This is a genomic window from Streptococcus sp. 449_SSPC (assembly GCF_001073005.1).
Classification (GTDB): domain Bacteria; phylum Bacillota; class Bacilli; order Lactobacillales; family Streptococcaceae; genus Streptococcus; species Streptococcus salivarius_F.
This window is the reverse complement of sequence record NZ_JVGR01000029.1, coordinates 288357-346027: the sequence shown is the minus strand read 5'-3', so window position 1 is coordinate 346027 and position 57671 is coordinate 288357. Positions and strand designations below refer to the sequence as shown.

General features: G+C 40.4%; 51 protein-coding genes, 3 pseudogenes and 1 riboswitch (2 of these 55 cut by a window edge). Of the genes and pseudogenes, 18 read left to right on the top strand and 36 right to left on the bottom strand.

Features of this window, described 5'->3' with window-relative positions; genetic code table 11:
- The 10 genes from ADH51_RS07725 to pcrA all read right to left on the bottom strand — a co-directional run.
- On the bottom strand, positions 1-169 hold the 5' portion of the coding sequence (locus ADH51_RS07725; RefSeq protein WP_002890965.1) for a Spx/MgsR family RNA polymerase-binding regulatory protein. 245 nt of this gene lie to the left of the window's left edge; the window shows 169 of its 414 coding nt (coding positions 1-169); its start codon is at positions 167-169; its stop codon lies beyond the left edge, outside the window.
- Between the two features lie 69 nt (positions 170-238).
- Positions 239-1150, bottom strand: a complete 912-nt coding sequence (locus ADH51_RS07720) for a bifunctional riboflavin kinase/FAD synthetase (protein WP_048675794.1) — start codon at positions 1148-1150, stop codon at positions 239-241.
- A complete protein-coding gene (truB, locus tag ADH51_RS07715; protein WP_048675791.1) occupies positions 1147-2028 on the bottom strand; it encodes a tRNA pseudouridine(55) synthase TruB in 882 nt (293 codons plus the stop codon). Before truB ends, ADH51_RS07720 begins: the two co-directional genes overlap by 4 nt.
- Positions 2029-2147: 119 nt before the next feature.
- Positions 2148-3494, bottom strand: a complete 1347-nt coding sequence (locus tag ADH51_RS07710; RefSeq protein ID WP_048675787.1) for a DUF438 domain-containing protein — start codon at positions 3492-3494, stop codon at positions 2148-2150.
- Position 3495: 1 nt separating this feature from the next.
- Entirely contained in the window at positions 3496-3729 is a 234-nt protein-coding gene (locus ADH51_RS07705; RefSeq protein ID WP_004182516.1) for a DUF1858 domain-containing protein, read from the bottom strand.
- Positions 3730-3817: 88 nt separating this feature from the next.
- Positions 3818-4438: a restriction endonuclease subunit S gene (locus ADH51_RS07700; RefSeq protein ID WP_048675785.1), complete on the bottom strand. Its 621-nt coding sequence runs from the start codon at positions 4436-4438 to the stop codon at positions 3818-3820.
- A 124-nt stretch (positions 4439-4562) separates the two neighbouring features.
- On the bottom strand, positions 4563-5057 hold the full coding sequence (gene tpx, locus ADH51_RS07695) for a thiol peroxidase (protein WP_037611582.1): 495 nt from the start codon (positions 5055-5057) through the stop codon (positions 4563-4565).
- Between the two features lie 63 nt (positions 5058-5120).
- Positions 5121-5876 (bottom strand): HAD-IIB family hydrolase, encoded by a 756-nt coding sequence (locus tag ADH51_RS07690; RefSeq protein ID WP_048675782.1) that lies wholly within the window; start codon positions 5874-5876, stop codon positions 5121-5123.
- A gap of 60 nt (positions 5877-5936) precedes the next feature.
- A complete protein-coding gene (locus tag ADH51_RS07685) occupies positions 5937-7217 on the bottom strand; it encodes an O-acetylhomoserine aminocarboxypropyltransferase/cysteine synthase family protein (protein ID WP_204373248.1) in 1281 nt (426 codons plus the stop codon).
- A 121-nt stretch (positions 7218-7338) separates the two neighbouring features.
- Positions 7339-9648, bottom strand: a complete 2310-nt coding sequence (gene pcrA / locus ADH51_RS07680; protein ID WP_048675776.1) for a DNA helicase PcrA — start codon at positions 9646-9648, stop codon at positions 7339-7341.
- Positions 9649-9952: 304 nt separating this feature from the next.
- Positions 9953-10059, top strand: a riboswitch (glycine riboswitch).
- A gap of 96 nt (positions 10060-10155) precedes the next feature.
- Here pcrA and ADH51_RS07675 point away from each other — a divergent pair.
- The 3 genes from ADH51_RS07675 (at position 10156) to ADH51_RS07665 (ending at position 14082) form a co-directional block, all read left to right on the top strand.
- On the top strand, positions 10156-11499 hold the full coding sequence (locus ADH51_RS07675) for an alanine/glycine:cation symporter family protein (protein ID WP_048675774.1): 1344 nt from the start codon (positions 10156-10158) through the stop codon (positions 11497-11499).
- Positions 11500-11626: 127 nt separating this feature from the next.
- Complete coding sequence (gene mnmE, locus ADH51_RS07670; protein ID WP_048675770.1) at positions 11627-12997, top strand: tRNA uridine-5-carboxymethylaminomethyl(34) synthesis GTPase MnmE; 1371 nt, start codon at positions 11627-11629, stop codon at positions 12995-12997.
- A gap of 143 nt (positions 12998-13140) precedes the next feature.
- Positions 13141-14082, top strand: coding sequence for an AraC family transcriptional regulator (locus tag ADH51_RS07665; RefSeq protein WP_081721229.1), 942 nt, complete (start codon positions 13141-13143; stop codon positions 14080-14082).
- Between the two features lie 35 nt (positions 14083-14117).
- Here ADH51_RS07665 and nt5e read toward each other — a convergent pair whose 3' ends face one another.
- The 11 genes from nt5e to ADH51_RS07610 form a co-directional block, all read right to left on the bottom strand.
- On the bottom strand, positions 14118-16364 hold the full coding sequence (gene nt5e / locus ADH51_RS07660; protein WP_048675768.1) for a cell surface ecto-5'-nucleotidase Nt5e: 2247 nt from the start codon (positions 16362-16364) through the stop codon (positions 14118-14120).
- 113 nt (positions 16365-16477) lie between these two features.
- The gene (locus ADH51_RS07655) at positions 16478-17131 is read right to left on the bottom strand and encodes an amino acid ABC transporter permease (RefSeq protein ID WP_038676047.1); all 654 of its coding nucleotides are present in this window, start codon (positions 17129-17131) and stop codon (positions 16478-16480) included.
- A 58-nt stretch (positions 17132-17189) separates the two neighbouring features.
- Positions 17190-18038 (bottom strand): transporter substrate-binding domain-containing protein, encoded by an 849-nt coding sequence (locus ADH51_RS07650; protein WP_048675765.1) that lies wholly within the window; start codon positions 18036-18038, stop codon positions 17190-17192.
- Positions 18039-18142: 104 nt separating this feature from the next.
- Complete coding sequence (locus ADH51_RS07645) at positions 18143-19594, bottom strand: amidase (protein ID WP_048675763.1); 1452 nt, start codon at positions 19592-19594, stop codon at positions 18143-18145.
- A gap of 83 nt (positions 19595-19677) precedes the next feature.
- Entirely contained in the window at positions 19678-20307 is a 630-nt protein-coding gene (gene pyrE / locus ADH51_RS07640) for an orotate phosphoribosyltransferase (RefSeq protein ID WP_002885126.1), read from the bottom strand.
- 87 nt (positions 20308-20394) lie between these two features.
- Positions 20395-21090 carry an orotidine-5'-phosphate decarboxylase gene (gene pyrF / locus ADH51_RS07635; RefSeq protein WP_048675760.1) on the bottom strand — a complete coding sequence of 232 codons (696 nt, stop codon included), beginning with the start codon at positions 21088-21090 and terminating at the stop codon, positions 20395-20397.
- Between the two features lie 257 nt (positions 21091-21347).
- Positions 21348-21977 (bottom strand): hypothetical protein, encoded by a 630-nt coding sequence (locus tag ADH51_RS07630; protein WP_048675757.1) that lies wholly within the window; start codon positions 21975-21977, stop codon positions 21348-21350.
- Positions 21978-22017: 40 nt separating this feature from the next.
- Positions 22018-22974 (bottom strand): dihydroorotate dehydrogenase, encoded by a 957-nt coding sequence (locus ADH51_RS07625; RefSeq protein WP_048675754.1) that lies wholly within the window; start codon positions 22972-22974, stop codon positions 22018-22020.
- Positions 22975-22983: 9 nt separating this feature from the next.
- The gene (locus ADH51_RS07620; protein WP_048675751.1) at positions 22984-23757 is read right to left on the bottom strand and encodes a dihydroorotate dehydrogenase electron transfer subunit; all 774 of its coding nucleotides are present in this window, start codon (positions 23755-23757) and stop codon (positions 22984-22986) included.
- Between the two features lie 339 nt (positions 23758-24096).
- A complete protein-coding gene (locus ADH51_RS07615; RefSeq protein ID WP_048675748.1) occupies positions 24097-24645 on the bottom strand; it encodes a DJ-1 family glyoxalase III in 549 nt (182 codons plus the stop codon).
- 132 nt (positions 24646-24777) lie between these two features.
- Complete coding sequence (locus ADH51_RS07610) at positions 24778-25578, bottom strand: TraX family protein (RefSeq protein WP_048675745.1); 801 nt, start codon at positions 25576-25578, stop codon at positions 24778-24780.
- A 268-nt stretch (positions 25579-25846) separates the two neighbouring features.
- On the opposite strand from ADH51_RS07610, the gene ADH51_RS07605 reads away from it, so the two are divergent.
- The 3 genes from ADH51_RS07605 (at position 25847) to ADH51_RS07595 (ending at position 30615) form a co-directional block, all read left to right on the top strand.
- Positions 25847-27505: an Rqc2 family fibronectin-binding protein gene (locus ADH51_RS07605; RefSeq protein WP_048675742.1), complete on the top strand. Its 1659-nt coding sequence runs from the start codon at positions 25847-25849 to the stop codon at positions 27503-27505.
- A gap of 186 nt (positions 27506-27691) precedes the next feature.
- Positions 27692-29224, top strand: coding sequence for a glycosyltransferase family 39 protein (locus ADH51_RS07600; protein ID WP_225998759.1), 1533 nt, complete (start codon positions 27692-27694; stop codon positions 29222-29224).
- 50 nt (positions 29225-29274) lie between these two features.
- On the top strand, positions 29275-30615 hold the full coding sequence (locus tag ADH51_RS07595) for an MATE family efflux transporter (RefSeq protein ID WP_048675736.1): 1341 nt from the start codon (positions 29275-29277) through the stop codon (positions 30613-30615).
- Between the two features lie 44 nt (positions 30616-30659).
- On the opposite strand, the gene ADH51_RS07590 is transcribed toward ADH51_RS07595, so the two are convergent.
- Positions 30660-31628, bottom strand: coding sequence for an ABC transporter substrate-binding protein (locus ADH51_RS07590; RefSeq protein WP_048675733.1), 969 nt, complete (start codon positions 31626-31628; stop codon positions 30660-30662).
- Between the two features lie 214 nt (positions 31629-31842).
- Here ADH51_RS07590 and ADH51_RS07585 point away from each other — a divergent pair, with 214 nt between their 5' ends.
- Together ADH51_RS07585 and ADH51_RS07580 are read left to right on the top strand one after the other, a co-directional pair.
- Positions 31843-34557, top strand: a complete 2715-nt coding sequence (locus tag ADH51_RS07585; RefSeq protein WP_048675730.1) for a DEAD/DEAH box helicase family protein — start codon at positions 31843-31845, stop codon at positions 34555-34557.
- Between the two features lie 72 nt (positions 34558-34629).
- Positions 34630-35265, top strand: a complete 636-nt coding sequence (locus ADH51_RS07580; protein WP_048675727.1) for an HAD hydrolase-like protein — start codon at positions 34630-34632, stop codon at positions 35263-35265.
- A 64-nt stretch (positions 35266-35329) separates the two neighbouring features.
- Here the strand turns inward: ADH51_RS07580 and ADH51_RS07575 are convergent, their stop codons facing one another.
- The 5 genes from ADH51_RS07575 to ADH51_RS07555 all read right to left on the bottom strand — a co-directional run bounded on the left by ADH51_RS07575 (position 35330) and on the right by ADH51_RS07555 (position 40812).
- The gene (locus ADH51_RS07575) at positions 35330-36094 is read right to left on the bottom strand and encodes a nucleoside phosphorylase (protein ID WP_048675724.1); all 765 of its coding nucleotides are present in this window, start codon (positions 36092-36094) and stop codon (positions 35330-35332) included.
- A 347-nt stretch (positions 36095-36441) separates the two neighbouring features.
- Positions 36442-37233, bottom strand: a complete 792-nt coding sequence (locus tag ADH51_RS10220) for a hypothetical protein (protein WP_239682174.1) — start codon at positions 37231-37233, stop codon at positions 36442-36444.
- Positions 37234-37568: 335 nt separating this feature from the next.
- On the bottom strand, positions 37569-38606 hold the full coding sequence (locus ADH51_RS07565) for a zinc-binding dehydrogenase (protein WP_048675722.1): 1038 nt from the start codon (positions 38604-38606) through the stop codon (positions 37569-37571).
- 96 nt (positions 38607-38702) lie between these two features.
- Positions 38703-39797: a ferrochelatase gene (gene hemH / locus ADH51_RS07560; RefSeq protein ID WP_048675720.1), complete on the bottom strand. Its 1095-nt coding sequence runs from the start codon at positions 39795-39797 to the stop codon at positions 38703-38705.
- 112 nt (positions 39798-39909) lie between these two features.
- A complete protein-coding gene (locus ADH51_RS07555) occupies positions 39910-40812 on the bottom strand; it encodes a cation diffusion facilitator family transporter (RefSeq protein WP_048675719.1) in 903 nt (300 codons plus the stop codon).
- A 133-nt stretch (positions 40813-40945) separates the two neighbouring features.
- Between ADH51_RS07555 and ADH51_RS07550 the strand changes: the two genes are divergently transcribed.
- Genes ADH51_RS07550 through ADH51_RS07540 form a run of 3 tightly spaced genes read left to right on the top strand, consistent with a single transcriptional unit; the run spans position 40946 to position 42338 of the window.
- Entirely contained in the window at positions 40946-41485 is a 540-nt protein-coding gene (locus ADH51_RS07550) for a TetR/AcrR family transcriptional regulator (RefSeq protein WP_239682173.1), read from the top strand.
- Positions 41486-41500: 15 nt separating this feature from the next.
- Positions 41501-41971, top strand: a complete 471-nt coding sequence (locus tag ADH51_RS07545) for an HXXEE domain-containing protein (protein WP_048675715.1) — start codon at positions 41501-41503, stop codon at positions 41969-41971.
- A 34-nt stretch (positions 41972-42005) separates the two neighbouring features.
- Positions 42006-42338: a hypothetical protein gene (locus tag ADH51_RS07540; protein ID WP_048675714.1), complete on the top strand. Its 333-nt coding sequence runs from the start codon at positions 42006-42008 to the stop codon at positions 42336-42338.
- Positions 42339-42482: 144 nt separating this feature from the next.
- On the opposite strand, the pseudogene ADH51_RS07535 reads toward ADH51_RS07540, so the two are convergent.
- Positions 42483-42626: pseudogene (locus ADH51_RS07535) on the bottom strand (Rrf2 family transcriptional regulator); the annotation flags it as partial.
- Between the two features lie 106 nt (positions 42627-42732).
- Positions 42733-42861, bottom strand: a complete 129-nt coding sequence (locus ADH51_RS10285; protein WP_256262666.1) for a hypothetical protein — start codon at positions 42859-42861, stop codon at positions 42733-42735.
- 226 nt (positions 42862-43087) lie between these two features.
- Here ADH51_RS10285 and ADH51_RS09920 point away from each other — a divergent pair.
- The 5 genes and pseudogenes from ADH51_RS09920 to ADH51_RS07505 form a co-directional block, all read left to right on the top strand.
- Positions 43088-43597: pseudogene (locus ADH51_RS09920) on the top strand (transposase family protein); the annotation flags it as partial.
- Positions 43598-43822: 225 nt separating this feature from the next.
- Entirely contained in the window at positions 43823-45463 is a 1641-nt protein-coding gene (locus ADH51_RS07520; protein WP_048675712.1) for an SSURE domain-containing protein, read from the top strand.
- A gap of 80 nt (positions 45464-45543) precedes the next feature.
- The gene (locus tag ADH51_RS07515) at positions 45544-46242 is read left to right on the top strand and encodes a response regulator transcription factor (RefSeq protein WP_037611630.1); all 699 of its coding nucleotides are present in this window, start codon (positions 45544-45546) and stop codon (positions 46240-46242) included.
- Complete coding sequence (locus ADH51_RS07510; RefSeq protein ID WP_048675708.1) at positions 46239-47273, top strand: sensor histidine kinase; 1035 nt, start codon at positions 46239-46241, stop codon at positions 47271-47273. The genes ADH51_RS07515 and ADH51_RS07510 overlap by 4 nt, the downstream gene beginning before the upstream one ends.
- 75 nt (positions 47274-47348) lie before the next feature.
- Positions 47349-48001 (top strand): annotated as a pseudogene (locus ADH51_RS07505) (transposase); the annotation flags it as partial.
- A 223-nt stretch (positions 48002-48224) separates the two neighbouring features.
- Here ADH51_RS07505 and ADH51_RS07500 read toward each other — a convergent pair.
- The 6 genes from ADH51_RS07500 to ADH51_RS07475 all read right to left on the bottom strand — a co-directional run bounded on the left by ADH51_RS07500 (position 48225) and on the right by ADH51_RS07475 (position 52981).
- A complete protein-coding gene (locus ADH51_RS07500; protein WP_048675706.1) occupies positions 48225-49025 on the bottom strand; it encodes an energy-coupling factor ABC transporter ATP-binding protein in 801 nt (266 codons plus the stop codon).
- Positions 49012-49848, bottom strand: a complete 837-nt coding sequence (locus tag ADH51_RS07495; protein WP_048675703.1) for an ABC transporter ATP-binding protein — start codon at positions 49846-49848, stop codon at positions 49012-49014. The genes ADH51_RS07500 and ADH51_RS07495 overlap by 14 nt, the downstream gene beginning before the upstream one ends.
- Complete coding sequence (locus ADH51_RS07490) at positions 49824-50615, bottom strand: energy-coupling factor transporter transmembrane component T (protein ID WP_171963570.1); 792 nt, start codon at positions 50613-50615, stop codon at positions 49824-49826. Before ADH51_RS07490 ends, ADH51_RS07495 begins: the two co-directional genes overlap by 25 nt.
- Complete coding sequence (locus ADH51_RS07485) at positions 50615-51217, bottom strand: membrane protein (protein WP_002884905.1); 603 nt, start codon at positions 51215-51217, stop codon at positions 50615-50617. The genes ADH51_RS07490 and ADH51_RS07485 overlap by 1 nt, the downstream gene beginning before the upstream one ends.
- 318 nt (positions 51218-51535) lie before the next feature.
- Positions 51536-52330, bottom strand: coding sequence for a PhzF family phenazine biosynthesis protein (locus ADH51_RS07480; protein ID WP_038676090.1), 795 nt, complete (start codon positions 52328-52330; stop codon positions 51536-51538).
- 105 nt (positions 52331-52435) lie between these two features.
- Positions 52436-52981: a TetR/AcrR family transcriptional regulator gene (locus tag ADH51_RS07475; protein WP_013990552.1), complete on the bottom strand. Its 546-nt coding sequence runs from the start codon at positions 52979-52981 to the stop codon at positions 52436-52438.
- Positions 52982-53209: 228 nt separating this feature from the next.
- On the opposite strand from ADH51_RS07475, the gene ADH51_RS07470 reads away from it, so the two are divergent.
- Both ADH51_RS07470 and ADH51_RS07465 read left to right on the top strand, forming a co-directional pair.
- Positions 53210-53911, top strand: a complete 702-nt coding sequence (locus ADH51_RS07470) for an ABC transporter ATP-binding protein (RefSeq protein WP_048675699.1) — start codon at positions 53210-53212, stop codon at positions 53909-53911.
- 12 nt (positions 53912-53923) lie between these two features.
- On the top strand, positions 53924-56587 hold the full coding sequence (locus ADH51_RS07465) for an FtsX-like permease family protein (protein WP_048675696.1): 2664 nt from the start codon (positions 53924-53926) through the stop codon (positions 56585-56587).
- A gap of 90 nt (positions 56588-56677) precedes the next feature.
- Here the strand turns inward: ADH51_RS07465 and ADH51_RS07460 are convergent, their stop codons facing one another.
- Positions 56678-57671, bottom strand: the 3' portion of a protein-coding gene (locus ADH51_RS07460; protein WP_048675691.1) for an ABC transporter permease/substrate-binding protein. It continues 527 nt past the right edge of the window; the window shows 994 of its 1521 coding nt (coding positions 528-1521); its start codon lies off the right edge, out of view; it ends in the stop codon at positions 56678-56680.

The following is a 57671-nucleotide window of genomic DNA, read 5'->3' as shown; positions in this document are numbered from 1 at the left end:
TGATATCTTCAGTACCATTTTCCGTGTAAGACAAAATCTTCATTAACTCATCGTGAGTTAATGGGCTCGTGATAATATTGTGTTCGTCAAAAGCAACTTCATGATTGGTCAACCAGGCTCTTGCTTTCCTACAGCTGGTGCAGCTAGGCGATAAAAATAAAGTTACCACGCAAACACCCCTTTCACTTTAACATTCCTAATCATTATACATTATTTGATTAGTTTTGGCTACGCTTTCTTAAAATTTTTCCGCGATTTTTTTATCAGCCTCCAGTTGAGCACATAGTTCATCGATATTATTGAACTTAATCATATCACGGATATAATCCAGCCAAAAAACTTCGATTGTCTTTCCATAAATATCGCCTTCAAAATCAAAGATATTGGCTTCAAGACGGAGTTCTGTCCCCCCAAAGGTAACGTTTTTTCCTAGGCTAGTCATGGAACGATAACGTTTGCCATCAATTACAACATCGGCGACATAGACACCATCAGCTGGTAGAAAAGTCCTATCAATAGGTGCTAAATTTGCTGTTGGAAAACCAATGGTACGTCCACGGGCATCACCATGCACCACGATGCCACGTGTAGAGAATTCATGGCCAAGGAGTTTATTGGCTTCTTTAACCTTGCCTTCTCGTATTAATTGACGCACACGTGTTGACGAAATCTTTTCACCATCGCTTTGTTGCTCCTCAATGACATGAACATTACCAGAAAAATTACGGGCTAGATAGTCCGCATCTGTTCGATGATGTCCAAATTTGTAATCAAAGCCCACAACAACCTCTTGGGCTTTTAGACGTTTAATATAACGAGCAATGAAATCGTCTGAACTTGTTCGAGCAAAATCACTATTGAAATCTGTTAAATAAAGCTGATCAGTGCCATAGGCTTCAAAAAGATCACAACGTCTCTGAGGTGCTGTGATATGAAGGAGGAGATCATCCGTATACCTTTGAAAAGTCAATTGAGGACTCTCATTAAAGGTAAGGACAGCTACTTCAAGCTGTTTTTCATCAGCAATCTGGCGCGCCTTATCAAAAAGGACCTTATGACCACGGTGAAGAGCATCGAAATACCCTAAGACAAGAACCGTTTCCTTTTCCTGATGGATATCTTTATAATCATTAATAGAAGTTACTTTCATTGACTTAATACTTTTCTAGGTTTATAAACTTGATTTCGCTTTTCCATGATGGCTAGAACCTTGTCTCCTAAAAAGGTCGCAACTAAGGGTTCTTGGCTATTGATAGTAATAAAGCGACCAAATGAAATTTCTTTAGCATCATCCTCAGTGACTTGAACAGCTGGTAGGTCCTGAACACCAAATTCGATGGGAAGGAGGAAGGAAGTATCCCCTGCTTCTACCATTTCTGAAATTTGTGAGAGTGTTAGTGCCTTATCTAAGGTTAGACCAGCTGAGGCTGTTCGACGAAGAGCGGACATATGACTCGCGTATCCGAGTTTAGCACCCAAATCGACAGATAAAGTACGGACATAAGTCCCCTTGCTACAAGCAACACGGAAGGTGAATTTTGCGGTGTTGTTTTCCAATTCAATAGGAGAGGTACGGACAAATTCGGTAATTGTCACTTGACGTTGTGGACGCTCTACTTCTTCTCCAGCGCGGGCGTACTCATAAAGTTTCTTTCCGTTGACCTTAACCGCTGAATACATAGGAGGAATTTGTGTGATTTCTCCTACAAAACTAGCCATTGCCATATCGACGGTTTCTTCATCTAACTCTGTAACTGGAGTTGTTTGAACGACATCTCCACTAGCATCCTCGGTAGTTGTTGAAAATCCAATGGTAATTTCTCCCTCGTAGACCTTTCCTGCTTCAGTCATGTACTCAATAACACGAGTCGCTTTTCCAATCGCTATAGGTAAAACACCAGTAACATCTGGATCAAGGGTACCTCCATGTCCGATTTTTTTCTCTTGTAATATTTTGCGTAGTTTAAATACAGCATCATGACTGGTCATTCCAGCCTCTTTTTTTAGATTAATAATTCCTGAAATCATACTTTTAATTATATCAAAAGCAATCCTAAAGAGCTAGGTAGAAACATAAAGAGGCAGAGAGCAAAGTCTCAAACCTCTTGAGTATTATAGTCATAAGCAGTCGTAAGACTGCTAGCTTTTTAATCAATATCTCTTTTAAGATCGCGTTCTAGTTCAAAGAAAGGTTTAATATCTTGCACATATTCTAGGACACCTTGAAAGTCTCCCTTGTCATCCCTAACAGCTGCATAGGTAACATAGACGAATTTTCCTAAACGTTCAGACTTGAACCACATTGGAACTTGGTCACGCTCACCACTCCTTAGTAATTCAAAAATTTTCTTGACCTTATCAAGTACTTTTGGCGGATGACAAAGTTCAACGTTGCGTCCAATTTGGCTAGGTGTTCGTTTAAAAACCATTTCATTGGCAGGAACATTATCATTATAGTATTGGAAAATATCGTCTTTATTGACGAAAGTGATTTCCAAAGGAAGATGATTGAGGATGAGATTGGCCTGCTCCACAGAAAGATAACCATTGCCAAAAGGTTGCGTTGTTTCTCTATCAACGACAGTTTCAGTTTTTGGTTTTGGGGTGAAGCTGATGGTGAATTGCCCTTCTGGGGTTTCAATAATTCGGGTATTGCCCGTATGTGCGTCAGTGCTCAGACCTGACTGTTCTTGCGATGTTTCCGTATTGTCTTTCTCAAAACGCTCACGCTTAGGTTTCCAGACGGCTGTAGGTTTTATAATTGCATAGCCATAGGCATCACTTTCTTCGGCAATTGAAAGCCAATCATCCTGCGTGAAGGTTTCAAGCAGAATCATAAGTAAGATAGCTTCTTCCTTGAAAATCATAGCTTCAAATTCTTCTGAGAAAGCTTCAAAGGACTTTGAAAATTCTTCGAAATCAGCATCTGGAAGTTCTTTTAGTTTAGCTTCTGCATCTCGAAAGAGTTTTCGGATGTCATCGTCTACACCCCACATAACCTTTGGAGGAGAATCATGACCATAACGCTCCATTATTGGAAAGAAGAGCTTTTCTTTACGTGTGTAATGGTTATGGAATTGTCCCAATAAAGACATCTGATGTTTAAGTCCATTGACTAGGTCAGATTTAAAGTCTTCATTTTCGGGCTTACTGATATTTTCTATGATACGTCGGATACGGAGAATAGCTGAACGTAGTGCTAAATTCTCTTGTTTAAAGACATAGACAGGGTGGCCCTCTTGATCAGCGTCTGCCACTTCCACATCTGCAATAGCTCCTTTAAAGAGGTTCGCGTGAACATTACAAAGGCTCATCACATCTTCAAAGGTAACTCCATCTTCAGAAGACATCAATTCATGCTCCATCATAGAGATTTCAAGGGCAGATACTCCCCTGAAGTGTTGATTGAAGCGCTCTTGAACACTCTCGGGACTGGCTCCCTGGTGTAAATCTAGAAGTATTTCTTTGAGTATTTGAATACGATTGTTTTCCATATTAGTCTCCGATGACATCATAACCATTGAATAGTAAGGTTTGCTTGATTTTATCTAGGGGAATATTAGCTAACTTAGAGCCGGCTTTTAGACTGGTCACCTTACCGACAGTATTTAGCATAGCTGGGTTAGACAAGGGCTTAAAACCAAGGTCAATCAGTAAATCCTTAACCTCTGGATGCTCTTTTATGATTGTTGCGACTGGTTGTGATAAATCTATGGTGTTGGTAGTCATAATGACCTCCTAATAACATATTTGCTACTACCATTATACACGAGAATAATAAAAAAAGACCAACAAATCCTAGTTTGCTGGCTTTTGGTTAATTTCCAAATAGAGCTTCTGTAACATTGTGTTGGATATTTTCCCACTCTTGCTCTGCACGAACCATCTTACGGTGGAAATCGGCACGACCTCGTAGGTAGGCCGCAATTTGGTAATCTTGCTTAACAATCGGTATCTCAGGAATTTTGATGTCCAAGAGGTCAGCTGTCGATAAATTGAGGACAGCCTTTCCCTTATCAGCATAGTCCAAATAGGCACGACCAATATCTGTCTCAAGAAAGAACTTGATGTAAAAACCACGAAGTTTTTCCTTAGGTCGTAATACTGTGATATTTGATGAAGCAACAACTTCACGCTTGCCCTGATCTTCGAAAACAGCAACTTTTTGAACAGTTCCCTTAGATGCAATAAGAACATCTCCATCTTCTAAGAGAAAGCGTAAAAGTTTGCGACGTTCCTCAGAAAATGTTTTTAGGTCATCGTAAGCAATGCCGTTGGGTGTCATATCCGATAGATTAATGACAGCGAATTCGCCAGGTTCTGCCTTAGCAGGGACGGCTTTTCCTTTAAATTGATCGACAACATCGCCTAAACGAACAAGTTTGTCTGTGTTAGCTTCGTAATCAATAATCAGTTGAGGTCTTTCTTTTTCAGACATTGAATCTCCTTTTTATATTTTACTATCCATATTGAGTATTGCTATACAATAATAGCAAGAAGCTAATACTTTTGCAAGTAAAAACTGTAAGAAAGATAAAATAAAAAAGAGACCGGGGCCCCTTTTATAAGCTTTTAACTGCTGCTACTGCCGCTTCATAGTTTGGATCAGTATTGATATTGTCTAAATATTCGACATAGGTAATCTTGTTGTCAGCGTCTGCTACTAAAACGGCACGCGCTAACAAGTGCCATTCTTCAATAAGGACACCATAGTCTTTACCGAAACTATTATCATAGTAGTCAGAGAGCATGATGGCATTTTCAAGGCCTTCAGCACCACACCAACGAGCTTGCGCAAATGGTAGGTCCACTGAAATAGTAATAACTACAGTATCATCTAGTTCTGACAATTCCTTGTTAAAGGTACGCGTTTGAGTTGAACAAATACCAGTATCGATTGATGGAACGATAGAGATAACTTTTTTCTTACCGTCGAATTCTGAAAGTGATTTTTTCGTCAAATCTGTTGCTGTCAAATTAAAGTCACGCAAGGTATCTCCAACTTGAAGTTGTTTGTCTTCTGCTACTGTAACTGGTTTTCCAATAAATGTTGGCATGTTAATCCTCCAATACTTTTTTACTATTGTACTGCAAATAGAGCAAGAAGCCTAAGCATTTGTTTAGAACTTTTCAAACAGTAGTTTAATTTTTTCAGCAATCACTGTATTAATTGCAGGAATGACTTCGTCTGCAAAGTCTTTCAGATAGGGATAATCGCCAACTTGCACACTATATATAGCATATTTGAAAAGAGAAATATCATTTTGGTCATTTCCAAAAGCTACAAAGTCTCTACCAAAGTGGTTTAAAACAGTACTAGCCTTAGTCACTCCTTTTGGATTAATGTAGAGACACCTTTCGATATCATGGTAAGTAAGGTCTAAACATTCCAGTTTGTTTAGATTAAAGATAAGATCTTTTCGTATATCCTCATGCTCTGCAAGTGGAATAACAGCTTTAATAGGCTTATTAAGTTTTTGGACAGGCAAAATCCTTGCTTTGTTTAATGGGTCAACATTTGAAAGGAAAGGAATCTGATCAGGATTTTGTATAGCATAATTAAAGGTATCATCAATAAAATAAGGGAGGTTATAGGTATCACAGTAGCTAACAATCGTTCTGAGAGCATTAGAAGGTATTGTGTATTGAGATACTAATAGTTCATCTTGAAAGACTTCACCACCGTTTAAGCCAACTACTGTCAGTTTTTTCAATTCTCCCTCCAAAATACTAAGACAGTCTCTGTAAGAGCGTGCTGTTGCAAAAATAATCTCATGACCGTATTTTGGTGCTGTTAAAAGAACCTCTTGTAGTTCTTTTGACATGGTTATACCATCAAAACATAGGGTTCCATCCAAATCAAAAACAAATTTCATAGGGATAGTATAACAAAAAACCAGCTAAAGAGCTGGTTTAAATATTTAGTATCAAAATACTTAGATTTTATCAAGGGCTAGTTTTAAATCTTCAATCAAATCATCTGCGTTTTCCAAACCAACTGAGATACGAATTTGATTTGGAGTGACACCACAAGCCAACAAATCTGCTTCTGCCAATTGTTGGTGAGTTGTTGTTGCAGGGTGCACCACCAAAGATTTTGCATCAGCAACGTTAGCTAAATCCGAGAAGATTTCAAGATTATCGATAACGGTACGTGCTTCGTCTTGCCCACCTTTAACATGGAAAGTGAAAATAGAACCTGGTCCTTTAGGGAAGTATTTTTGTGCCAAGTCATAGTAAGGACTTGATGGCAATCCAGGATAGTTCACTTTTTCAACTTTTGGATGATTTTCCAAAAAGTCTACGATTTTTTTAGCATTTTCGACGTGGCGTTCGACACGAAGTGAAAGTGTTTCAAGTCCTTGTAAAAGCAAGAAAGCATTGAAAGGTGCCAAGGCAGCCCCTGTGTCACGCAAAAGTTGTGTACGAAGGGCAGTGATAAATGCTGCTGGACCAACATCACGTGTATAGCTGATATTGTGGTAAGATGGGTCTTCTTCAACCAACTGTGGGAACTTGCCTGAAGCTTCCCAGTCAAATTTACCAGAATCGACAATAAGGCCACCGATAGTTGTTCCATGTCCACCGATAAACTTAGTCGCAGAATGAACCACGATATCTACACCATGGGAGATAACATTGATGAGATATGGAGTACCAAAAGTATTGTCAGCAACCAATGGAATCTTATGACTGTGAGCAATTTCAGCAATTTTTTCAAAATCAGGAATGTTGATAAGCGGATTTCCCAAAGACTCAATCAATACAAGTTTGGTATTATCTTTGATAGCAGCTTCTATTTCTTCAGGATTGTCAACATCTACAAAAGTTGTTGTGACACCATAGCGTGGAAGAGTTTCTTTTAAGAGATTGAATGTTCCACCGTAGAGGGTTGTCGCAGCAACTACATGATCACCAGCATGTGCCAAACCAAGGATAGCATAGGTGATAGCAGCCATACCTGAAGCCGTAGCCAAGGCACCAACACCACCTTCGAGGGCTGCAATACGTTCTTCAAGTACTGCTACTGTTGGATTGGTAATACGTGTGTAAATATTACCCGGTTTTCTAAGGGCAAAGAGATCTTCACCTTCTTGAGCATCGTCAAAAACATATGAAGTCGTTTGGTAAATTGGAACCGCACGTGATTTTGTTTCCTTGTCAGGTGTTTGTCCAGCGTGTAATTGTAAGGTTTCAAATGAAAATTCTCGTGACATATGGGTGTCCTCCAAAACAAAAGTTGCTTTCATTCTACACCCAGAAAAGCTAGCTGTCTAATAGAAATTTTTTATCAATGTGATAGGGAAGGCTTATTAAAAAGGACCTTTCGGTCCCTTTCTATTTCTTCTCAATAGGTGCTACGCTTGCCAAAACTTTTTTAAGTCCAACTTCTGGGAATTTTATCTTAAGTTCTTGTGTCTTGCCACTTCCAGTTACTTCTAGGACGGTCCCATCTCCCCACTTCTTGTGGTGAGCGATATCTCCGATTTCCCAGTCAGTAGCTGAATTGCCAGAGTCTGAAGTCTTACCAAAAGGTAGTCCGCCAGTAGCTTTTGAAAATGGCTGAGCACCAGTATGTCTTTGAGGTTGTACATTTGCTTTTCTGGTCTGAAGCGCTTGTTGTAAACTCATGCCTTGACCAAATTGTGTTGGCTCTTCCTTTGTAAAACGAACACCAAATGATGAATTGGCTGGACGTGCTAGACCTTGATATTGTAATAAATCATCTGAAATTTCACGCAAGAAACGGCTAGGACGATTATAGCTAGTCTTACCGAAAAGCGTACGTGTATTAGCGTTGGTAAGGAAAAGAATCTCTTCAGCACGGGTAATACCTACGTAAGCTAAGCGACGCTCTTCTTCGAGTTCTTCTGGATCCTCTGAGGCACGAGACAAAGGGAAGACTCCCTCTTCCATACCGATAAGGAAGACAACTGGAAATTCAAGTCCTTTAGCAGCATGGAGGGTCATCAAGGTTACTTCTGCTGCTTCCATATCACCATCGTCCGTATCAGCAATCAAAGCTAGATCATTCAAGAAACGGCCTAAACGGTCAATACCAGTCTCATCTTCCGTACCATCGGAGTTGGTTTCATCAAAATTCTTAGTAACAGACATGAACTCTTCGATATTTTCAATGCGTGCTTGACTTTCAAGTGTTTGTTGCATAGAAAGAGCATCCAGATAACCAGACTTATCTAAAACAGCCTCTACCGCTTCAGTAATACTTAGCCCGTCTAGCTGGTCACGTAGATTCAGTATCATGTTAGCAAAATCGTAAACGCCCTGAGCTGCTTTCCCCTTGATCGGTGACAACATAATATTAGCTGATGCATCTAGGAGACTCATGTTTTGCTCATAGGCAAAGGTACGAATTTTTTCGAGTGTACCAGGTCCGACTCCACGTTTAGGTTCATTAACCACACGTTCAAAGCTAATATTATCCGCAGGATTGGCAATCAAGTTTAAGTAAGAAATGACATCACGGATTTCTTTACGGCTATAGAACTTGGTACCACCAACCATGGTATAAGGAATATTTGACTTGAGCAAGGCTTCTTCAATAGTACGAGACTGAGCATTGGTACGGTAGAGTACAGCAAAATCCTTAAAGTTCTTACCTTCTTCACGAATAATATTGTCGATTGTTGAAGCAACAAAAACAGCTTCATCACGCTCATCATTAGCACGGTAATAAACAATTTGTTCACCGTCATCATTTTGTGTCCAAAGTTTCTTTGGACGGCGATTGCGGTTATTCTTGATAACTTCGTTGGCTGCTTGAAGAATTTTCTTGGTTGAACGGTAGTTTTCTTCCAAGAGAACTACCTTAGCTTCAGGATAGTCCTTCTCAAAATCAAGGATATTCTGCATATCAGCCCCACGCCAACCGTAGATTGATTGGTCCGCATCACCTACGACACAGATATTCTTGAAGCGAGAAGCCAAGAGTTTTACCAACTGATATTGAGCATGGTTGGTATCTTGGTACTCATCCACGTGAATGTACTGATAACGTTGCTGATAATAGGCGAGGACATCAGGATTTTTGTCAAAGAGACGTAAAGTCATCATAATCAAATCGTCAAAATCCATAGCTTCACTACGACGTAGCTCTTCTTGATAGGCCTTATAACATTTAGCAACAATTTGGGTGTACATATCACCGGCCTGGTGCTCATAGGCCACTTCATCCAAGAGGTCATTTTTGGCGTTGGAAATCGTCCCTAAGATGGCACGTTCATTCCACTTCTTAGGATCTAGGTTCAGATTCTTGAGAATACGCTTCATCAAAGTACGTTGTTCCCCAGGATCTACGATAGTAAAGTTTCGGTTGTAGCCAATATGGTCCGCTTCACGACGAAGAATTCGCACGCACATACTATGGAAGGTTGCAATCAAGGTTTCTGAAGTTGCTGGATTTAAAGCCATAGCACGTTCACGCATCTCACGAGCTGCCTTATTGGTAAAGGTAATGGCTAGGATATTCCAGGGGTTAATCATTTTCTCGTCAATGAGGTAGGCAATGCGGTGGGTAAGCACACGTGTCTTCCCAGATCCTGCACCAGCCATAATCAATAAAGGCCCTTCAGTCGTTTGGACGGCTTCGGCCTGTTTGTCATTCATACCAGTTAATAATGGGTTCATCATATTCTCCATTCTCAAAAATAGGCTCTACTATTTTATCATTTTTTGGATGAAAATGCAGACTCTATTCATAATGGATCTGAAATAACTTTAGAAGATAATTGTTTGTTTTTATTGGAAGTACTTTGCTTAAGATTACCCATATTCTTAGCTTTTTCTAGCTTTGGGGGAAGACATGCTAAAGAATAATATTCGGATTTTTATACTTTTGATGAAAATTAGTGTTGACACTGTTCGGTTTTTTCGATAAGATATAATCACAATAAAATAAGAACCGAGTGATGTCATCAGGATGACTGGTGATTGACGGACTTCTGGAGAGATCTTGAAGCAGCCTTAGCTGTAAACAAGACACCGAAGGGGCAAGGGGTAACAACCGAAACTCTCAGGTAAAAGGACAGAAAGCATCGCAAGTTTTTTAACTTGTAGTAATAGCTTTGTATTCTCAGAGGTCTGGTTAAGCCAAACCTCTTTTTTGACGTCTCGGTTAAAGGAGATTGTAAATTTATGTTAGACTTTTTTACTACCATTGATGATTTTGTCTGGGGTCCTCCCCTTCTGGTCCTTCTTGTAGGAACTGGGATTTACCTTACAATTCGTCTTGGTCTTTTGCAAGTTCTTCGTCTTCCTAAAGCTTTTAAACTTATCTTTTCTGAAGATAAAGGGGAAGGAGATATTTCTAGTTTCGCAGCCCTTGCAACGGCTCTTGCTGCAACTGTTGGTACAGGTAACATTGTCGGTGTAGCTACTGCCATCAAAACGGGTGGACCTGGTGCCCTTTTCTGGATGTGGATTGCCGCTTTCTTTGGTATGGCAACTAAATATTCCGAAGGTCTTTTGGCTATTAAATTCCGTACACTTGACGACCAAGGTAATGTTTCTGGTGGTCCAATGTATTACATCACACACGGTTTTTCTGGGAAATGGCAAACAATCGCTAAACCCTTGGCCTACTTCTTTGCCTTTGCAGGTGTGCTAGTTGCATGGTTGGGGATTGGTACTTTCTCTCAAGTTAACTCAATCACCGCTTCACTTCAAAATAGCTTTGACTGGTCACCAAAAATCGTAAGTGTCATTCTTGCTTTTATCACTGCTGCTATCATTTTTGGTGGTATCCAATCTATCTCTAAAGTTTCTGAAAAGGTCGTACCATTTATGGCTGGGCTTTATATCTTGGCAGCTCTTGTGGTTATCTTTACTAACTTTAATCAACTTCTTCCAGTCCTTGAAATGGTCTTCCAATCTGCCTTTACTGGTAAAGCAGCTGTAGGTGGTTTTGCTGGTGCAACAGTCTTGGTTGCAATGCGTCTTGGTATTGCGCGTGGTGTCTTCTCAAATGAGTCAGGTCTTGGATCAGCTCCTATCGCTGCAGCTGCTGCTAAGACCGAAGAACCAGTTGAACAAGGTTTGATTTCAATGACAGGTACTTTCATTGATACGATTATCATCTGTACGCTTACTGGTCTTGCCATCCTTGTAACGGGTCAATGGTCAGGTAGCCTAGAAGGTGCCCCAATGACACAAGCTGCCTTCTCTTCTGTTTTTGGTACATTTGGTGAAATTGCCTTAACACTTTCTTTGGTTCTCTTTGCCTTTACAACAATCTTGGGTTGGTCTTACTACGGTGAACGTTGTTTCGAATTCATTTTCAAATCAACTAAATTCCTCCCACTCTATCGCCTTATCTTTGTGGTCATGGTTGCCCTTGGTGGTTACCTTACACTTGATGTTGTTTGGAAAATTGCGGATATCGTAAACGGTTTGATGGCTTTGCCTAACTTGATTGCCCTTCTTGTCCTCTCACCAATCATCTTCAAAGAAACTAAATCTTACTTTGAACGTCACAAATAAACAAAAAGAGCCTAGGCTCTTTTTTCTTGACTTTATCGGCACCAATCCTTGCTACTACTGGTCTTTTGCGTTACAATGAAATTAAATCATTTTACAACTAATAGAGAAAAAATCCAAAGGAATAACTATGTCAATTACCAAAGAATTTGATACGATTACTGCAATTTCAACACCTTTAGGTGAAGGTGCTATCGGTATCGTTCGCCTATCTGGAACCGATGCAGTTGCTATTGCTAATAAGGTTTTCAAAGGAAAAAATTTAGAAACGGTCGCTTCACATACTATCAATTACGGTCATATCGTGGAAAATGATGAAACCATTGATGAAGTCATGGTCAGTGTTATGCGTGCACCAAAGACCTTTACGCGTGAGGATGTCGTAGAAATCAACACCCATGGTGGTGTCGCTGTAACCAATGAAATCCTTCAACTCCTTATCCGTTCTGGCGCTCGTATGGCCGAACCTGGAGAATTTACCAAACGTGCCTTCTTGAATGGTCGTGTGGACTTGACCCAGGCCGAAGCTGTTATGGATTTGATTCGTGCTAAAACTGATAAGGCTATGGCCGTTGCCGTTTCTCAACTTGATGGTTCGCTCAAGGATCTCATTAACAACACTCGCCAAGAAATCCTTAACACTTTGGCTCAAGTCGAAGTGAATATTGATTACCCAGAGTATGATGATGTTGAAGAAGTTACTACAAATCTTGTCCGTGAAAAGACTCAAGAGTTCCAAGCACTTCTAGAAAATCTTCTGGCTACTGCCAAACGAGGAAAAATTCTACGAGAAGGTCTTTCAACGGCAATCATTGGTCGTCCAAATGTCGGAAAATCTAGCCTTCTTAACAATCTCCTACGTGAGGAGAAGGCTATCGTTACAGACATTGAGGGTACAACACGTGATGTCATTGAAGAATACGTTAATATCAAAGGCGTTCCACTTAAGTTAATTGATACCGCTGGTATCCGTGACACAGACGATGTTGTTGAAAAAATTGGTGTGGAGCGTTCTAAGAAAGCTCTTGAAGAGGCTGACCTGGTTCTTCTTGTCCTTAATAGCTCTGAACCGTTAACTGAGCAAGACCGTACATTACTCGAAATCAGCCAAAATAGCAATCGAATCATTCTCCTAAATAAGACAGACCTTCCACAAGCAATCCAAATGGAAGAGCTTCCTGAAGATGTCATTCCGATTTCAGTCCTCAAGAATGAAAACATCGACAAAATTGAAGATCGCATCAATCAACTCTTCTTTGATAATGCTGGTCTAGTGGAGAAAGATGCTACTTATCTCTCAAATGCCCGTCACATTTCACTCATTGAAAAAGCCCTCGAAAGCCTTGAAGCAGTCAATCAAGGTCTTGAATTAGGCATGCCTGTTGACCTCTTACAAGTAGATATGACACGTACTTGGGAAATTCTGGGAGAAATCACTGGTGATGCTGCCCCAGATGAACTCATTACGCAACTCTTTAGCCAGTTCTGTCTAGGAAAATAAACATAACTAAATTTATGTAAAAAAGATGCTCTGTCATCTTTTTATTTTTTGTATCATAAATACAGAAATAAAGTTATGTAAACTAAAACCTATCAATACCATAAGACGATTACCTCATGCTTTTTAAGAAAGAAAATGCTATCATGGTACTATCCTATGATTTTGAAAGGTTTGTCATGAGTCAAGCAACTACTGATACTGATTTTAAACATTTGATAGACTTTGACGATAATCTGCTTCCTTTTCGACTGACGGAAACTAAGGTTGAAAATGGACGCCCTGATATTCTTTTTCATTGGCATCCTGAACTTGAGATTCAGTACGTTTATGAGGGGACAGCTCGTTATCACATTGATTATGACTATTTTGACAGTCAGGCTGGAGATATCTTTTTAATACGTCCGAATGGCCTTCATTCGATTCACCCCGTAGATAATCAGCCTCATCATACGGACACCTTACATTTTCATTTGGATATGCTGGGACAGTCGCTGGTGGACCCGCTTAGTCTACGCTACCTACAGCCTTTACAGAATTCTAATTTCAAGTTTAAACAATGCCTGAGACCGTCAGACGAGGGGTATAGGGAAATCAAAGCTCTCCTCTTTGAGATTTTTAAAATGATTCGTCAGAAAGATCGTCACTATGAACTCCTTCTCAAGTCAAAACTAGAAGAATTAATTTACCTCCTCTACTTCTATCGTTTGGTAGAGCGCAAAACTTCTGATGATCATTATCGTAAGAATGAAAAGATTCGGGAAATCATTGATTATATTAATCAACATTATGCCGAAAATCTGACTATTGAAAAGTTATCAGAGCTTATGGGGTATAGTAAGACTCACTTTATGACGATTTTTAAGCAACATACAGGTACCTCTTGTACAGAATTTATCATTCAAGCAAGACTCAATGCTGCTTGCGAGGAGCTTCGTAATAGCGTTAAACCAGTTTTGGAAATTGCTACTAATGTTGGTTTTAATAACCTATCCAATTTTAACCGCCAATTTAAACACTATTACGACCAAACACCAAGCCAGTATCGTAAGACACATAGTAACAAGAAGAAAACAAAAAAGAGTTAGCCAAATGGTTAACTCTTTTTTTATCTGTAAACTTCTTAGTTTTTCTCTTTGCCTTTGTGTTTACCACTAAGTCCAAAGAGAGTTAGCAACATACCAAGTCCAAGAAGACCAGCGTGTGAGCCCTTGTCACCTGTTGTAGGAAGAACTTCAGTTTGAGCAGAAGCTTCTGTCGCTTTTTCAGTTTCTTTAAGTGCTTCACTTCTTGTTGAAATGAAGAATACTTTTCCATTAGGAGTCGTCACTACTTTAGATACGACTGGTTTGCTAGTTTCTAAATCTTTAGCAATAGTTGATGGAGTAACAGGTTCCAAAGGATTAAGTGTAGGGTCTGCTGCATTTTCTTTTTTGTTCAAGGCAGCAAAATCAGCACTTGAAATTGAAATGGTACGTGAATTTGGATTGATAACGGCATACTTAGAAAGGTCTGCACGTGTCAAGTAATCCGCAAAGACTGTGTCCATTGAAGGACCTTCTTCACGAGGACCACCTAGCATAGTGAAGCCATCACCACCAGCAGCCAAGAAGTCGTTGGTTACAAGATAGTAAGTTTCGTTAGTGTTAAGTGGTTTATAGACACCAGTTTCTGGGTCCAAAATGTCAATTGACAAGATACGTTTTTCAGCTGGAAGAGTTGTGTCATAGTAAACACGAGCTCCTGAGACTTGAAGGAAACCACCAGATGGTTCAAGAAGAGGTTGGCCATTTTCGTCCAGAACAGTTTTACCACTTTCGTCAACTTGGAGAATAGAACCAAGAGATTTGACAAACATATCATGGATATTTTGACCTGTTACTTGAATTTGAGCAACTGAGTTACCAAATGGAAGAACGGCAATGATATCACCTTTAGTGATTGTTTTGTCTTTGGCGATTGTTTCACGAAGACCACCACCATTTGTCACGGCAAGGTTAGACTTGTGTGTGAAGGCTGATTGTCCGTAATCTAAGAGAGCATCGGCGACCACATTACCAAGGTTAGTTTCGCGAACACGAACGTCCATACGGTCACCGCTAAGTTTAACTGGGCTATTTTCAATAACGACTTTTGAGGAATCCGCCTTGTACTTAGCTTGGATATCATCAATCATAGCTTTAACTGTTGGGTTAACTTGATAATTTTTCTTAGCTTCGTCGTGTGAGATCACACCATGTGACAAGACACGGTCAGAATTATAAACGACGCGGCCAACATTGTTAAGGTAGCTACCAGTTTGGTTGTAAGTAACGTTATCGCCGTATGTCGCTGTGTGAAGAGTGTGTGAGTGACCATCGAGGACAAGAACACGTTTTCCTTTCAAAGGGGCATAATTTGAAAGAGCTTCTGCCAAAGTTGATCCACGCCATTCAACTGGAGTTGTTGTATCAATCCCCAAGTGACTAAGGACAACATAAGTCTTGTATTCCTTACCTTCGGCACGGGCATTTGATTCCACTTGGTCAACAACAGCCTTAACTTCAGTAATAGGATCAGTGAAAGAGACACCTGGGATATTACGTGGGTGTGTCTTAGTAGCTGTCTCCGGTGTAGTGACACCAATAACAACGACTTCATCTCCATCAACACCAGGTGTTTTGTCAACGATTGTAGATGGTTGGAAAAGACGTACGCCATTTACATATACGTTAGATGTGATGATTGGGAAATTGATTTGTTTGCTCAAACGACGCAATTGGTCAAGACCAAAGTCAAACTCATGGTTCCCCACTGTCATGGCATCAAAACCAACAGCATTCATGACATTTGCCATGTCTTCACCCTTAGAACTGTTTGAAATTGGAAGACCTTGGAATGAGTCACCAGCATCAAGGACGATGGTTGTTCCTTTCGAACGATAATCATTGACGATACCAGACAAAAGGGCATCACCAATAACCCCATTACGATCATCTTCAACCATACGACCATGAACATCGTTGGTGTGAAGGACTGTTACAGTATCGTTGCTGGCACTTGTGCTAGAATTTGTTACGACTTCTGTTGTAGGAGTTGCGGCTACAGTTGCAGTTTCGCTTGCTGTGGCAACGGGTGTTTCGCTTATTTCAGCTGTTGAAGCAGTAACAACTGATGTTGAACTAGCTACTGGTGCTGCAGACTCGCTAGATGCAGTTGTTGCTGCAGTAGATGTCGCATTGGTAGTTGCCTCTGTAGCTACTACTTCAGTGCTTGGTGCTGTAACAGCTGCATGAGTTTCTACCTCGTCAGCTTGGACAGCATTGGCCAAGATGGCAGTTGAGACAAGTAGGGTTGATAGGGTCGTTGCAACGACTGTTTTCTTCTTCATTCCAAAATACCTTTCTGATTTTTAAATCGTTTTTTATTATACCACATTTATAAGATTAGAATTAAATAAACTTCAATATTTTATTAGATATTCAAACAATTCTTTCAAAAAAGTCAATAGGTAGCTAAACGTTTTTCTAGATAACCTTGAAGCAGTTCAAAAGTAAAGCTCAAAGTCCAGTAAATAAGGGCGATTAGGATATACATTGACATGTAGTCATACTCACGCCCACCGATAATCTTAGCATTTTGGAAAATGTCAGGCACTGTAATCATAGCAGCTAATGACGAACTCTTAACCATATCAATAATAACATTACCAAGTGGGGCTACTGCTATACGCATGGCCTGAGGTAAGATAATTCGACGGATAATAGATTTCTGAGGAAGGCCAAGAGAACGAGCGGCTTCCCACTGCCCCTTATCTACTGCAGCTATGGATGAACGGAAAATTTCTGCCATATAAGCGGCACTGACACATGAGAAACCAATAAAGGCACAAAGAAGGGCAGGCAGCTGAACACCAATGTAAGGCAGACCAAAGTAAAGAATGAAGAGGACGACCAACATAGGGACCCCACGCATGATGGAAATATAAACACGGGCAGGATATTTCAACCAAGGTTTTTGCGACATCCGCATAAAGGCAAGGATGATGGCAAATACATTCCCCACCATAAAGCTTAAAAGGGAAATCCCCAAAGTATAGGGCAAACCTGATAGGACATAGGGAATGCTTTTTAGAATCAGTGAAAAATCAATAATCATAAGTCTATCTTTCTAAACATTTCTTTAGCAAATAAGCGATCCAATTGGATCGCTCATATTATTCAACGTCAGAGATGTCAATCTCAGTGTAGTCAACTTTCGTTTTCTTTGTAACGTCTTGACCAGCAAAGAACTTCTCTGAAATCTTGGTAAGGGTACCGTCTTTCTTCATATCTTTGATAGCTTTATTAACTTTTTCTTGAAGGGTTTTATTCTTCAATGAGAAAGTAAAGCTTGTTGAGTAAGGGTTACTGTAGATACCATCGTTGATCTTAACAGGGTACTTATCTTTGATAGCAGCTACTGCCATCTTTTGCAAGTAGTAATCGTTGACGATAACGTCTGTACGACCATTTACCAAGTCTTGCATATAAACGTCATTGGTAACATTGTCATAGACGACGAGTTCAGCACCCATTTTTTTGGCAATCTTCATGTATTTAGTACTTGCAGCACCGGCTGCTTTCTTGCCTTTAAGGTCCTTCCATGAAGAAATTCCTGAGTTATCTGATTCACGAACTACCATAGAAGTGAATGAATACTTGTATGGTTCAGAACGCAAGAATTTTTTGACATTCTTGTTGTCGTCTTCGAGTGAGTAGTTGGCGATATCGACTTGACCACTATTTACAGCAGTAAGCATGCCATCCACGCCCATCTCAGTGAATTCAATTTTCAACTTAAGACGTTTTCCAACTTCTTTGAGAATCTCAACGTCATAACCAGTCAGATTATTCTTATCATCGTGGTAGCTTTGAGGGTAAAGAGTTCCAGCAGTCGCAACCTTGATGCTCCCACGTTTCTCAATCTTTTCCCAGTTCTTCTCACCTGTACTCTGTGACGAGCAGGCAACCAAAAAGACCGCAGCCAAAATTAGGCTAAATACGGCGAAAAATCTCTTTTTCATCTATGTGTCTCTCCTTAAAAAATGAAGTTAAGTTAAAAACTTATAATCTTAGCCTACACTATTTGAAAGGGTTTCACAAAATATTGAACTGAAAATGAGAATGTCTAGCTAAAAACCGAACATTCTTCCATCTGTTGGGCCAAGTGTAAGAGGAGGTCCTCTCTTCCTTTAGCAGCTGTTAATTGAACTCCAAGTGAAAGACCTTGCTCATCCCGATAGACAGGTAAAGAAATTGATGGTTGTCCCGTCAGGTTTGCTTGTTGCGTGAAAGGTGTCCAATCTAAGCTATCCGCAAACATTTCCCAAATAAGTTCCTGTTGCTTTGGCCAGTCAAAATCAGCCATATGTTTGAGTTGATTTTGTAAGTTTTCAGAGAGGGCAAACTGTCCATGCTTAGGTGCCACATCCGCAACTGTTGGTGTCAGAAGAATATCGTAAGACTCATGAAATTTCGCCATCTGATGGCTATACTGATCCCACTGGGCAAGGATTTTAGAGTAAATTTTAGCAGGAATCTTTTGCCCAGATTGGAAAATAGCCCAAGTCATCAACTCCATATCTTCAAAGGTTATCTTCCGTCCTAAACCAGCCTCTATGGAATCAAACATAGCAGCCGTCTCGACACTATTCATGATGTAGTAAGACTGCATAGTTTCAATCCCATTCAAGAGCTGGTCGTTGATTTCATGCACATGATGCCCTAGACTTTCTAATACTCTAGCAGCCTTTTTTGTCGCCGCAATAGCAGATTCTGACACCATACCACCAATAGGAGAGACAGTTGAAAAAGCAATCTTCAAAGGTCTAACTGGTTCTTCTAAAGACACTTTGCTAAGCTTCGGTAGAATAAAGGGACTTTCCATCTGACACGTCTGCATGTGATAGAGCAAGCGTTTTGTATCGCGTACAGTCTTAGTCAAAGCAAACTGGACAGAGGCTCCCTGCCAGCCACGGAAAGAACTAGGACCGACAGGAATCCGTCCTCTTGTAGGCTTTAGCCCGATAAGTCCGTTAAAGGAAGCTGGAATACGGATAGAGCCTCCACCGTCACTAGCTGGTGCCAAGGGAGAAATGCCAGAACTTATAAGAGCTGCCGCACCACCACTTGACCCTCCAGCATTTCGTGTCACATCGTCAGGCAAATTAACAGGACCATGAATCTGAGCATCACTGATATTTTTGAAGCCAAACTCAGGAGTACTAGAACGCCCTAAAATAATAAAGCCCAGTTCCTCAAGTTTCTTAACATAATTATCTGTTTCCATTGCATGATAACTTGTAAATAGGCGAGAACCCGCTGTTGACGGCTCACCAGCTTGCTCTTGACCTAAATCTTTTAGAAAAATCGGAACTCCAGCAAATGGTTTATCTGAAAAGTCTCTAGTTTCTGCTTCTTTCAATGCTTTATCGTAGCGTTGACTGACGATAGCATTGAGTTTAGGATTCGTCCTCTCTGCTTCATGAATGGTAGCCTCCACTAGTTCTTGGGGACTGACCATCTTATTTTGCACGGCTTCAGCCATTGCCGTCGCATCTGACCTCTCATTAATTGTCATCTTCTACTCTCCCTGCTTATCTTTTCCTAAATTATACTAAAAAAAGCGAAACGCCTAAAACGTTCCGCCTTAAATCTTGATAATTAGTCTTGCCAAGTTTCTTGATTTTCTTTGAATTTTTTCAAAAGTTGAAGTCCATCTGCTGTGATGTAGCCTTGAACTTTAGCGACTTTGATCAACTCAGTGTAGTTTGAAAGAGTAACCAATTTCACACCAGCATCCGCAAAGTTTTTCTCAGCTTTTGGCAATTCATAAGTGAAGATAGCCACAACACCGATAACATCAGCCCCTTCACGCTCTGCAGCTGCTACAGCATCAAGTACTGAACCACCAGTTGAAATCAAGTCTTCAACAACAACCATTTTTTCGCCTTTAACCACACGACCTTCGATTTGGTTACCAGCACCGTGATCTTTTGGTTTGCTACGAATGTAGGCAAATGGAAGGTTCATCTTGTCAGCGATAATCGCACCGTGAGGAATACCAGCAGTTGCAGTACCTGCAATCACTTCTACTTCAGGGAATTCTTCCTTAATCTTTTCAACAAAACCATTTTCAATAAGTGTACGAGTTTCTGGGTAAGACAAAGTAATACGGTTGTCTGTGTAGATTGGTGATTTGATTCCTGATGCCCATGTAAATGGTTCTTCAGGTTTAAGGTAAACAGCCTTGATATCGAGCAAGTCAGATGCGATTTGTGTTGCTAATGTCATAATTATTATCCTCCGTAAAGCGTTTTCTATTCTTTATTATAACCTAATTCCATCTATTTTCCTATGAAATAAGGTCTTTTTGAAAATTTATTGACCGTTCCATTGGTCCTTAATGTCATGATAAGCTGCTACTGGATCATCAGCTTGTGTAATTGGACGACCTACAACAATGTAATCTGAACCAATTTGGCGAGCATCGGCAGGTGTCATAACACGTTTTTGGTCACCAACTGCTGCTCCTGCTGGACGAATACCAGGTGTCAAACAAACGAAATCTTCATTTGTTGCTTCTTTGATTTTTGCTACTTCATGTGCTGAGCAGACAACACCATCAAGACCTGCTTCAGCAGTCTTCTTAGCATAATGAACCACTGATTCTTGAAGTGTGGTTTGGATATTTTGGAAATCACGCATCTGCTCTTCAGAGGTAGAGGTCAGCTGTGTTACAGCAATCAAGATTGGACCATCTCCCAAGCCCTCACGCGCAGCCTTCATCATTTCCACACCACCAGCCGCATGCACATTAGTCATATCAACGCCAAGGTTAGACAAGACACGCATAGCTGATTTCACAGTATTTGGAATATCATGAAGCTTTAGGTCAAGGAAAACACTATGGCCAAGCTCTTTAACGTAGCGCACAATCTCAGGCCCAGCCGCATAGTAAAGTTCCATACCAATCTTCACATAGAGCTTTTCATCAGCAGGAAACTTAGCAAGGAAAGCCTTCACATCCTCAAAAGTCGGGAAATCAAGGGCAATAACAGGACGATTTTCTCTCATTTCTTATATCCTTTCACACAAAAAACCTCCGCCAGTCAGCGAAGGTTGCACGAAAATAGGGCAGTCCCTACCCTTTAGTGATGCCGTAGCATCTCAGTACACCTTTCTCGCCTCTCTGGACTCGATTAAAGGTTCAGTTCAATTTGTTCTATTATAGCGCTTTTATAAGGGAATGTCAAAGGAACTCTAAAACTAAAAAGTTCAGTTTTAGAGTTCCTTATTTGACACTTATATTTTATTAAAGTAAAGAGCAACAGTTACAAGTTTATATTTTCGTTTCGTCGAAACAACCTGAATAAAACATATCCAACTGAAAATAATATATTAAATATTAATAAAATATAGATTAATCCAATCTCTCCATCTTTCAAAAAGCCTAAGCCTTCAGTAGCATGAAGAACAATTATCTTGGTATGATTATCATCTGTGATAACCATATTATGAGTGGTAGATAAATCTGTTAGACTTTCAATAAACGTACGTCCAAAGAATAACATCATATAGAGAAAAATTATTAGAAAACAATCTGTTGATAATCTCCACATTATCTTAATATACCGAAAAAGGAAAGAAATTACATTATAAAAATATGGATCAACCTTAGAACTAATAACGAAAGAGAGAGTTATCCAAATAATATAAAATACTATGCCTACTAACATAGCGATATATATTACGTCAAAATAACCGTGAAAAAGGAACTCACTTAAATTTATTAGTACCTTCATTGAATTGGAAATAAAAAATTGTTTTATAGATAAATTATCAATTAGGTAGCTATTAAGCAAAAGTATTATTACCATTATGGTAAAGAATACCGTTCGAGAATTATTTGTTTCTTTTCCATGCTTTAGTATTTCTTTAAATATTGCGATAATAGAATCCATCGTTTATCTCATCATACATTTAGTTTAAACTTTTTTGATTTTATTTCCCCAACAACTCTCTTCGAACTTCCTTACGTAAGTCTTCAAGTGTTGTGATGCCGTACTTGTCCATGACTTCAGGGAGTCTGTCAATGATTTTAGGGCAGGCATAGGGATCTGCAAAGTTGGCTGTTCCGACACCGATGGCTGAGGCACCAGCGATAAACATTTCGATAGCGGCTTTGGCACTGTCGACACCCCCCATACCGATGATTGGAAGGTCTGAAGCTAGAGCAACTTGGCGGATAAGTTTAAGGGCTACTGGAAATACGGCTGGCCCCGACATGCCACCTTGACCGTTGGCAATGATAGGTTTGCGAGTCGCCAAGTCATAGCGTGTTCCGACCAAGGTGTTAATCATGGTGAATCCTGTCGCACCGGCATCTTCGACTGCTTTGGCGACACTTGTGATGTCAGCGACGCTTGGAGTCAGTTTGACATAGACAGGCACATCAGAGTGAGAAACACTGGCTTTTACAGCCGCATAGGCAAGCTCTGGGACTTGTCCGATGAGAAGGCCGTTATTACCATGGTCCACGTTTGGACACGAGATGTTAAGCTCGATAGCTTTGACGTTACTGGCTTTGGAAATCTTGTGAGAGACTTCCGCATATTCTTCGTTAGAAAATCCAGCCACATTGGCAATGATTGGCAGATCAGGATAATGCTCCTGCAACCAAGGAAGTTTTTCAGACAAGACAGCATCAACACCAGGGTTTTGCAAGCCAATGGCATTAAGCATGCCTGATGGTGTCTCAGCCACACGGGGTGTTGGATTACCGAAGCGAGGGTTGGCAGTCGTTGCCTTAATCATGATTGACCCTAGTTTATCCAAATCATAATATTTGGCATACTCTTGACCGAAGCCAAAGCAACCTGAGGCTGGAATAATGGGATTTTTCAAGTCAAGCCCTGGAAGGCTAATAGCTAAACGATTTTCTGATTTAGTCTCTGACATGGTAACCTCCTAGACGATGACTTTTCCGGTAGGGAAGACTGGCCCTTCCTCGCAAACACGAAGATTTTTGGCGTCTGATTCTCCTTTAACGTGAACCACACAGGCATAGCAAGCACCCATACCACAAGCCATACGAGCTTCCATAGAAACATAGGCATGAGGATGATTTTCAAACTTGCTATCGACATATTTAAGCATGCCTGGAGCTCCGCAACTGTAAACGGCATCTGGAGTCCAGTCGAAACCATCAATAACCGTCGAAACGTAACCCTTGATACCGTATGAACCGTCATCAGTGGTCACATAAACATCACCACAAGCTCTGAGCTTGTCCTCCAAGATGACGGCATCCTTATTGGCAAAACCAATCACAGACACAACTTCCACCCCTTTAGCCCTCAACTGTTTAGCCGTCTCAACCAAAGGTGGCACACCGATACCACCACCAACAAGGAGAGCTTTCTGCCCAGCATCGACAACGGAAATATCAAAACCTTTTCCCTGAGGGCCCATGGTATCAATGGTTTGACCAGCTACCATCTTAGAAAGAATAGCTGTGCCCTCACGCTCCACACGATAGACAATGGTTGCCTCTTTCTTGTCGTAGTCAATCTCTGAGATGGAAATCGGACGACGAAGGAGCTTACTTGGGTCTGGCACCTTGAGGTGGACGAACTGCCCAACCTGCATATCTGCAACCATCTCTCCCTTAAGAACCATCTCGAAAATACGAGGTGCAATCTCACGCTGACTCACAATAGTTAAATCTTCAACTAAAATCATGACAACCCTTTCTAAACTGCAAAATGTCATCAAAAAAACCTCGCCACATGGCAAGGTCGCACAAAAAATCACAGGAGAACCCTGTTTTTTCACCAGTCCGACCTTTCAAGCCTCTCTGGACTCATTTAAAGGTTATTTCGTGATTATTATAACCGTTTTCAAGACGGATGTCAAAAGAGAAAAGAAAAAACCAAAGCTTATAAAATTAAGCTAAGGTCTCTCCAGCCTATAACTAGGCCCTCTGTTAGATACGTTCTCTATCATCTCATAGGGATATATAAATTGTCAACATTCCTAACAAGAGGTGCTAGAGTTCTTGAACAAGAGCCCTAAAAAACATTATTTAAACAATCTGTCGTAAACCATAGTATGAGCCAACTGCTGACCATCACCATCCAACAGATCGACCAAGGCATAAGCAAAGGCTAATGCTGTTCCGGCACCACGACTTGTGACAATATTATCATCAACAACTACCAAGTCAGTTTGATGCTCGCCAGATGCAATTTGTTCTTCTACGCCAGGAAAACATGTGAATTTACGCCCTTCAAGAAGACCAGCACGTTCGAGAACAATTGGTGCAGCACAAATGGCAGCAACGTATTTTCCAGCTTCTGCAACCTCTTGAATAGAGGCAATCAAAGTTTCGTTGTCGCGTAGATTAGTTGATCCAGGCATACCTCCAGGAAGGACCACCAAGTCATAATCTGCAAAATTGCCATCAAATACGCCATCCATCGCAACTTGAATCCCATGTGAGCCAGTTACTGAAGCACTTTCAAGTCCAAGCATGCTACAGTCAAATCCTGCTCGGCGAAAGACATCCACTGGGCTCAAGGCTTCGATTTCTTCAAATCCGTCCGCAAATACTACTGCTACTTTTGTCATGATATACCTCCAATTTACTTATCGCATGATTCTATTACGCCTTAAATTATAGCAGTTTTAGAAGCAGGAAACAAACTATAAAAACGGACTTTGAGCATAAAAAAAGACAGCACAAGGACTGTCTTTGTCATTTTATCTAAACAAACTTGCTAGGATCCACAAGAGATAAATATGAGCTGGGTAGAAAATATAGAAGAAATTCTTGTTACCACTACCACGCTCACCATTATAGAAATACATAGGAATCGCAGCAAAAACCATCATCCACTGCACGCCCGTCGGATCAAAGAGATGGGCAATCACTGAAATAACAGCTAAGACAATGATTTGAGCGATGCGATTGGTTCGGAAGATATAGAATAGCAAACCAAGAATAACCATCACAAAGCCACCCTCAACCATGATAATACTTGGAACTAGTGACAAGATAAAGGCAACAATCTGCACAAGGAGTGGGTTTGCATGTGGCGTTTCAAATATATCTGCAAGAATCACAACTGGGATAGATGAAAGAATCGGCAAGAGAAAGACACCAATCCCTTGAATTAACTCCTTGTTCGATTTATCGCGAAGCCCCTTAGCCAACAAATCCCAAGAACATATAAAAATCCCTGTAATAAAGAAGGTTGAAAAAGCATTATTCATCAAACCAATATCACCATTATGAAAAATACTTCCAATAATGGCATTACCAATGGTCATGAACCAACTCATGTAAAGCAGACGCCTGAGAAAAGCCATACGATCATGAGTGTAGTGAAAACTATCAGCAGCAAGAAAGAGGAAAATTGGGAAAGACAGGCGTCCCAACATCGTCAACCATATAGGTGCCCCCATACTCCCGAACATCTGATAGATTTGGTCCAAAAACATAAGTGCAACAGCTAGGTATTTCAAATTAGTCGCATTGCATATCTTTTTAATATCGTTCATTTAATGCTCCTTTAATTTTCAGCATATTAAATGATACCACAAGTCAGATATAAATTCAAAGGTATTCATGGAAATAAAAGACATAACTTTTTAACTATTTTAGCGGAACAATTTTTGTAATAAAGAATGGTTCATAATAATAACAAACTCAATTCCGACTACCCATCCCAAGCATTTCTAGAGGCTTTATGCTATAATGGATAGGCGTTTTATGCTTTATCACAATTAAAAAAACGATTATTGACAATATAAAGAAAGGAAGTACACCATGTCTTTTGACGGCTTTTTTCTTCATCATATGACGGCTGAGTTGCGTGAGCAGGTGCTTTACGGGCGTATCCAGAAGGTTAATCAGCCTTTTGAGCGTGAGTTGGTCTTGACCATTCGTAACAATCGTCAGAATTACAAGCTTCTGCTTTCGGCTCACCCTGTTTTTGGGCGTATTCAGACGACCAAGGCTGACTTGCCAAATCCACAGAATCCAAACACTTATACCATGATTATGCGGAAATACCTTCAGGGAGCGGTTATTGAGGATATCCAGCAGCTGGAAAATGACCGTGTTCTCGAGATTTCCGTCTCTAACAAAAACGAAATCGGTGACAGCGTTAAGGTTACTCTTGTTATGGAGATCATGGGGAAACACTCCAACATTATCCTGATTGACAAGAACGAGAGCAAAATCATCGAGTCTATCAAGCATGTTGGTTTCTCACAAAATAGTTACCGCACTATTCTGCCTGGGTCTGCCTATATTGCTCCTCCTAAGACCGACGCCAAGAATCCTTTCGATATACCAGACGAAAAACTCTTTGAAATCCTACAGACTGAGGATTTGTCAGCTAGAAACCTTCAAAAACTTTTCCAAGGTTTGGGGCGTGACACGGCCAATGAATTGTCAGCCTTACTTGAAACTGATAAACTCAAGAATTTCCGTGCCTTCTTCAATCGTGAAGTAGAGCCAAACTTAACGGCTAAGGCATTTTCAGCTGTAAGCTTCTCTGATAGTCAGGACCAACCTGAGTTTGAAACCTTGTCAGCCCTTTTGGACTACTACTACTTGGACAAGGCGGCGCGTGACCGTGTGGCACAACAGGCTAGTGATTTGATCCACCGCGTGCAAAATGAACTGGAAAAAAACAAGAAAAAGCTTGTTAAACAGGAAAAAGAGCTTGCAGCGACTGAAAATGCTGAGGAGTTCCGTCAAAAAGGTGAACTGTTGACCACCTACCTTAGCATGGTGCCAAACGACAAGGATAGTGTCGAGCTAGACAACTACTACACTGGTGAAAAGATTACAATTCCCCTAAATGTGGCCCTAACGCCTAACCAAAATGCTCAGCGTTACTTCAAGAAATACCAGAAACTCAAGGAAGCTGTTAAGCACTTAACTGGTTTGATTGAGGAAACCAAGCAGACTATTGATTATTTGGAAAGTGTTGAATTCAGTCTTTCACAAGCTAACATGGATGAAATCGAGGATATTCGTGAGGAGCTTGTTCAGGCTGGCTTTATAAAGCGTCGTTCAACTGACAAGCGCCACAAACGTAAGAAACCTGAACAGTATCTGGCTTCTGATGGCAAGACCATTATCATGGTTGGTCGTAACAACCTGCAAAATGAAGAGTTGACCTTCAAGATGGCTAAAAAGGGTGAGCTCTGGTTCCACGCCAAGGATATCCCAGGTAGTCACGTGGTTATCAAGGACAATCTTAACCCAACTGACGAGGTCAAGACTGATGCGGCTGAATTGGCAGCCTACTACTCTAAGGCACGTCTGTCAAACTTGGTTCAAGTCGATATGATTGATGTTAAGAAACTTAACAAACCAACAGCCGGTAAACCTGGATTTGTAACTTATACGGGACAAAAGACCTTACGTGTCACACCGACTGAAGAAAAAATTGATAGTATGCGAATGAAGTAATCTGCTTTATAAAATCAAACTCTCTTGTTTTAGAAACGAGAGAGTTTTTCTATGTCTTCATTAGAGCAATTTCTTTCGTTGATGAATGAGATTTTCTTCTTGATTTCATTACATTTTTTCGACGACTGTGCTAAACTATAAGGGTAATTACCTATATTAAAGGAGACTTTCAGGATGAAGGCTCTTATGTCATATACGAGTTCTGTTTTAGAATGGTTAGGGCGCTATGTGGGGCTCTTAGTCTTTGGACTATTATTTGTGACGGCTTTACTCATTCGCACGACCATGATGACGGGATACTTTGAGTGGGCAGAGATTAGTAGCGTTCCTTGGTATGTTTATGTTTCAGGTGGGGCCATTCTGCTTTTGACCCTTCTCTGGCCCAAGATCTTAAAGGAACTGACAACAAAGCAGATTTTCATCTTTTTTTCCGTTTGCTTTGTGAGTTTTGGCCTACTTTTGATTTTTCTTACCAGTTTTGCTGGTCGAGACGATGCAGGTACTGTCTTTAAAGGGGCGGTCCAGTTCAATGCTGGCGACTTCTCCTTAATAAAACCAGGAGCCTACTTCTACCGCTATCCGCATCAGTTGGGGTTGCTCAGTTTTGAACGCTTGGTTCTCTATCTGATTCCTTTACCAGTTATCTCTGTTTTCTATGTATTGAATCTTGGCATGGTCATTGGTATGAACTATGCTACTTGGAAAATCACGGATGAACTGTTTACGAGGCCTTTAGTTAGTCGTTTGGCTGTCATCATGAGCTTTGGTTTCTTACCCCTAGTCTTTAACATTATGTTTGCCTATGGACTTATGTATGGGTTGTTCTTTTCTAGTTTTGCCATTCTCTTCTTTCTACGTTATTTAAGACGTGGTAAGGCTAGGAATGCGATTCTTTCAGTTGTCATGCTATCTTTGGCCTACTGGGTAAGGAGCAATAACATCATTCTCATCATTGCGCTATCTGGTATTTTGATACTATTGACTCTGAGAGAGAAACGTTACCGCTATTTGCTTTTAGTCTTAGCTTTCTTTGCCTTTCCTATGAGTTTGCATAAGGCGACGACCAGTTACTACGAGATTACCACCCACCAAAAAATTCCTGGAACACCTCAGATTGCTTGGCTGGCTATGGGCTTACAGGACAAACCCGATTCTAAACGCATGCCAGGATGGTATACCGGCTATGTTCGTGACATTTACGCCAAGAAAAAGGGCAATATCGAAAAGATTGAAAAAAGTGCCAATCACCTTTTTGATAAGCGTGTTCAGTATCTCCTAGCACATCCCGATGAAGCCAGTTGGTTTTTCAGTACCAAGTTTATCAGTTCTTGGACAGAGGGAAGCTTCCAGTCCATCTGGAATGGCCCAAGTAAAGACAAGTTTCAGCCTTTGTGGAATAGGTTTGCGACTTCCATCTATCACGATGGGACCCTGCATCTCTTTTTCGTAACCTATATGCAAGGCTATCTCCTAGTCCTATATCTTGGTGGTGTGTTCTACTACGCTTTCACTTATAAACGAATGGGGGACGGAGCAACATTGGGACTTTATGCCTTTCTCTATCTCTTTGGGGGCATCCTCTTCCACCTCATATCAGAAACTAAAAGCCAGTACACCCTACCCTATATTTACTTACAGATTCCAATGATTGCGGCGGGCTACAACCATATGACACAAATACTTAGCCGCTATCTAAAAAATTGTCGAAAGTCATCCTAGGATGGCTTTTTGTCATTGTTTCACAATTACAATCTTGTTATAATAGTTCTATGAAAAATTCGTCAGTTGATCTTTTACGAGGCCCTATTTTGCGGTCTCTTTTAATCTTTGCCCTACCAATTCTGATATCCAATATTTTCCAGCAACTCTACAATACTGCGGATGTCATGATTGTGGGACGCTTTCTAGGGCCAAATGCTTTGGCTGCTGTAGGAGCTTCTTCTGCTATTTTTGATTTGGTTATCGGATTTGCCTTAGGTGTTGGAAATGGTATGGGAGTTGTTATCGCACGTTATTACGGTGCCCAAGACTTTAGGAAACTTCGTCAGTCTGTTGCGGCCACAGTTGTCATCGGTCTGGGCTTAAGTGCCTTGGTTATGATTATAGGACATTTTGGGCTTTATCCTTTGCTAAGATTTTTAGGGACACCTGCTTCTATCATCGGGCAGTCCTACCAGTATATTTCAATGATTGTCTCCTGTGTTGGGATAACTTTGGGTTATAATCTGTGTGCAGGTCTCCTCAGAGCAGTTGGTGATAGTCTGACAGCCCTCTATTTCTTGATTTTTTCAGCTTTGGTCAATATCGTTTTAGACCTTTTCTTTATTACACAACTCCATCTTGGGGTTCAATCAGCAGGCTTGGCAACGATTATTTCTCAAGGACTTTCGGCAATTCTCTGTCTTTACTATATTAAGAAAAAAGTGATCTTCCTTCTACCAAGAAAGTCAGACTTTGTTCTTGATTCAAGTCTTTATTTGGATCTTTTTGGACAAGGAATGGCCATGGGACTCATGAATTCCATTGTTTCTATTGGGACTGTAACCTTACAGTATGCCATTAACGGCTTTGGTCCTCTCATCATTAGCGCTCAAGTGGCGGCAAGACGGATTATGTCCTTTGCTGTTCTCCCTTTGACTTCACTTGCTGCTGGGGTGACTACTTTCACCTCTCAGAACTTCGGTGCCAAACAGTTTAAGCGCATAGTAGCTGGGTTAAAGCAATCTTGTCTTGTTTCTATAACTTGGTCTGTCATTGCTTGTATCCTCCTCTATGTAGCAAGCCCCTTCTTAGCTAGTCTTATCTCTGGTTCAGATGATGCTGTGATTATTGATAATGCTAGTCGCTACCTTCGTATCAGTTCTCTCTTTTATCCTATTTTAGGAATGCTCTTCATCTTTAGAAATAGTCTGCAGGGTCTAGGTAAGAAACTGACACCTTTAACCTCTAGTTTCATTGAGCTTTTGGGAAAAATTCTTTTTGTTCTTTTGGTCATTCCTTCTATGGGCTATCTTGGCGTTATCCTATGCGAGCCCTTGATTTGGATCCCCATGACCATTCAGCTCTATTTTGCCTTAAGAAAACATATTAAACGCTTGTTTGTCAGTTAAACTTTTTTGAACATAAAAAAACGACCGTCATGGTCGTTTTTAGTTTAATTTAATCCCCATTCATCAGAGATTTGTTTCATAATAGCTTCTTGGGAGACAATCCCAAAGCCCAACATGTAAGTTGAGTAATCAGCATAGATGACCTTGTTATTTTGAACAGCCTTAAGGCTAGTCCAGACAGGGCTATTTTTAAGTTTGTTATCTAGGAGTTCTTGAGAATCTGCTTGAACAATCAGGAGGTCCGGATTAATGTCTTTTAGTTTATCTGGATCGATAACTTGGAACATATCATCTGGATTGAAGGTTTCCGCTCGATTGAAATGATAAGTATCATAGAGATAACCAAAATGCCCGTAAGCATAATAACGGATGTCATTGTCAGTCACGCGCAGATACATGAGTTTTTGATTGCCAAACTTAGCTTTGACATTCTCTGCGAAAACAGCCTCCCTAGCATCCACTCTATCCAGGTCCTTCTTCATCTCATCACGTTTGTCGAAGATTTCTGCTACCTTTAATGAGGTTTCGTGATAGTCCCAATTTTCATCAGTGTTGATCTGGTAGCCAACAGTTGGTGCAATTTCAGACAGCTCCTCGTAGAGGTCTTCCTGCTCGCCTGTCATAAGGATTAAATCAGGTTTTAACTCAGCAATCTTATCCAAATCTGGATTGCCCTGCCAACCAACTGAAACCACTTTTGCATCCTTGTATTGTTTCTTAAAGAGAGTTGAAAATTCTTGACTATCAGCTCGACCAGTTGTCGCACCTACAGGAGTGATATCGAGAGGATCCAAGATTTCACCATAGAGGTTGTCGAGGATAACGATACGTTTAGGAGCTTTTTTCAACTCTGTCGTACCAAAATCATGGACAATCGTCTTCTCCTTAAAAGTCTGACTTGTTTTATTTGACTCTGCATTATGTCCAGACGTCATGTCTGGCAAGTAATACAGTAAAAGACCAGAAATGATGGCCATAATAGCTAATAAATAAAGAAGATTTATTTTTTTCATGACAACTCCTCGATAAGATCGGATTAAATCGTTACTTTAAAGTTATCTTAAAACTTCTTTAATGTCAATCACTTACTGATTCGTTCAAGCCTATATTTTTGATTCTTTTGTTTTAATGGTTAAAACAATCCTTCATTAGGATTGTTCAGCCCTAATAACAACCTTTTAGTTATCTGAACTGTGTTATAATGATAGGTAACATTGGAGGGAAATTATGTTAGATCAGCTTTCATTTAAAGGACAATGGCGACAGTATCAACAACGTGTTCTTGATAAATCAGAAAGTTTTATGGTTGATGGAAAGATTCACTTGGTCGCTGCTCCTGGCTCTGGAAAAACGACCTTAGGAATTGAATTCATACGGCGTTTTGGTAATCCAACTTTAATTCTAGTTCCGACAGTTACTATCCGCCAACAATGGGTGGACCGGATCAAACAAGCTTTTTTAAGTGATGCTAACCAAGCAGAACAACTCATTTCACAAGACTTAAAGAGGCCTAAAATGATTACGGTTGCGACTTATCAGGCATTACATAGTGCCATGAACCAAGTTGTTGGTGATGGTCTTATCGAAGACACAGATGATACAGCTCAACAAGAGCATTTTAATTTTCAAGATTTTGATATCCGAAAAACATTTGAGGATAAAGATTTAGGGACTCTTTGTTTGGATGAGTGCCATCATTTAAGAAATGAATGGTGGAAGAGTTTAGAGATTTTTCGTAAATCCTTTCCTAAAATTAAGATGATTTCCTTGACAGCGACCCCTCCGTACGAAGGAGAACCTGCTCTTTGGGAGCGTTACATCAGCATGTGTGGTGAGATTGATGAAGAAATTACAGTGCCTGAACTGGTTAAGGAAGGGACGCTCTGTCCTCACCAGGACTATGTCTACTTCGCCTTTCCAACTAAGGAAGAACGAACACAATTAGATCAGTTTGAAAAGCAGAAACTTAACTTTCTAACTAAACTATCTACAGATATAAACTTCTCAAACACCATTCAGTCTAGTCCGGCACTAAGTAACCAAATTAGCGATGATGACCTATTGGCTAATCCTAAATATCTTTCCGCTATTCTGATTTTTTTACGGTCTAAAGAATTACCTTTTCCTCAACGTTTTCAAGAACTTCTCGCTGCAAAAGCTTTGCCAACTTTTACGCTTGAGTGGTTTGAAACCTTGCTTAATGGCATTATTTTTCAGGTTCCAAATTGGTTTGGATTTACTGAGGAGGCCTTTACCCAACTGAAAAGTGATTTGAAAGCAAACGGTCTTATCGAAAGAAATCAAGTTAAACTTATCCGGAATAAGAAACAAGATGTCCTGCTCAATCAATCATTGGGAAAACTCAATGCTGTTAGAGATATTTTTAAGGCAGAATACCAGGCTCTAGGAAGTAAGCTTCGTCAACTTGTTTTGACAGACTTTATACGTAAGGATTTTCAAGTTCATTTAGGTGATAAAAATGCTCAATTTACCCAACTAGGTGTCCTCTCTTACTTTGAATCTATTCGAAGAGAAATGATTGAACAGACTTGGACAGTACCTGTAGCTGTATTGACAGGAAGTTTAGTGATTATTCCAACTTCAGCTAAAGAACATCTAGAGCGACTCATTCCTAATTCTCGTTTATCCTATGATGTTATTGGACAGTTGAGCCAAGAGGACTATCTTAAGGTCAGTATTTCTGGTTCCTATCATGATTTGGTTACAGCTCTTACTCAGCTTTTCCAAGATGGATATATCAAAGTGATTATTGGGACAAAGTCTTTATTGGGCGAAGGTTGGGATGCACCTTGTGTTAACTCCCTTATTTTAGCTAGTTTTGTTGGAAGTTTCATGCTAAGCAATCAGATGCGAGGTCGTGCCATCCGTGTTTGGCCTGACAATCCTAATAAAACAAGTAATATCTGGCATTTGGTTTCTATTAATTTATCACCTAGGAGATGGTTTGAATTTCAAGATGACGAAGAAAAATACGATGAGACATTAGAGCTGCGGTTATATGGACTTAGTCCTGACCTAGACTTGTTAGATAGGCGTATGACACAGTTTCTTGGTCTCCATTATCAAGAGCCCACTATTGAATCAGGCATTGATCGCCTTGACCTCAATCAATTAACTTTTAGCCAAAAGGGTCTAGAAAAACTTAATCAAAATGCCATTACACTATCTCAAAAACGTCAGGAGCTTAAAGACCGGTGGCAAGAAGCTCTACCGCTTAACGAAGAAATGGAAGTTGCTAATGAGGTCAAAGTCGACAAACAATTTTTACCGTTAGCATACCTTAATGATTGGATGAAGGCCTTTCTTATTTTCCAAGCCTTTGCTGCCACTTATTTTATCATTGATGTAACAAGATACTTTATTGTTGGAAAGCCGTTTGTTCATAGTCTACCGATATTATTACTTGCGCTTCTTCTACTGGCCGTCTTCTGGGGAAGATATTTTATCTATAGGAGTCCCTATAAACGTTTGGAAACTTTTGGTAAAGCTATCCACCAAGCCCTTCTTGATTCAGGTCAGATTGAGACTGAAGAGTCTGCTCCTAGAGTGGTAAAAGATAGTAAACAGGCGATTTATAACGCTATCTATCTCAAGGGTGCTACCATGAGGGAGAAAGAAATCTTTGCTCAGGCTTTGACTGAGTTTTTCGCTCCTATCGAAAATCAACGCTATATCTTAAAGTCTTGTCACAAGGTGAAAGATCAAACCGAATTTTTTGCCGTTCCAAGTATGTTTGAAAAGCGTAAGGCAGATGCAGAGTCTTTCCTCCGACACATCCAAAAAAGTGTAGGAAAATATAACCTCATTTATACGCGAAGTGTTCAAGGTCGTCCTATTCTTCTGGAAGCTCGTATCAAAGCACTTGGAAATAAGCAAGAACGTACCGTTACACATAAAAAAGTTATGTCAACTTTAGAATGATAAATAGACCTAACCACTTAAACCGTTTTTATCATGTTATAATAAACCAACGACACTATATTGGAGAATTCTATGACACTCACACACATTTTTTTCGACCTTGATGGTACTCTAGTTGATAGTTCTGAGGGAATCCACAATGGTTTTGTTCAAACCTTTGAAAGACTAGGCCTCCCTGTTCCTAGTGATCAGAAAATTCGTACCTTTATGGGACCACCTCTCGAGGTAACCTTTAAAGAAGAGATTAGCGAAGAAGGTGCTGACCAAGCTGTCAAAATTTATCGTGACTATTATGAGACTAAAGGACAATTGGAGGCTCACCTCTATGATGGCATAAAAGAAATCCTTCAACAGCTTAGTCAAGATCCTAGCAAGAAAATCTTTATCACAACTTCAAAAAATGAACCTATTGCTCTGGAGATGTGCAAACACCTTGGAATTACTGAATATTTTGATGGCATTTATGGATCTACTCCTACTGCCTTTCATAAGGCTGATGTCTTGCAGCGTGCCATTACTGAAAATCAAGCACCTAAAGACCAGTCGGTCATTGTTGGTGATACCAAGTTCGACTTGATTGGTGGAAAAACGGTTGGCATCAAAACAATAGCGGTGACCTGGGGATTTGGGAAAAACGAAACCCTTTTGGCAGAAAAACCTGATTTTATTGCAGATACCACCCAAGAACTTTGGGATATTTTGAAATAATAATTTACATCTAAAAAGAGCACGATTATATAGTCATGCTCTTTTTTCGTCTATCGAATCAAAATTACATCTGAACAATGATATCCAAGCAAAGCTTCAAAGCCTTATCAAAAGCCTCTGAACCCCAATCTCGTTGATCGTAATTGTCTATATCTGCAAGGGAATCTGCCGTAAAGAGAAGTAAGCCCCAAATAGCTCCACGAAATTGAGCAACTGCTGCTAGTGCAGCACATTCCATCTCAACTACGCTACAGCCCTCTTCAATACGATAGTAAATCTTGTCTGGTGTCTCCCTATAAAAGCCATCTGTCGACCAGGTCATGACCTCTTCATAGGGGATCTTCTTTTGCTTTAACGTTTTCTCAATGGCTCCAAGAGCTTTTTCATTCATGTCTATATAGCGAGATGGCGCAACATAGTGGTAACTTGCACCTTCATCTCGCAAAGCTCTCGTCGGAATCAAAAAAACATTCTCTGGCATATCTACCAAGACACCACAAGTTCCAGTTGATATGATTTGCTTTACACCATAACCAATTAGCCAATCCATAAATTGTGCAGCTGCAGCTGATCCAACTGGAGCTTGAGCTAAGCAAATCTCCTCCCCGTTGTAAGTCATGACATAAACAGGATAGGTTTTGGTTGCAGAGACAAATTCACCAACTTTTTCAGCGCCAACAGAAGTCGCATAGCGATCGACTTCTTCCTCTAAAAAGCCGTAAACACACCTAGGCGGCAAGTCCAAACCTAAATCCTCATGGGTCGGCATAATCACAGCCTGAGGATTGTCATCAAACTCTAAAATTGGGATTTCATGTTTGTGTATCATCTGTTACCTCCTAAGTTTTAAGAATTATTATATCAAAAAATGCAAACTGATTATATGATTTCATAAAATATTTTAGCTTATAATCAAGGAAAATAGATTATTAAATCATAACACCTAAAAAAAGACATGAATCTGTTTTAGTCAGAAATATGTCTTTTTTGTGTTCTATTCAAGAAAGATTATTTCAATCAGCTTTTATTGTCTCACGAAAACCTCTGATGTTAAGTACCTATTCACAATACTCTGAAATAACCTCTCCTAGCCACTTTTTAAAAGGCTCGTGAGTAGGAGGATTCTTAAAAATAACAAGTAAATAGAATTTATAACTTTTCTTCATCTCCTCATCTTTAATCATCATCATCTAGTACTAGATTCTCATCTTCATAAAAAACGACCTTACCATCTTTTACTTTAAAAGAATAACTGATTGAATCATGATCCCCATCCTTGGTATTAGAATAAAAGAAATTATATTTACCATTCGGAAGATCACTAGCATCTAACTTTTTAGCCACATCTTTCATATCTTGTTCTTTGACTGATGCATTACCATCAATAAAAATAGTCATATAAACCAACTCTTGATCTATCAAGGTTTGGTATGGAATTTGATAGTAACCTGCAAAGTCCTTCTTACCTTCCTTAAGATTTTCTGAAGCAATTGTATCTAGTATTTTCTCCTTTTCATCATGACTGAAGTTAGGTAGAAAACTAAAAAAGTTAATAGGAATACCGAGTTTTTGTTTCTTCAATTGTTTTTCAATATTCTTCTCAACTTTTTGGACAGATTTCTGCTCCAAAAAAGATTCCTTATAGTGTAAAAATTTAATACTTTCATAAGAATCAGGTGAGCTGTCTTCATGAATAGCCCCATTATTCTCTTCCAATTTTATCGTTTGGCCATCGTAGGTTTCCTCAGAATAGGTATAAGATACATGATAAGTTGGTATTTCTAAGGCTGTCCAATATAAGTCAGTGATGGTAACTTTACCATGAAGACCCACTTTATTACAATCTTCGATGATGATTCGCTTAATTTTTATGTAATCACTAGGCATCATCACCTTGCAACCCGTCAAAACCAAAACTGATAGCAGCAAGGGAATCAAGAATAGAATGCGATAGATTTTCTTTTTCATAGCTCTACCTCCATTATGTAACTAAAGAAAGATTAGCAACTGGTAAAATCCATTTTCTGAATATCTGTATAACATTACTAAATTAATGTAAACGATTACATTCTTCATCTTTATTTTAACACCCTTTTCAAGAAAAGTCAGGTAAAATAGGATTCCTACTTTCCCTTCTTTTTTCTGCCTATCCGACCATTGTCATCTCCATCGCAACTGTGATGACCTTAGCAATGGAAGTTTATTTTACGTATTTTTATATGACCCAAACCAAGAAATTTTCAAGTCCGGATTGGGATTTATATAACAAAAATTCTAGTAGATGATTTCTACTAGAATTTTTGTTAGTCAAACACAATAATGGATTTAATAGACTTACGTTCATCCATATCTTTATAAGCCTGATTAATCTCATCCAAGCTGTAGCTATTAGTAAAGACACGTCCTGGATTGATATCACCGTCAAGAACTGCTTTTAACAAAACTTGTTTATCATAAGTAGTAACTGAGGCTGCTCCACCCGCCACTGAGATATTTTGGGCAAAGGTTGAACCAAGGGCACGGTTATTGTAATGAGGAACGCCGACAAATCCCATACGGCCTCCATTGTGAAGAACACCAAGAGCTTGATCAACTGCTGCTTCAGTACCCACACATTCAAGAGCAGCATCCGCTCCTCCTCCAAGGATTTCACGGACCTTGGCAATGCCTTCTTCACCACGCTCAGCGACAACAGCTGTCGCACCTGACTCCAAGGCCATCTTTTGACGGTCTTCGTGGCGACTCATGAGGACGATTTGCGATGCACCACGCATTTTGGCTGCGATAACCGCACATTGACCTACAGCACCGTCACCAATAACGACTACCTTGTCACCTTTTTGCACATTAGCCACACGCGCTGCATGGTAACCGGTCGGCATGACATCAGCAAGAGTCAAAAGTGACTTAAGCATGCCTTCGCTGTAATCTGAAGGTTGACCTGGAATTTTCACAAGTGCCCAATTGGCAAAATGGAAACGGATATACTCAGCCTGAACACCACCTGACCAGTTGGTGCCAATATGGCGGTCACAAGTCCCATCGTAGCCGGCACGGCAGGCATCACACTCCCCACAACCATGAGTGAAAGGCGCGATAACAAAGTCACCTGGTTTTACAGTAGTGACAGCCTCACCAACTTCTTCGACGATTCCGATAGCCTCATGACCGCTATTACTATGTCCTTCTTCGATTTCAGGATTACGGTAACTCCAAAGGTCTGAACCACAAACGCAGGTACGGACAATGCGGATAATAGCATCATCTGGAGCCTCAATTTGCGGTCGATCAATATCTGCTAGACCAACCTGACCAGCTTTGGTGTAAACTGCTGATTTCATATGTTTACCTCTTTTTCTTTAGTTACTATTAGTATACACTTTTAATTAAGCTCTGGCTCAAATCAAGCCCTCCAAATTACTTTCAAACAATAGCAACTAATCATATTTTTTCCCATACTTCTTTTCTAGCATTTTCTTGACCAGATAAGGCATTTTGACATTTTCGCGACCTTTTTTCGCAATCAATTTCTTGACGAAATCGGGCATTTGAATATCCTGTTCCTCATCCAAAATCTGACTCGTGCTTGATGGAGATTCCAACTCATCAAAGGTCTCCAGCTGAGGTTGATAGTCACTATAGTCACCGTCTATATGAGACTGAATTGTCGAAAGAAGTGCCTTGATTAAACGAGGATCGCTATTTGGCATAGGAGGTCGGTGATAGGCCACACCAAGCTCCTGGCATAATTCCTTACACTCCACATCATTATCAAAAAGGACCTCAATATGCTCACTAATAAAAGCAATCGGGACAAAAATATAGTGGTCAGGATGCTCCCTCTCATCTCGCAGATATTCTAAGACATCAGGCTTAATCCAAGGAATACCTATATCACTCTCACTCTGCCAAGTATTGGTGTACTGCTCCTCTTCAAGCCCTAAAATCTCCGCAATCAAGCGACTATTATCATAAATCTGATCGATATAAGGGTCACCAAAATCTAGTGCCAAAACTGGGACGCTGTGGGCTGAAAAAATCACCTTATAACTGTCGTCTCCAATCTGATCTAAAATATTTCGAATTTCATCAGCCCAATAGTGGAGAAGTGAAGGTTCTTGATACCAATCCTTGATAATTTGGAACTTAATCTGCTCACTTTCTAAAAATTTCTCATAGCCCATGACTGAATAGTATGAATAATGGGGCTCTAGGATCAAACACAAACACTCTTCAATTCCGTCATTCTCCATCTCTTTAATCGCATCTGCGATGAAGGGACGGGAAAATTTATTGGCAAAGTAAACCGACACTTGTTCTCCAAGAGCGGAAGCTACCAAGTCAACTTCTTTCTTTGTTATCCTTTGGAGCGGCGTTCCACCGATTCGTAGGTAATGGTCATATAAGGTCTGAATTTCATGGGGTTCGGGACGAACTCCACGTCGTATATTTGTGAAAAATTCCGCTACTCCTTCATAGGTAATCTCTTCTGGGGACCCAAAAGTCATCATCAACACAGCTCTTTTACTCATAATTACTCCTTGTTCCACGTTTGTTCTATTTTATCACGAAAAGGCTTACTTTAGTTGACTTAGTATCAAAAAAACTCCTAGACACAAACTCTAAGAGTTTAAATAACGTTTCTTAATGATGGTGACAATGTCCTTGATTTTGACCCACTTCCAACTCCTCAATATTACGTTTATGGGCTCGGTGGGTGGCTAGGTCTTCATCAACCTCAATGGTAACGTTTTGAAAACCACAATCTTTGAGCAAGGTACGAATCGCTTCTTTACAAACCTCCATGTGGTTGACATGCTCCAGACAAACATGGACAATGGCGTTCTTTTCCAGGCCATCCATGGTCCAAAGATTAAGCTGATTGATACTAGCCACATGCTCCAACTGCTCCAAATCACTCTTGACTTGCTGGATATCCACTCCTTCTGGCACGGCATCGAGGAAAATCCTGAGCGTGCTCCAAAAACGTGGAATGGCTTTTGACAGAATAAAGAAGGAAATAGCAAGAGATAAGAGCGGATCCAGAATATACAAGTCGGTAAATCGAAGAACAATGGCCATTAGGATGACAGCCACCCAGCCCAATGTATCTTCCAGAAAATGCAGGCTAAGAATGGATTCATTCTTGGTTTGCCCCTTGCGAATGACGAGGCTCGCTAGCACATTGATGCTGACGGCTATGATTCCTAGCCAGAGAATCCCCTCATCATTGACTGGTTGTGGGTGAAAGATTTTCGTTATATTTTCCAAAATCACAAGAACAGACCCTGTCATAAGAATCACAGCTGTTACCATGGCCCCTAAAAGGCTAAAGCGCTTGTAGCCCAAGGTATAGTGGCTATCTTCTTCACGATTTGAAATGCTCTCCAAAAAGGCTGAAATCCCAATAGCAATAGCATCTCCCAAATCATGGACGGAATCAGCCAGGACCGCACTGGATCCAAAAATTCCTCCTGCAATAAACTCAACAATGGCATAGCCTAAATTCAAGAAAAAAGCCAGCCAGACCGCATGTTTAGTCTTCATAATCCTAAATCCTCTGATATAATAGATTCATGAACATCTTGTTCATTATCTATTATCCACTACTATCAACAGAAAGGATAGGAGCAAACTGTTTAGGGTGTACGTTACTGAACAGTTTGTTCAAAGTGTCCATATGACAGCACAGGATCGTCGCATCACCAAAACTCGAAAAGCTATCTATCAAGCTTTTTTACACCTACTCAACCAAAAAGACTACGAGGCTATCACCGTTCAAGAAATCATTGACTTAGCCGATGTGGGGCGCTCGACCTTTTACAGCCATTACGAGAGTAAGGAATTATTGCTAGATGAACTCTGTCAAAAGCTCTTTCACCATCTCTTTGAGCGTGCTGAACACCTATCCCCACAAGACTACCTGGCCCATATCTTTCAGCATTTCAAGAAAAATCAAGACCATGTGACCAGTCTCTTGCTCTCTAAAAATGATTATTTCATCCGGCAACTACGAAAAGAACTAGAGCATGACGTCTATCCAATGGTAGCCGACGAACTGATTAAGGCCCATCCAACCATCCCTCACTCCTACCTCAAACACCTGGTCGTCAGCCATTTCATCGAAACTCTCAGCTGGTGGTTGAAGAAAGGTAAGTCCTACACCGAACAAGAAGTCATCCAGTTTTATTTGGAGATTTTAAAAGTGGGTTCTAACTAGAAAAGCGTGTCTTCAATGTCCATCGTGCAATTTTATTTTCTTTTTCCAGCCCTATTCATGCTTCACGAACTCGAAGAAATCGTTTGGATGCCATCCTTTATCAAAAAAATATCAATCCAGTATCCAAACAATCGAATCCTATCTTATTACACTCCTTTTGCTTTCAATGCCATTGTCTTGGAGCAATTTCTGATCCTAATGACATCGCTATATCTTAGTTACCAGTTTAACAACTATAGCATTTACGCAAGCATCATAATCGCTTATATCTACCATGTCTTAGGACATCTGATTCAGACAGTCGTTATTCGAAAATATGTGCCTGGATTGTTGACGGGCATTTTTACGAGTTTGTTTGCTCTTTGCAATCTCAAAAATGAATTTCCAATTAAACTTTATGGTTACTCTCTTTTTACCTTATTGGTTATTATTTTAAATCTTGAAGTATCATTTATGATTCTTCATAAAATCAGTCATAAAAAATAGTACTCAGGCAATCATATCTTAGAAAGGAAACCCTATGTTCTTCCACATTCTTATCGGCTTTTTTACAGTCTTCTTTGCCCTTGCTTTTGCTCTTCTTCACTTATTGGCTTCTCTTTCTGAAGTTAAAAAAGGGAATCACACTCTAGGAAATACATTTCTCCTCATCGGAAGTAGCCTTGCGACCTTATCTCTCACCCTCTACTTCTTTTTACCGATTGTCGCTCTAGTCCTTTGGCTGATCGGCTGTGGTTTGATTTGCTACGGGGCCTATTGGAATGGGAAACGCAAAGAAGTGTTCCACCCAGCCCACCACCTGATTCGGATGAGCATCGCTCTGGTCCTTACCATCTTGTTAGCCTTACTATAAAAAAAGCTCAAGTTTTATCAATGAAAACTTGAGCTCTTTTATTATTCTATACATCATCCAAAATGCTATACCTTTTACAGTTTATATCCTTTTTAACTCCCCTATTTTCTATTTTTTAAAAGTGAGGACTGTTTTTTCTTGCTAGGAACGAAGCAAAACTGCATTTTTCAAAAAAGCGATTACCTTTCGAATGTGACTAGCATTGGTGCCAACGCTAGTTGCTAGTGCTTTAGAACGCAATGACTCCTTGCTCTTACTAATCATCATTAGGATATGTAAAGCAAGACTTCCTTACTTCACTTTTTTTAAATGATCAGGCCATGTGACTTGTTGTCAAACTCTAAAATGGGAATCGTGTGTTGCTAAATCATAAATCACCTCTTGTAAATTTATACTATTGTACCAAAAGCTGACGAAGTATCAAGGAGTTGTCTTTAGCAATCCAGAAAACTTCTCTTCCATGCATATAAGAAATCGTTGCACTGCTGGAGAAATTGGCCTCTACCTTCCATTTCTTTTTCATAATACTATTTTTACTTTTTTATTCATTATACAAGTAAGACTGAAGAAAATGCAATTAAAATCCTTAAAAAGTCTTTGTAAACTGCAATAAAAGGCTCTATAATTTCTGTAGTGGGTAAAACCACCATAGGAATTATGGAGCCTATTTTGTTGTAGAAAAAAAGTCCCATAAGACCTATAATGAAAAGTGACCAAACCAACATTAGAAAGAATCTAAAGACAAGAACATCAAGATTTTTGATTATTTTGATGCTGGAACACATAAAGAAGTCATCGATAAGCTAGATGATTATCCTGCACCTATGTGCCCTCGCTGCTTAGGACAAATGGCTAAATATGACTTCCAAAAAGAATCTAAAATCCCCTATCTAGAGTGTGCAGGCTATAAGATACTCATTCGATTAAGAAAACGTCGTTTCCGTTGTAAAGTCTGCGGGAAAATGGCTTTCTCAGAGACTTCCTTAGTCAAAAAGAATCACCAAATCGCGACCATCGTCAACCAGAAAATCACTCAAAAATTAATCGAGAAAGTCCCTATGACGGCTATCGCAGACAGTCTATCTGTCTCTACTTCGACAGTCATTCGTAACTGGAAACTCATTCAACAGGATAGTAGTAAACTCAGCGATAGACGTTTTTATCGCCCGACTTTTTACTCACACTTGACCAATAAAGAGATTTTAGAAAAGCTGCTTTCATACTCTCAAGAACTTAGAAAGCACTATGACCTCTTACAGGCAGATACCTATATCATGGCGGTGATTAATAACTAACATTTGGATACTCTAACAGAGCTGAGTGAGTTGGAGAGGAAGGGCTGCTTTCTTCCCCAATGATTAATGAATCAATATAAGTATTTTTAAGAGGGATTTAAGGAAAAATTTAACTTTGCCTTAAGCCTTTTTTATTTTAGGATATTATACTAGAGCCATCAAATAAAGAAAAACTCTAAGGAGAATCCTATGAAATTCAATCAAAATCAAAGATATACTCGTTGGTCTATTCGCCGTCTCAGTGTCGGTGTTGCCTCAGTTGTTGTGGCTAGTGGCTTCTTTGTCCTAGTTGGGCAACCAAGTTCTGCACGTGCCGATGTCGTCAATCCGACCCCTGCTCAAGTCGTACCAGACGCTGCTTCGGTGAGTGAAAAGAGCGACTTACCAGCTGAACTTCTCAAAGAAGCAGTCGATACAGCTCTTCCTTCAGAACAGGTAAACTCAGCACCTAAAGCAAGCTTGGATACTACAAGCTCTCCAGAAAAATCGGATGTGACTGCTGAAGACCATGTAGTAGCACCAAAAGAAGAAGTGCAAGCAAAATCAGAATCTAAGAAAGAAACAGAAGATGTGGTTGAACCTGCGACAAATCCTGCGCCTGCCGTCTCTGGACAAGACCGTGAAGCAAGTGAAGCTCAACCAGCAACCACCCCAGCTGAAGTACAAAAAGGTGTGGCCGACAACACTAAAGATACGGTTGATGTTCCAGCTACATACTTGGACAAGGCCAATTTCCCTGGTCCATTCACAGCCGGTGTTAACCAAGTCATTCCATATGAATTCTTCGCTGGTGACGGTATGTTAACTCGTTTGATTTTGAAATCCTCAGACAAGGCTCCATGGTCAGACAATGGCTCAGCTAAAAATCCTGCTCTCCCACCAGTAGAAAAATTGGGCAAAGGCCTTTACTTCTATGAAGTGGATTTGGCAGGTACTCAAGGTAAATCAGATAAAGAGCTTCTTGACTTCTTGAAACAAAATGGTACTCAAAGTTATAAAGCTACTATCAAGGTGTACGGCGCTAAAGATGGCAAGGCAGATTTGAGCAATCTCGTAGCAACTAAAGATTTTACTGTCAATTTGAATGGCTTGACCACACCAAATCAGGTTAAAGAGTCTGTTGTTAACAATATCAAAGACATGATTGATGTTCCAGCTAGCTACCTTGATAAGGCTAAGGTTCCTGGACCTTTCTTGGCCGGTGTCAACCAAGTAATTCCCTACGAAGCTTTTGGTGGAGATGGCATGTTGACTCGTCTAATCTTGAAAGCTTCAGACAAGGCTCCGTGGTCAGACAACGGAACAGCTAAAAATCCTGCTCTATTGCCACTTGAAGGCTTGGCTAAAGGCCAATATTTCTACGAAGTGGATTTGAATGGCAATACGGTTGGCAAAGATGGTCAGGCCTTGCTGGAGCAAGTTCGAGCTAACGGAACCCATACGTATCTAGCTACTGTTAAAGTCTATGGCGCTAAAGACGGCAAACCTGATTTGACCAATCTGATTGCTACTCGTCAAGTAACGATTCAGCTTCGTGGAAAAGAAATGGCGACAATACCATCTCAACAAGGTCAGATGAATACGAAGCCTTCTGAAACAGGCTCTACAGGTACGACTGAGGGTATGATGGGTACAAATCACCATATGTCAGATATGAAAGTAGATCAACCAGCTTCTAGCCCAATGGCTAATATGATGAAAAAAGATGATAAAGCGATGCTACCAAATACTGGGGAAGCTAAAACAGCTACAGCTGGCCTTGGTATCTTTGGTCTAACCTTGGCAGGGCTTGTTGGACTTTTGGGTTTGACAACCAAACGAGAAGATTAAGATTCAAATCACTTAAACATTAGAGAAAACAGTGTTATACTAAAGCAAGTGTAACACTGTTTTTATCGAAGGAGTGTCAAATGAAAAAGACAATTTTGCTGGTTGATGATGAGATAAATATTCTAGATATTCAAAACCGCTATCTTATACAGGCTGGTTATGACGTTTTAGTCGCCCATGATGGTAAAGAGGGATTAGAGCTTTTTAGAAAAAAATCTATCGACCTTATTATCACAGATATCATGATGCCCAATATGGACGGTTATGATTTTATCAGTGAAGTTCAGTATATCGCCCCGAATCAACCCTTCCTCTTTACAACTGCTAAGACAAGCGAACAGGATAAGATTTATGGATTAAGTTTGGGGGCAGATGATTTTATAGTCAAACCCTTTAGCCCACGCGAATTAGTTTTAAGAGTGAATAATATCTTGCGTCGCCTTAGCCGTGGGGGAGAGACAGAACAGATCGAGTTTGGTGACTTGGTAATCAACCATGTGACTCATGAGGTCCGCCTTGGGGAACAACCTTTGGAATTGACAGTAAAATCCTTTGAACTTCTATGGGTATTGGCCAGCAATCCTGAGAGAGTCTTTTCAAAGACGGAACTTTACGAGAAGGTATGGCAAGAGGACTATGTGGATGATACCAATACACTCAATGTTCATATTCATGCTTTGAGGCAAAAATTGACCAAGTATACGAATTCAAATGCTCCTGCTATCAAAACTGTCTGGGGTTTGGGCTATAAGATGGAAAAACCAAGAGGTAGAAAATGAAATTAAAAAACTATATTTTAGTGGGTTATCTAGTGTCTACTTTACTGACTATTTTGGTCGTTTTCTGGGCAGTCCAACGAATGTTGATTGATAAAAGTGAAGTTTACTTTCTAGTTGGAATGACCTTGATTGCTAGTTTCATTGGCGCTGCAGTGAGCATCTTTCTTTTGTCGCCTGTTTTCTCTTCTCTGAAACATTTGAAAAAACAAGCTCAGAATATAGCAAGCAAGGATTTCAGCACAGAAATTGAAACCAAAGGCCCATTAGAATTTCAAGAGCTGGACCAGGCTTTTAATGACATGTCCCACAAATTGCAGGCTACCTTTCAATCACTTGATGAGAGCGAGCAAGAAAAGAGAATGATGATTGCGCAGCTCTCTCACGATATTAAAACTCCCATTACCTCCATTCAGGTTACTGTGGAGGGAATTCTAGATGGAGTGATTAAGGAAGAGGAGCGGCTCCACTACTTATCCACGATTGGTCGGCAAACTGAGCGTCTAAACAAGCTAGTGGAGGAATTGGATGTTTTGACTCTTAATACACAACCTCAAGATACTGCTGATGAAGAAGTCGAAGAGATCTTTTTAGATCAGCTGTTGATTGAGTCAATGAGTGAATTTCAACTCCAGATTGAACAAGAAGAGCGAGATGTTTACATTCAAGTGTCACCTGAGTCGGCGAAAATCAAGAGCCATTCTGACAAACTTTCTCGCATTCTGGTCAATTTGTTAAACAATGCCTTTAAATATTCAGAACCAGGAACCAGAATCGAGGTTCTTGCCCAATTAACAGAACAAGAGCTGACAATCAGTGTGAAAGACGAGGGTCAGGGGATCCTTCCTGAAGATTTGGAAAAGATCTATAAACGCCTTTATCGTGTCGAAACTTCGCGCAATATGAAAACAGGTGGTCATGGCTTAGGCCTTGCAATTGCACGAGAACTAGCCCATCAGCTTGGTGGCGAAATCACAGCAGAAAGTCAGTATGGCTTAGGAAGCAAGTTTACATTCAGCCTTAGTTTGAAATAAAACCGTAAAATCCCTTTACAAATCTAGCTTTTCATGGTACAACAGCCTTTGTGCGAAATTGCAGCAGGAAAGCATGAAGCTCGTCAACAGGTGCAGTTTATCACTATGGATATGTCTGGGGCTTATATTCCACTTGCCAAAAGGCTTTTTCCAAACGCTAAAATCGTTCTTGATCGTTTCCACATTATTCAGCACCTTAGTCGAGCCTTTTTAAAGACAAGAATTGCGATTATGAACCAGTTTGATAAGAAGTCACTACCCTATCGAGCCTTGAAAAATCACTGGAGACTCTTTCAAAAGGACAGCCGTAAGTTATCTCTCAATTCTTTTTACTCACAAACCTTCCGACAAACTTTAGTACCACATGAAATCATTGAGAAGACACTAGGCCTTTCAGAAGAGCTTACCGACTACTATTCTCTTTATCAGCTTTTGCTTTTTCACTTTCAGGAGAAAAGAGTAGATGAGTTTTTTGAGCTCATTCAAGAAAACTTAAATGTCGTCAATCATTATTTTCAAACTGTCTTTAGGACTTTTCTTAGACACAAACAATACATCAAAAACGCACTAGAAACAGACTATTCAAACGCAAAACTTGAAGCAACTAATAAGTTGATCAAAGACATCAAACGCTTGGGCTTCGGTTTTAGAAACTTCATCAACTTTAAGAAACGTGTCTTCATCACTCTGAACATACAAAAAGAGAAAACCTATCAGGTTCTCTCTAGATGTTAGCTTTTCGTCACCCACTACAGTTGACAAAGAGCCCAAAAGATCCAAAAGAAATGGTATATGATTATGACCATGAAAAAAAGTAAAATCAAACCGAGTGATCTGAGGAAGCACCCGATGATTATGAAACGTTATTAAACACAAAAGTCACCCATGTGAGTTCTTGCCAGAAGCTGAAGTTAATCCTTCAACCTGGAAAACCCGCAGAGGTGACTTTTTCTATACATCTCGATTTTTCTGGCAATAATCATTAACCGATAAATATGTCTGTGAATCACCCATCGACTCCGCTATGTCCATAATCCGCGGTGGTAGTAATCCCACTCGCTGGACAAGTTCGTGATCGCTGAACAATTCCCGTGGACTGCCGGCGAAGCCAAACTTCCCGTGTTCCATAACATACACCGACTCAAACTCGGCTGCGACCCAATCCATGTCATGGGTGATGGTCACAACTTGGTGGCCCGAATCAGCCAACTGATGGAAAATTGCGGTCAACTTGCGCCGGCTTTCCCAATCAAGCGACATCATCGGCTCATCAAATAAATAAATCGCCGGATCCACTGCCAAAACTGTGGCAACGCTCAACAGCTTGCGTTCCGACAATGACAGGTCATATGGACTTTCAGCTGCTTTATCATCCAAGCCAACTCTTTTTAGAGCCGCTAAAGCCCGCCTCGTAATCGTGTCGTGGTCATCCATGACCTGCGCGACACTCCACTCCACCTCTCGTTGAACGGTCGGGTTGAAAAGCTGATCGTCAGGATTCTGAAAAGTAATCCCAACCTTCAGTAACTTTTCGACTGGTTTAAGATCATTAAAATTTTCTCCATCGATCTTAATCACACCGGTTTGTGGTGTCAGCAAGCCCGTCAACAATTTGAAGAGCGTTGATTTACCGGCACCATTTTGGCCGACAATCGCCACCATCGGATCGGCGAAGTGTTTGTCTTCAACATCCAAGCTAAAGGACCGTTCCGGATAAGTGAACGTCAGGTGGTTCAGTTCAATTGTGGACATAACAAGCCTCCTTCAGATCAGCGCCATTCACCGGATACCGGCCATCAGCCAAGTGCCAATCCATTTTTTGAGCAAGTTGCTGGATTGTCGGGGCTGGAATCTGCCAGTCAGCTGCCAAATGATTAAACACCTCACCCGGCCTGCCCTGGGCTACCATTTGACCCTCGTGCAGCACCCACACAACGTCGGCGACTTCGCACAAATCGTCAATTTCACTGGTGACAATGAAGACAGTCGTCTCTTTGACTTGAGCCAGCCATTGGAAAAATTGGCGGCGGCCAAGGGGATCCATCTGACTGGTCGGATCATCCATAATCAAAACAGCCGGATTAGCCACAACCGCCGTGGCAATTGCCAACCGCTGGATCTGACCACCGGAAAGGCTCTCGGGACGCAAATTCAGCTGTTCAATCAGCCCCATTTGCGTGGCAACTTCTTCAACCCGTTTTTGAATCAGTCCTTCAGCCATTCCCTGATTAATCAAGTCAAAGGCGATTTCATCGGCAACCGTGTCTGCCAACCCGCTTAGTTGGCCAGCTGGATTTTGCAGTACAACTCCATTCATGGCATTATAAACGGGCCAATTGTCGGACACTCGCTGGCCAAACATGTGCCAGTCGCCCTCAATCTCAGCAGACACAATTTTGGGAATGACCCCTGCCAGCACACGGCACAAAGTCGATTTGCCGGAGTGGCTATTCCCGATAATCCCAACCACCTGGCCGGTATGAACCTCCGCGTTAATCTTACGCAGTTGTGGTTGCTCAGTACCCGGATAACGGGTAGTCAAATTTTCAATTACAATCCGTTTATCTTCGTCCATATCTTCCACCCAATCAATAAAATTGCCAATCCAGTCAGACCAATGTGCAGCGTCCGCGACAGGCGATACACGCGCTGGGAGGTTCTGACAGTCCGGTTGGGATTATCAAAACCTCTCAGTTGGAGCGAAATCGACCGCGCCATCGATTGATCCAAGGTCTTAATCACCAATGGAATTAGAACCGGCAGGACTGACTTTAATTTCTGAATCAACGTTTTTTGCGGATTGGTTCCGCGAACTTTTTGTGCCTGCTGGATTTTCCGCATATTGCGCATCATTTCCGGCAAAATATAACACACCGACATCAGAACGTAGACGGTTTTATAAGACAATCCGGACAGTTCCAAATAGGCCGCGTTTTCTGAAATACTCGTGGTCACCATAAAAAAGCCACTGGTCAAAATAATCACCAATACTCGACAACCCAGAGTGGTGGCGTAAATCAGGCCTTCTTTGTAGAACGACACCCCAAGCACAGAAAACAGCACAGTTTGATTCCGACTGTAAAATAACCCTTGGATGATCAGCATGGTGCAAATCAGAAACAGGCTGAATCCCAGCGCCTTAAAGATGGTAGAACTCAATTTGGAAAATAACAATAGCAATGTTGCGACAAGAATTAATCCGGCCTGAAGCAATAAATTCATACTGGCAAAGCTCAACAACGTCATGTCCAAGATGAACAAGAGCTTAGTAATCGGATCGATCACCTGGTACCACTTGAGCTTGACCCGTGGCGCTCCAGAAATCAATGTTTGATCAGTCATCATTTATCACCGCTAAAGAAGTGCACCATCCGCTTCGGCAGCTGACGATAGATGAAGAATGCCAGGTAGGCCACGCAGACTTTATCCAAAATATCCAAGACAAACTCATCGGTAAATGAGGCCAGCCACACTGGTGCATGATTGGCGACCATTACCGCAAACAATGAGTCACCCCAAGCGATACCGGTCTGACCACCCCAAAAGATGACGTTGAGTGGCGTTGAAATGACAGCTGAAACGAAGGCAATAATAATAGCAGAAACAAATACTCGTCGCGCTGACGAGAACCACCCATTGGCGTGCAAAACTCCGACAGCAATCCCAATTCCGATGCTGGTAATCGCATACACGGTTGAAATTGGCGATAAGGTTAGCCCATAGATCACGTTGTTGATGAAACCACTGATGGCACCGGCAACCGGCCCAGCCAACATGCTGGCAAGAAAGGTTCCCAAAGACCCCAGCCAAACGGGCAACTTTAACCCCTCCGCCAAGGCTTTGGCAACATAGTTAATCCCCACGGCAGCGGGAATCAAAGTCATGGTGGCAGCACTTAACTTAAATTTCCACATACTGGTACGATGAATCGGTTCTGTTTTCATAATCTTCTCCTTTTGTTTTTAAAGAGCCGTGTCAGGAATGACTTTCGGACGCAACGCTCTATAGAATAGTTATTAGAACCATATAGTCACTTTACCATACCATCCGTAGTCGACATGAGTTAATATAGTAAAATTACTATTTTTAAAAGTTCATAATCTTATCATACGCTTATTTTCAAAATTGTCAAGTCTTTTCTGAAAATTCTTTAAAAAATGTTGTGAAATTTAAAATGCCTAGCTGAGCTAGACATCTTTCGACTGGGATTTTGTTTTCATTACTGTCACTAATACTTCTACGTTTTCGTAATCGACAGAAATTTAGTCCATGACATAAATTTCTCCACGACTATATAGGGCAGCCTTTCCTGCAAGGTAAATCCTATCACCCTCTATACGACAAAGGAGGATGCCACTCCTTTCAGAGGCTTGGTAAGCCCTAAATTCTGCTTGTGCCAACTTATTAGCCCACAAAGGAATGACATGACAGTGTCCTGATCCACAGACTGGATCTTCCTTGACTGATAATTTTGGAGCGAAACTTCGTGTCACAGTATCATACTTGCTTCCTTTGGCAGTGATATTCAGGAGAAGCCCATCTAAAGCTTTTACTTTATCAAAATCTGGATTTGCATTAATGACCTCATTTTCATGAGGTAAGACACATACTAGATCTCTTCCAAGCCATGCTTCAAGCGGACGGACACCGATTGCTTCTTCCATCTCACTTGTGACTGCAACCTGTTGCGTGGAGTATGCTGGAAAATTCAGCTCATAGTACTCACCTTTTTTTGTAACTAAAAGTTCCCCACTCTGTGTAGCAAAAGTTAGACTTTCAGCATTCTTTTCAAAAAATCTAAAAAGAACAAAAGCCGTTGCCAAGGTTGCATGGCCGCACAAATCGATTTCCCCACCTGGAGTAAACCAACGTAATTCGTAGTAATCATCATTTTTAACCGTAAAAGCTGTCTCAGAAAGATTATTTTCTTTAGCAATATTCTGTAAAGTATCATCTGACAACCATTTATCAAGAAGACAAACAGCCGCCGGGTTCCCTTTAAAAACAGTATCTGTAAAAGCATCGACGATAAATTGTGGGATGGTATATTGATTCATTGAAACGTTCAGCTCCTTAAATTGTTAACCTTGTTTTAAAACTACAAGTGAATGTAGAAAATTTAGTAAAAAATCAAATTAAATTATTTCTTGTCCATCTCCACCTTATCCCTTAAACCACTCCATTCCTGGAGAATCCAGTATAATTTTGGTCAATTGTTGGGGGCTTTCTTGAGTCCCATTGATAATCCAGTCGACGATAAGGCCTGTCAAACCAGAAACATACATGGTAATAGCATAGCGCTCTGGCATTTGATAAGCTGCCACAATGACTGGTCGAGAACGTGGCGTTGACTCAATCATACCCAAAATAAAAGAACGAATGTTATCTGCAAAACGAAAGCTTGGATTTTTTGCAATTTCAACAAAAAAAGCACTGTTCTCTTGAAAATGAGACAAGATGGATTCCAACGCTTCTTTGGGATGAAAGGTTTCTTTCCTTAAGATCATGCGAACAGTCGTCAAGGTTTCTTCCTTTAACTGCTCTAAAAAATCCTGTTTATCAAGGTAGTGCAGATAAAATGTCGAGCGGTTAACACCCGCTTTTTTGGTTAACTGACTAATCGTAATGTCCTCTAAGCTTCTTGTAGCTAACAGCTGAATGAAGGCTTCTTTTATATCTGACTTAGTTGTCGTTTGTCTCTGCTGCATACGAACCCCTTGTTTCTACAAATTGTTGATTAAAGTATATCTTGATTTTTGAAATTGTCAACTATCATCAAGTATTTTCATTGATTAATACAACTTCCATATCCTTATTTCAACACATTGTTGATTTGTGTTGTAGCATTCGTATTAAAAAAATCATAAAATAACTTCCGTAATCATTCAACAGGTTGTTGTTTTAGCACTGATAACTTTTAAAGGAGACAAATACACATGGCTTATATTGAAATGAAACATAGTTACAAACGTTATAAAACAGGTGATGTAGAAATCATCGCAAACAATGATATCACATTCGAGATTGAAAAAGGGGAGTTAGTGATTATACTCGGTTCTTCTGGGGCAGGAAAATCAACTGTTCTCAATATTCTTGGTGGTATGGATACCAATGATGAAGGAAAGGTCATCATCGATGGGAAAGACATCTCCAATTATAATGCGAAACAATTAACAGCTTATCGTAGAGACGATGTCGGATTCGTCTTTCAATTCTATAACTTGGTCTCAAACTTAACGGCCAAAGAAAATGTAGAGTTGGCTTCTGAAATTGTCGCGGATGCTAAAGATGCGGAACAAACTTTGATTGATGTTGGTCTTGGGAAACGCATCAACAACTTCCCTGCACAATTGTCTGGTGGTGAACAACAACGAGTAGCTATTGCTCGCGCCGTCGCAAAAAATCCTAAAATTCTCCTCTGTGACGAACCTACAGGAGCCCTGGATTACAATACTGGAAAACAGGTCTTGAAGATTCTCCAAGATAAGGCTCGCAATGAAGGAGCTACCGTTATCATTGTTACTCACAATGGGGCGCTTGCACCGATTGCAGATCGTGTGATTCGTATGCATGATGCGCGTGTTCAAAGTATTGAACTCAATGCAACTCCACAAGATATTGATAGCCTCGAGTACTAGAAAGGATGTCTCATGAATCGTAAAACTTATTGGAAAGATGTCAGAAAGTCTTTCTCTAGTTCTAAAGGACGGGTGGTTTCTATTGCTTCACTCATGGCCTTGGGTTCTTTCGCTCTTGTGGGTCTAAAGGTGACGACACCTGATATGCAACACACGGGAACAAGCTATTTCACTAAACACCAAACTGCTGACCTCACAGTTACTGGTAGCTATGGACTTAACCAGTCGGATCAAGACCTCCTAAATCAAGTCTCTTCAGAGGCAAACATTGAGTACGGTTACTTTAAAGATGTCGTTCTGAAAGACTCCACTGATGCCTTTCGACTATTTTCAAAACCAAAAGATATCTCAACTTATGAGGTTGTAAAAGGAAAACTTCCAAGTAAGCAAGGTGAAATTGCTCTTTCTTCAGTCTATCAAGACAAATATAAGATAGGTGACAAGATCTCGTTTTCTGAAAAAGAGGGTGACAATGGTAAGGATGTCTTAAAAGAACACACCTTTACCATCACTGGCTTTGTTCAGTCATCTGAAATCTTATCAAGTGTTGACCTCGGTTCATCGACAGCTGGTAGTGGGGAACTCAAAGGTTATGCGGTAGTTCCTGAATCTAGTTTTGATTCCGACGTCTACATGATTGCACGCTTAGCTTACAAAGACGTCCATAGTGCTAACCCCTATACCCAGGATTACACTGACAAGGTTTCCAAACACGAAAATGATCTCGAAAAATTAGTAAAAAATCAACCTGCTAACCGTTTGAAAGAATTAAAAGCTGATCCACAGGCTAAGATTGACCAACAAACAAGTCAACTTCAAACGGCAGAGACTGAACTTAACAAGAAACTAGAACAAGCGAAAGCCAGCGGTCAAGATAAGAATCCTCTTGTCCAAGAACAATTGACACAAGCACAAGATGAAATCGATAAAAAGAAGGAGCAGATAAAGGAAGCTCAAGAAAAAATCGATAGCATTGCTGAACCAAGCTACGATGTCTACACACGTCGTGAAGCTCCTTGGTCAGAAGGGTACGTTTCATATGAGACCAACGCTTCTGTTTTTCAGAACCTCAGTAATATCTTCCCTGTTATCCTCTACTTTATTGCTGCCTTGGTTACCTTTGTAACAATGGGACGCTTCGTCGAAGAAGAACGGATTAAGGCAGGGACATTCAAAGCTCTCGGTTACCAAAACAAGGACATCATCCGTAAATTTATTATTTATGGATTCGTGACGAGCATGATTGGTACTGCTATTGGGGTTGCTGCTGGACATATTCTCCTTCCAACTATCATATACAATAGTTATAAAGAGCGAATCCTCCTCGCACCAATTGAGTTACACTTTTATCCATTTAAGACTCTTCTAGCTATTGTGCTTGGTCTTTTGTCCACAGTTCTTCCCGCTTTCATGGTAGCCAAGCGCGAATTAGGAGAAAAGCCAGCCCAACTTCTTCTTCCAAAACCTCCAACATCTGGTTCTAAGATTCTTTTGGAGCGCATCACCCCACTTTGGAACCGGATGAACTTTACACAAAAAGTCACTGCCCGTAATATTTTCCGATACAAGCAACGGATGTTCATGACTATTTTTGGTGTCTGCGGTTCCATCGCACTTCTCTTTGCTGGACTCGGTATTCGTTCTTCTATTGGAGACCTTAACACACGCCAATTCCCTAACATCATTCGCTATGATATGATTGTCGCAAACAAGGATCATCTGGATGGGCAGGAAAAGGAAAACATCCAAAAATTAATTAACGATAGCAAGGTCAAGGAACATCTTTCTATTCATTACGAAATGCTTTCAAAAGTGGCAGGAAATAATAACGATCGTCAAGATATCACAACCCTTGTGGTCAAAGACAAGGATCAAGAAACTCTACAACATTACATCAAGCTCAATAATCGTGAAACTGGTCAAAAACTCGATTTGACCGACAAAGGGATTATTATTTCTGAGAAATTGGCAGACTTAGCTGGCGTTTCTGTAGGGGATGAGTTAACCGTTCAAAATAGTCAAGACAAGGATATCAAACTCAAAGTTGCTGGTATTTCTGAAATGTATATGGGTCACTTCATCTTTATGAATGAAACTACTTACAGAAATGCTTTTGGTAAAGAGGCGAGCCAAAATGCTACTATTCTGACACTGAAGAATCACTCAGACAAAAACGTTGAGCAAACAGCCAGTCAATTTATGGAGCTTGATGGTGTCAAAGGGGTTGTTCAAAATACTACTCTAAAGGCACAAATCAAGACCATCGTCAACTCCCTTAGCTGTGTTATGGCAGTATTGATTGGGATTTCTGTTCTTCTTGCTTTAGTTGTTCTCTTTAATTTGACAAATATCAATGTGGCAGAACGTATCCGTGAGTTATCAACCATTAAGGTTCTAGGCTTCTTTAATAGAGAAGTGACACTCTACATCTATCGAGAAACCATTTATCTCTCTATCATTGGTATCTTGGTTGGATTCGGACTTGGTTGGGGATTGCATCAATACATGGTAGAGGTTATACCTCCTGAAAACATCATGTTCAATCCAGATCTGAGCTGGCTCATCTATGCTATTCCAACACTTGTAGTTATTGTCATTCTGACAGGTCTCGGTATTTTTGTGAACCAACACCTTAAGAAAGTCAATATGCTCGAAGCCCTAAAATCTGTTGAGTAACATATGATCTAAGCTAATAAATAAAACGGAAGAGTAAGAATAACTTTGTTCTATACAAAACATTCTCAAGTTATCAACTTGAGAATGTTTTTAGTTCTTAATTAAACCTTCTTTTACCAAAAACTCACGTGCGACTTTAGCAGCAGGTTTTCCTTCTACTCCCACTTGGTAGTTCATCTGACTCATTTGGCTCTCTGTGATTTTACCAGATAACTTATTAAGAATACCTTCCAATTCTGGATGTTTCTTAAGGAGGGCTTCTTTCATGAGGGGTGCTCCCTGGTAAGGTGGGAAGAGGTGTTGGTCATCCTCTAGAACAACTAAATTATATTGAGCAATTTCTGGGTCTGTTGAATAGGCATCTGTTATTTGAATATTGCCTTGTTGGATTGCCTCATAGCGAAGTGCCGGCTCCATGGTAGCTACGTTAAGATTTAGTCCATAAACTGATTGAAGTCCTTTGTTTCCGTCCTCACGGTCGTTAAATTCCAACGTGAAACCAGCTTTGACCTTGTCCTGAACTTTCTTGAGATCAGAAATCGTCTTCAGATTATACTCTTTCGCAATACTTTTCGGAACAGCGATCGCATAGGTGTTTTGATAAGCCATCGGTTTGAGCAAGGCTAGATTATCTTGTTTCTTTATACCATCACGCGCAACCTCGAAAACTTCTTTGGAGTCGTTGCTGACTTTAGGAGCTGGCTGCAAGAGAGAGCTTGTAATGGTCCCTGTAAATTCTGGATAGATATCAATATCACCCTTTTTAAGCGCTTGATAAAGGAAATCTGTCTTCCCAAAGTTAGGCTTAACCGTCACCGTCATGTCACTATTTTCCTCAATGAGAAGCTTGTACATATTCATGAGAATTTCAGGTTCAGGTCCCAATTTACCGGCTATGACTAAATTTTCTTTCTCTTTCTGAGGCATCATACTTGGTGCGTAACTTGCTCCCAAACCAAGCACCATGATAGCGAAAGCTGCAAAAATCGTGCGTAACTTGGCCTTTTCCATCCATTTTAGAACAATATTGAATAAAATAGCAAGAACCGCTGAAGAAATGGCCCCAATCACAATCAAGCTATAA

Coding starts and splice junctions, on each gene's coding strand:
- ADH51_RS07485 (WP_002884905.1), bottom strand. CDS start 51,217: ATGAAAACAGAACCGATTCATCGTACCAGTATGTGGAAATTTAAGTTA.
- ADH51_RS10220 (WP_239682174.1), bottom strand. CDS start 37,233: ATGAAAAAGAAAATCTATCGCATTCTATTCTTGATTCCCTTGCTGCTA.
- ADH51_RS07540 (WP_048675714.1), top strand. CDS start 42,006: ATGTTCTTCCACATTCTTATCGGCTTTTTTACAGTCTTCTTTGCCCTT.
- ADH51_RS07575 (WP_048675724.1), bottom strand. CDS start 36,094: ATGATACACAAACATGAAATCCCAATTTTAGAGTTTGATGACAATCCT.
- ADH51_RS07590 (WP_048675733.1), bottom strand. CDS start 31,628: ATGAAAAAAATAAATCTTCTTTATTTATTAGCTATTATGGCCATCATT.
- nt5e (WP_048675768.1), bottom strand. CDS start 16,364: ATGAAGAAGAAAACAGTCGTTGCAACGACCCTATCAACCCTACTTGTC.
- ADH51_RS07645 (WP_048675763.1), bottom strand. CDS start 19,594: ATGACAATTAATGAGAGGTCAGATGCGACGGCAATGGCTGAAGCCGTG.
- ADH51_RS07510 (WP_048675708.1), top strand. CDS start 46,239: ATGAAATTAAAAAACTATATTTTAGTGGGTTATCTAGTGTCTACTTTA.
- ADH51_RS07655 (WP_038676047.1), bottom strand. CDS start 17,131: ATGATTATTGATTTTTCACTGATTCTAAAAAGCATTCCCTATGTCCTA.
- ADH51_RS07500 (WP_048675706.1), bottom strand. CDS start 49,025: ATGTCCACAATTGAACTGAACCACCTGACGTTCACTTATCCGGAACGG.
- ADH51_RS07690 (WP_048675782.1), bottom strand. CDS start 5,876: ATGAAATTTGTTTTTGATTTGGATGGAACCCTATGTTTTGATGGTATA.
- ADH51_RS07515 (WP_037611630.1), top strand. CDS start 45,544: ATGAAAAAGACAATTTTGCTGGTTGATGATGAGATAAATATTCTAGAT.
- ADH51_RS07475 (WP_013990552.1), bottom strand. CDS start 52,981: ATGCAGCAGAGACAAACGACAACTAAGTCAGATATAAAAGAAGCCTTC.
- truB (WP_048675791.1), bottom strand. CDS start 2,028: ATGATTTCAGGAATTATTAATCTAAAAAAAGAGGCTGGAATGACCAGT.
- ADH51_RS07545 (WP_048675715.1), top strand. CDS start 41,501: ATGTCCATCGTGCAATTTTATTTTCTTTTTCCAGCCCTATTCATGCTT.
- ADH51_RS07465 (WP_048675696.1), top strand. CDS start 53,924: ATGAATCGTAAAACTTATTGGAAAGATGTCAGAAAGTCTTTCTCTAGT.
- ADH51_RS07700 (WP_048675785.1), bottom strand. CDS start 4,438: ATGTCTGAAAAAGAAAGACCTCAACTGATTATTGATTACGAAGCTAAC.
- hemH (WP_048675720.1), bottom strand. CDS start 39,797: ATGAGTAAAAGAGCTGTGTTGATGATGACTTTTGGGTCCCCAGAAGAG.
- ADH51_RS07650 (WP_048675765.1), bottom strand. CDS start 18,038: ATGAAAAAGAGATTTTTCGCCGTATTTAGCCTAATTTTGGCTGCGGTC.
- ADH51_RS07710 (WP_048675787.1), bottom strand. CDS start 3,494: ATGGAAAACAATCGTATTCAAATACTCAAAGAAATACTTCTAGATTTA.
- ADH51_RS07585 (WP_048675730.1), top strand. CDS start 31,843: ATGTTAGATCAGCTTTCATTTAAAGGACAATGGCGACAGTATCAACAA.
- ADH51_RS07470 (WP_048675699.1), top strand. CDS start 53,210: ATGGCTTATATTGAAATGAAACATAGTTACAAACGTTATAAAACAGGT.
- ADH51_RS07675 (WP_048675774.1), top strand. CDS start 10,156: ATGTTAGACTTTTTTACTACCATTGATGATTTTGTCTGGGGTCCTCCC.
- ADH51_RS10285 (WP_256262666.1), bottom strand. CDS start 42,861: ATGAAAAAGAAATGGAAGGTAGAGGCCAATTTCTCCAGCAGTGCAACG.
- ADH51_RS07620 (WP_048675751.1), bottom strand. CDS start 23,757: ATGATTTTAGTTGAAGATTTAACTATTGTGAGTCAGCGTGAGATTGCA.
- ADH51_RS07720 (WP_048675794.1), bottom strand. CDS start 1,150: ATGAAAGTAACTTCTATTAATGATTATAAAGATATCCATCAGGAAAAG.
- tpx (WP_037611582.1), bottom strand. CDS start 5,057: ATGCCAACATTTATTGGAAAACCAGTTACAGTAGCAGAAGACAAACAA.
- ADH51_RS07480 (WP_038676090.1), bottom strand. CDS start 52,330: ATGAATCAATATACCATCCCACAATTTATCGTCGATGCTTTTACAGAT.
- mnmE (WP_048675770.1), top strand. CDS start 11,627: ATGTCAATTACCAAAGAATTTGATACGATTACTGCAATTTCAACACCT.
- ADH51_RS07490 (WP_171963570.1), bottom strand. CDS start 50,615: ATGACTGATCAAACATTGATTTCTGGAGCGCCACGGGTCAAGCTCAAG.
- ADH51_RS07600 (WP_225998759.1), top strand. CDS start 27,692: ATGTCATATACGAGTTCTGTTTTAGAATGGTTAGGGCGCTATGTGGGG.
- ADH51_RS07550 (WP_239682173.1), top strand. CDS start 40,946: ATGACAGCACAGGATCGTCGCATCACCAAAACTCGAAAAGCTATCTAT.
- ADH51_RS07580 (WP_048675727.1), top strand. CDS start 34,630: ATGACACTCACACACATTTTTTTCGACCTTGATGGTACTCTAGTTGAT.
- ADH51_RS07665 (WP_081721229.1), top strand. CDS start 13,141: ATGGTACTATCCTATGATTTTGAAAGGTTTGTCATGAGTCAAGCAACT.
- ADH51_RS07630 (WP_048675757.1), bottom strand. CDS start 21,977: ATGGATTCTATTATCGCAATATTTAAAGAAATACTAAAGCATGGAAAA.
- ADH51_RS07605 (WP_048675742.1), top strand. CDS start 25,847: ATGTCTTTTGACGGCTTTTTTCTTCATCATATGACGGCTGAGTTGCGT.
- ADH51_RS07685 (WP_204373248.1), bottom strand. CDS start 7,217: ATGTCACGAGAATTTTCATTTGAAACCTTACAATTACACGCTGGACAA.
- ADH51_RS07495 (WP_048675703.1), bottom strand. CDS start 49,848: ATGGACGAAGATAAACGGATTGTAATTGAAAATTTGACTACCCGTTAT.
- ADH51_RS07625 (WP_048675754.1), bottom strand. CDS start 22,974: ATGTCAGAGACTAAATCAGAAAATCGTTTAGCTATTAGCCTTCCAGGG.
- pyrE (WP_002885126.1), bottom strand. CDS start 20,307: ATGACATTAGCAACACAAATCGCATCTGACTTGCTCGATATCAAGGCT.
- ADH51_RS07705 (WP_004182516.1), bottom strand. CDS start 3,729: ATGACTACCAACACCATAGATTTATCACAACCAGTCGCAACAATCATA.
- ADH51_RS07615 (WP_048675748.1), bottom strand. CDS start 24,645: ATGACAAAAGTAGCAGTAGTATTTGCGGACGGATTTGAAGAAATCGAA.
- ADH51_RS07520 (WP_048675712.1), top strand. CDS start 43,823: ATGAAATTCAATCAAAATCAAAGATATACTCGTTGGTCTATTCGCCGT.
- ADH51_RS07595 (WP_048675736.1), top strand. CDS start 29,275: ATGAAAAATTCGTCAGTTGATCTTTTACGAGGCCCTATTTTGCGGTCT.
- ADH51_RS07610 (WP_048675745.1), bottom strand. CDS start 25,578: ATGAACGATATTAAAAAGATATGCAATGCGACTAATTTGAAATACCTA.
- ADH51_RS07565 (WP_048675722.1), bottom strand. CDS start 38,606: ATGAAATCAGCAGTTTACACCAAAGCTGGTCAGGTTGGTCTAGCAGAT.
- ADH51_RS07555 (WP_048675719.1), bottom strand. CDS start 40,812: ATGAAGACTAAACATGCGGTCTGGCTGGCTTTTTTCTTGAATTTAGGC.
- pyrF (WP_048675760.1), bottom strand. CDS start 21,090: ATGAGAGAAAATCGTCCTGTTATTGCCCTTGATTTCCCGACTTTTGAG.
- pcrA (WP_048675776.1), bottom strand. CDS start 9,648: ATGAACCCATTATTAACTGGTATGAATGACAAACAGGCCGAAGCCGTC.